36 protein-coding genes and 1 tRNA gene (2 of these 37 only partly in view) are annotated in these 57,671 nt (G+C 58.0%); 25 read left to right on the top strand and 12 right to left on the bottom strand.

Annotated elements, in window-relative coordinates; genetic code table 11:
* The 23 genes from Pan181_RS10850 to Pan181_RS10740 form a co-directional block, all read left to right on the top strand.
* On the top strand, positions 1-1,815 hold the final stretch of the coding sequence (locus Pan181_RS10850; protein WP_197529154.1) for an outer membrane protein assembly factor BamB family protein. 2,760 nt of this gene lie to the left of the window's left edge; 1,815 of the gene's 4,575 nt are visible here — the last part of the coding sequence; its start codon lies beyond the left edge, outside the window; it ends in the stop codon at positions 1,813-1,815.
* 58 nt (positions 1,816-1,873) lie between these two features.
* Positions 1,874-2,911, top strand: coding sequence for a prenyltransferase/squalene oxidase repeat-containing protein (locus tag Pan181_RS10845; RefSeq protein ID WP_231943807.1), 1,038 nt, complete (start codon positions 1,874-1,876; stop codon positions 2,909-2,911).
* Between the two features lie 73 nt (positions 2,912-2,984).
* Complete coding sequence (locus Pan181_RS10840; RefSeq protein ID WP_145246825.1) at positions 2,985-4,025, top strand: AAA family ATPase; 1,041 nt, start codon at positions 2,985-2,987, stop codon at positions 4,023-4,025.
* Positions 4,015-4,899: a DUF58 domain-containing protein gene (locus Pan181_RS10835; RefSeq protein ID WP_145246824.1), complete on the top strand. Its 885-nt coding sequence runs from the start codon at positions 4,015-4,017 to the stop codon at positions 4,897-4,899. Before Pan181_RS10840 ends, Pan181_RS10835 begins: the two co-directional genes overlap by 11 nt.
* 37 nt (positions 4,900-4,936) lie before the next feature.
* Positions 4,937-7,147 carry a BatA domain-containing protein gene (locus Pan181_RS10830; RefSeq protein WP_145246823.1) on the top strand — a complete coding sequence of 737 codons (2,211 nt, stop codon included), beginning with the start codon at positions 4,937-4,939 and terminating at the stop codon, positions 7,145-7,147.
* A 26-nt stretch (positions 7,148-7,173) separates the two neighbouring features.
* Positions 7,174-9,669 (top strand): hypothetical protein, encoded by a 2,496-nt coding sequence (locus Pan181_RS10825; protein ID WP_145246822.1) that lies wholly within the window; start codon positions 7,174-7,176, stop codon positions 9,667-9,669.
* Between the two features lie 9 nt (positions 9,670-9,678).
* On the top strand, positions 9,679-11,928 hold the full coding sequence (locus tag Pan181_RS10820) for a hypothetical protein (protein ID WP_197529153.1): 2,250 nt from the start codon (positions 9,679-9,681) through the stop codon (positions 11,926-11,928).
* An 81-nt stretch (positions 11,929-12,009) separates the two neighbouring features.
* Entirely contained in the window at positions 12,010-13,653 is a 1,644-nt protein-coding gene (locus Pan181_RS10815) for a coiled-coil domain-containing protein (RefSeq protein WP_145246820.1), read from the top strand.
* Positions 13,654-13,784: 131 nt separating this feature from the next.
* Positions 13,785-14,837, top strand: a complete 1,053-nt coding sequence (locus tag Pan181_RS10810; RefSeq protein ID WP_145246819.1) for a hypothetical protein — start codon at positions 13,785-13,787, stop codon at positions 14,835-14,837.
* A gap of 37 nt (positions 14,838-14,874) precedes the next feature.
* Positions 14,875-16,152 carry an NPCBM/NEW2 domain-containing protein gene (locus tag Pan181_RS10805; RefSeq protein WP_145246818.1) on the top strand — a complete coding sequence of 426 codons (1,278 nt, stop codon included), beginning with the start codon at positions 14,875-14,877 and terminating at the stop codon, positions 16,150-16,152.
* Positions 16,152-17,954, top strand: a complete 1,803-nt coding sequence (locus Pan181_RS10800; RefSeq protein ID WP_145246817.1) for a S1C family serine protease — start codon at positions 16,152-16,154, stop codon at positions 17,952-17,954. Before Pan181_RS10805 ends, Pan181_RS10800 begins: the two co-directional genes overlap by 1 nt.
* Positions 17,947-18,975: a S1C family serine protease gene (locus Pan181_RS10795; RefSeq protein WP_145246816.1), complete on the top strand. Its 1,029-nt coding sequence runs from the start codon at positions 17,947-17,949 to the stop codon at positions 18,973-18,975. Before Pan181_RS10800 ends, Pan181_RS10795 begins: the two co-directional genes overlap by 8 nt.
* A complete protein-coding gene (locus Pan181_RS10790; protein ID WP_145246815.1) occupies positions 18,972-20,126 on the top strand; it encodes a S1C family serine protease in 1,155 nt (384 codons plus the stop codon). Before Pan181_RS10795 ends, Pan181_RS10790 begins: the two co-directional genes overlap by 4 nt.
* 123 nt (positions 20,127-20,249) lie before the next feature.
* On the top strand, positions 20,250-20,993 hold the full coding sequence (locus Pan181_RS10785) for a hypothetical protein (RefSeq protein WP_145246814.1): 744 nt from the start codon (positions 20,250-20,252) through the stop codon (positions 20,991-20,993).
* A gap of 416 nt (positions 20,994-21,409) precedes the next feature.
* Complete coding sequence (locus Pan181_RS10780) at positions 21,410-22,126, top strand: DUF4252 domain-containing protein (protein ID WP_145246813.1); 717 nt, start codon at positions 21,410-21,412, stop codon at positions 22,124-22,126.
* Between the two features lie 265 nt (positions 22,127-22,391).
* Positions 22,392-23,294: a hypothetical protein gene (locus tag Pan181_RS10775; RefSeq protein WP_145246812.1), complete on the top strand. Its 903-nt coding sequence runs from the start codon at positions 22,392-22,394 to the stop codon at positions 23,292-23,294.
* A gap of 373 nt (positions 23,295-23,667) precedes the next feature.
* Entirely contained in the window at positions 23,668-24,771 is a 1,104-nt protein-coding gene (locus tag Pan181_RS10770) for an aldose epimerase family protein (RefSeq protein ID WP_145246811.1), read from the top strand.
* A 62-nt stretch (positions 24,772-24,833) separates the two neighbouring features.
* Positions 24,834-26,501: a fucose isomerase gene (locus tag Pan181_RS10765; RefSeq protein ID WP_145246810.1), complete on the top strand. Its 1,668-nt coding sequence runs from the start codon at positions 24,834-24,836 to the stop codon at positions 26,499-26,501.
* A gap of 176 nt (positions 26,502-26,677) precedes the next feature.
* A complete protein-coding gene (locus Pan181_RS10760; protein ID WP_145246809.1) occupies positions 26,678-28,357 on the top strand; it encodes a ribulokinase in 1,680 nt (559 codons plus the stop codon).
* A 14-nt stretch (positions 28,358-28,371) separates the two neighbouring features.
* Positions 28,372-29,064 (top strand): L-ribulose-5-phosphate 4-epimerase, encoded by a 693-nt coding sequence (locus Pan181_RS10755; RefSeq protein WP_145252152.1) that lies wholly within the window; start codon positions 28,372-28,374, stop codon positions 29,062-29,064.
* Positions 29,065-29,127: 63 nt separating this feature from the next.
* Complete coding sequence (gene araA / locus Pan181_RS10750) at positions 29,128-30,630, top strand: L-arabinose isomerase (RefSeq protein ID WP_197529152.1); 1,503 nt, start codon at positions 29,128-29,130, stop codon at positions 30,628-30,630.
* Positions 30,631-30,744: 114 nt separating this feature from the next.
* Positions 30,745-32,658, top strand: a complete 1,914-nt coding sequence (locus Pan181_RS26550) for a sodium:solute symporter (protein WP_231943806.1) — start codon at positions 30,745-30,747, stop codon at positions 32,656-32,658.
* Positions 32,659-32,873: 215 nt separating this feature from the next.
* Positions 32,874-32,955: transfer RNA gene (locus Pan181_RS10740), tRNA-Ser, on the top strand.
* Between the two features lie 89 nt (positions 32,956-33,044).
* On the opposite strand, the gene Pan181_RS10735 is transcribed toward Pan181_RS10740, so the two are convergent.
* Positions 33,045-34,070, bottom strand: a complete 1,026-nt coding sequence (locus Pan181_RS10735; RefSeq protein ID WP_145246808.1) for a glycoside hydrolase family 43 protein — start codon at positions 34,068-34,070, stop codon at positions 33,045-33,047.
* 81 nt (positions 34,071-34,151) lie between these two features.
* On the opposite strand from Pan181_RS10735, the gene Pan181_RS26780 reads away from it, so the two are divergent.
* Entirely contained in the window at positions 34,152-34,286 is a 135-nt protein-coding gene (locus tag Pan181_RS26780) for a hypothetical protein (RefSeq protein ID WP_261342251.1), read from the top strand.
* Positions 34,287-34,689: 403 nt separating this feature from the next.
* Here the strand turns inward: Pan181_RS26780 and tnpA are convergent, their stop codons facing one another.
* Complete coding sequence (gene tnpA / locus Pan181_RS10730) at positions 34,690-35,133, bottom strand: IS200/IS605 family transposase (RefSeq protein ID WP_145246807.1); 444 nt, start codon at positions 35,131-35,133, stop codon at positions 34,690-34,692.
* Between the two features lie 413 nt (positions 35,134-35,546).
* Between tnpA and Pan181_RS10725 the strand changes: the two genes are divergently transcribed.
* Positions 35,547-37,079 (top strand): sulfatase family protein, encoded by a 1,533-nt coding sequence (locus Pan181_RS10725; RefSeq protein ID WP_145246806.1) that lies wholly within the window; start codon positions 35,547-35,549, stop codon positions 37,077-37,079.
* A 97-nt stretch (positions 37,080-37,176) separates the two neighbouring features.
* Here the strand turns inward: Pan181_RS10725 and Pan181_RS10720 are convergent, their stop codons facing one another.
* The 10 genes from Pan181_RS10720 to Pan181_RS10675 form a co-directional block, all read right to left on the bottom strand.
* Positions 37,177-40,998 (bottom strand): glycoside hydrolase family 2 TIM barrel-domain containing protein, encoded by a 3,822-nt coding sequence (locus tag Pan181_RS10720; protein ID WP_145246805.1) that lies wholly within the window; start codon positions 40,996-40,998, stop codon positions 37,177-37,179.
* A gap of 192 nt (positions 40,999-41,190) precedes the next feature.
* Complete coding sequence (locus Pan181_RS10715; RefSeq protein ID WP_197529151.1) at positions 41,191-42,669, bottom strand: mandelate racemase/muconate lactonizing enzyme family protein; 1,479 nt, start codon at positions 42,667-42,669, stop codon at positions 41,191-41,193.
* A 113-nt stretch (positions 42,670-42,782) separates the two neighbouring features.
* Positions 42,783-43,766: a glycoside hydrolase family 43 protein gene (locus Pan181_RS10710; protein WP_145246804.1), complete on the bottom strand. Its 984-nt coding sequence runs from the start codon at positions 43,764-43,766 to the stop codon at positions 42,783-42,785.
* Positions 43,767-43,871: 105 nt separating this feature from the next.
* Positions 43,872-46,865, bottom strand: a complete 2,994-nt coding sequence (locus tag Pan181_RS10705; protein WP_145246803.1) for a sugar-binding domain-containing protein — start codon at positions 46,863-46,865, stop codon at positions 43,872-43,874.
* A 260-nt stretch (positions 46,866-47,125) separates the two neighbouring features.
* Positions 47,126-49,693 (bottom strand): sodium:solute symporter family transporter, encoded by a 2,568-nt coding sequence (locus Pan181_RS10700; RefSeq protein ID WP_145252144.1) that lies wholly within the window; start codon positions 49,691-49,693, stop codon positions 47,126-47,128.
* 154 nt (positions 49,694-49,847) lie between these two features.
* The gene (locus Pan181_RS10695) at positions 49,848-50,801 is read right to left on the bottom strand and encodes a dihydrodipicolinate synthase family protein (protein ID WP_145246802.1); all 954 of its coding nucleotides are present in this window, start codon (positions 50,799-50,801) and stop codon (positions 49,848-49,850) included.
* A gap of 115 nt (positions 50,802-50,916) precedes the next feature.
* The gene (locus tag Pan181_RS10690) at positions 50,917-51,357 is read right to left on the bottom strand and encodes a hypothetical protein (protein ID WP_145246801.1); all 441 of its coding nucleotides are present in this window, start codon (positions 51,355-51,357) and stop codon (positions 50,917-50,919) included.
* Positions 51,358-51,416: 59 nt separating this feature from the next.
* Positions 51,417-52,463 carry a DUF1559 domain-containing protein gene (locus Pan181_RS10685; RefSeq protein ID WP_145252142.1) on the bottom strand — a complete coding sequence of 349 codons (1,047 nt, stop codon included), beginning with the start codon at positions 52,461-52,463 and terminating at the stop codon, positions 51,417-51,419.
* 69 nt (positions 52,464-52,532) lie between these two features.
* On the bottom strand, positions 52,533-56,819 hold the full coding sequence (locus tag Pan181_RS10680) for a LamG-like jellyroll fold domain-containing protein (RefSeq protein ID WP_145246800.1): 4,287 nt from the start codon (positions 56,817-56,819) through the stop codon (positions 52,533-52,535).
* Positions 56,820-56,894: 75 nt separating this feature from the next.
* On the bottom strand, positions 56,895-57,671 hold the 3' portion of the coding sequence (locus tag Pan181_RS10675) for an IS5 family transposase (RefSeq protein ID WP_145244898.1). It continues 165 nt past the right edge of the window; 777 of the gene's 942 nt are visible here — the last part of the coding sequence; its start codon lies off the right edge, out of view; the stop codon is at positions 56,895-56,897.

Genomic DNA, 57,671 nt, shown 5'->3' with positions numbered 1-57,671 from the left:
TTCGGAGCCATTCCCGCGGGTCGAGACATTCGCATCCACTTGGCGAGCGAATGGTCGAAAGTCGGACGTCTTGCCGAGGCTGAGCTGATCATGCTCTCTCCTGAATTAGAGGAGCGAAATGCTCAATGGAGCGCCCCCGACGCCTTGGCCATCGCCGCGGTGCCAGGCAATAACTCGCCCGACTACGATCCGCATAACTGGCTCGGATCCAATCTACGCGACTATTACTCTTGGCCCGATGGGCAGGTCACCAGTGACATTACCAACGGTCGGGCGACTCCGGTCACCTCCACGAATTCGGTGCCATACAACCGCGGCCGAAATACTCCTACGCTTCGCACCGAAGTGAGCTCGCAAACATGCGGGGTCGAGTTGGCGGGCCCCAACCTGCTGGCGATCGCCCACGCGGGCGTACCGCAACTCTTTGCTTGGAACCCCCTTGGCGAACTCACGCATGGCGTGCCGCTGCCAATGGCTGGACTGCAGAATTCGAACTCCACAGAAGAGCTTCGCTCGATCCGTTTTGGGCACTTCATTGTGCTGGGTCTCAACAACGAGGTGGCGACCATCGACCTGCGTCCCAATCCGGGTGAGCAAGGCATGCGACTGTGGGCCACCGATCCCGATCCGCGGATGCGCGCACAAACCTTGCGAATGATTCAGTTGCAAAATCGTGGTCTGGTACAGGGGGCTTTCATTCCCTCGCAGGCCGACATGAACACCGAGAGCAATAGCCCCAGCGGCGAGCTTTGCCATGCATCGCCTTTGGGAGTCGTGCTTCGCAAGGATGACCAAGTCTCCTGCTACAACCCGGCCGATGGCCAGCTGGTGTGGTCGCGTCAGGGCCTTCCAACCGGCGGCACCTGCTTTGGCGACTCGCACCACCTACTCATGCAGGCGGAAGGGGAAATCGAAGGCGTAGTCATCTCGATGATCGACGGCTCGACCATCGGAGAGTGGCGTTCCCCCGAAGGTAAACGACAGCTCACTGTCGGTCGCAATCTTGTAGTCTCCCTTTACAAGTCAGGGCATCGTCAGATCCAAGTAATCGATACGCTGACGAGCGAAGTACTCGTTGAGCGTGAGTATTCCAGCACCACGAAAGTTGCTTCGTTTGCTTCGAAGCTGCTGGCCGCCATGGACTCCGAAGGGCACCTGGAAGTAATCGACTGCGAGTCGGGCAGCGTGCTGTTCGAAAGAGACCTGGAACCTGAACAGGGACTCGAGAGTATCCATCCGCTGCTCTGTGGCGATCTCCTCGTGGTCGGTACTAACTCGAAGTCGGCCGCCGAGTACAACACCGCCGGCAATCGGCCGATGGATAACGCCCCATTGCTCACGGGACATGTCTACGCATTAGATCCCACGACCGGGGAGCCTCGCTGGTCGCAGCCCGCTACGGTCAAAGGGCAGGGGCTCTGGATGCTGCAACCGACCGGTTCGCCGGTGCTGGTATTCGTGAGTCGGTATGCCGACGACAACACCAGTAATCAATCGGGCAACACCCATTTGCTCTGCCTGGATAAGCGAACCGGCCGCAGTTTATTCCGTGATAATGGACTTCGCGAGGTTCAAAATCAGCCGATGGCCATGCGTATTAACCACGGCAAGGTTCCCGCGGTAGAAATTGATTTACGCCAATCGCAAGTTACGCTAGAGTTTACCGATGCGCCCCGAGCGCCTGAGCCGGTCGCCTTGGCAGAAGTGGAAGGAGCCCAAAAAAGCCTTAGTGCTGGTATATTTGGTCTATTGCGGCGGTCACTCGGAGGATCGTTGAATGACTCGCCGTCGGGGGATGTGGATGTCGACGACTAACAACATGCAACAAACATCAGGCGCGGTTCCCAACATCACAGGATCGAGGTTTCTACCGATGAACGCCCGATGTTTCGTTACGGCACTGGCCGCCTGGATCGCTGTGTGCGCACCGCTCGCTGCCTACGGTAATGACGAAGAGATCGATCGTGTCGTCACTCAGGGCCTCGATTGGCTCGCGTCGCGACAACAGCGACTCGGCCACTGGACCTCGCAAGGTCGTTATCCCGCTGCCATGACGGCTCTCTCAGGACTCGCCATGCTGTGCGAAGGATCGACCACGACCGAGGGTCGCTACTCCGAGAACATCAGCCGGGCGGTCGATTACCTGATCAGTCAAAGCCGCCCGAACGGTCTGATCGGCGATCCCCTACGAGACGACCGATACACCTACGGACATGGCTTTTCGATGCTGTTTCTGTCGCAGGTGCTGGGAGAAGAAGAAGATGCCCAGCGTCGCGAAGAACTTGTCGATGTGCTTACCAGGGCCGTAAGATTCACCGCCATGGCACAGACCGATGCCGGAGGGTGGGGGTACGTCAGTGCGAAGGATGGTAATGGCTTTGACGAAGGTTCCACCACGATTACGCAGGTGCAAGGGCTTCGTAGTTGCCGAAATGCGGGAATTCCGGTTCCTAAAGAGGTGATCGACAAGGCGGTTAAGTACATTAAGGATTGTACACTTCGGGACGGTGGAGTTCAGTACAGCAGCAAGGGTGGAGGTGGCCGGCCGGCGATCACTGCCGCTGCGGTTGCTTGTTTGTTTAATGCCGGAGAGTACGACGAAGACTACGTGCCGCGGATGTTGAAGTACTGCGAACAACACCTTGGTAGCGGAGGACAAGACAACTACGGCCACTGGCACTACGCACACTTTTACTATTCTCAGGTGCAGTACCGCGAAGCGGGCGACATCTGGGATAGCTACCGCGCGGCGACGTACGCCAAGCTGGTTCGCGAAGCCAAGCCGGTGAACTTGCCTGACGGAAAAGGAGTGGTGTGGGACCAAGGCTACATTGGAGCGGTCTACACGACTTCGCTTAACTTAATCATCCTGCAATTAGACAACGCGGCTTTACCCATTTATCAACGATAGTCTGCCTGCCCGGTCGGCGCGGCTTTGCCGCCCGAGTGAGTTCAGATGTTTCTTCCTACCTTGTAAGTCTCTCATGTCCGAACATTCCGACTCCTCCATCGATCGCCTGAATTCGGCGGCCGATCGTATACGTCAACAACTCTCCCAAGTGATCGTGGGACAGCAGGAAGTGATCGACCAACTGTTGATCACCCTGTTCTGCCGTGGTCACTGTTTGCTCGAAGGTGTTCCGGGGTTGGCAAAGACCTTGCTGATTAGCACCTTGGCTAAGTCGTTGAACCTGACGTTCAGCCGTATTCAGTTTACGCCCGACTTGATGCCGGCCGACATCATCGGCACCGACATCATCGAAGAAAACAAGTCGACCGGTCAACGGGAAATGCGTTTCCTGGCAGGCCCGATCTTCGCCCATGTTATTTTGGCCGACGAAATCAATCGTACTCCTCCCAAGACCCAAGCTGCGTTGCTCGAAGCGATGCAAGAGCGGCAAGTCTCGGTCGGTCGCGTGCGCCATCAGATCGGCGATCCGTTCTTCGTGCTCGCCACGCAGAACCCGATTGAGCAGGAAGGCACCTATCCGCTGCCCGAAGCCCAACAAGACCGCTTCATGCTCAAGATCATGGTGAAGTATCCCTCGATCGAGGACGAAATCGAGATTGCCCGTCGCACGACCGGCGTTCAAGCTTCGGAAGTCGAGCCGGTGCTCTCGCCCGACGAGATTCTTGAGATTCAGCATATGGTTCGATTGGTTCCTGTCAGCGAACACTTAATCCAGTACGCGGTAGCCCTGGTTCGTTCCACCCGTATCGGCGAACCGGAAGCCGATCCGTACGCAGTCGATAACCTCGCCTGGGGTGCCGGCCCCCGAGCGGTGCAGTTCTTGCTGATGGGCGCTAAGGCCCGTAGCCTGATGCTGGGCCGCCCGCACGTAGCCTTGGAAGACATCCAAGCGCTCGCTGGTCCGGTACTCCGCCACCGCTTGCTTGTGAATTACACCGCCGAGAGCGAAGGCATTTCGTCCGACGACGTCATCGCCCGCCTGATCGAATCATTACCTGCCAGAGAGGACCAGTTGAGTGGTGACCCCCGCTTCCAAAAAGTCTTTGCTTCCTGATGTCATTCGACGCATCGGGCGGCTCGAAATCCGGGCTCGCTACATCGTCGAAGGCTTACTATCTGGCATGCACCGCAGCCCGTACTTCGGGCAGTCGATCGAGTTTCGCGAACACCGCGAGTACTCGATTGGCGATGACTTGCGCCACATCGACTGGAAAGTCTGGGGCAAGCAAGATCGCCTGTACGTCAAACGGTACGAGGAAGACACGAACCTGCGTTGCACGCTGGTGGTCGATGGTTCGGCCAGCATGCATTATGGCTCCGACGCCATGACTAAGCAGGACTACGCCGCCACGGCAGCGGCCGCGTTTGCTTACCTGCTGCTGAAACAAAGCGACTCGGTCGGTTGCGTGGTGTTTGACGAAGCGATCCGCCATGAAGTGCCGATGCGGAATCAGCGAAACCACCTCGCCCGCATCGCCCGGGCACTGGAGCAAGTGGAGCCACGTGACAAGACCGACATCGACGCGGTGCTCGCCCACGTGGCCAAGACCAATCCGCGGAAAGGCATGATCGTGCTGATTTCCGACTTGCTTTGCAACACCGACCAGCTGATTTCCGGTCTCGGCACCTTGCGGCGTATCGGGCATGATGTGGTCGTGTTGCACGTGATGGACGACAACGAACTCGACTTCACGTTCCGCGGCCCAGTACGGTTCGAGAACATGGAAGGCGAAGAGATCATCGACTGCAACCCACGCGCGCTTCGCAAGGGCTACATGGAAGCCCTCGAACGCTTCCTGACCAAAGTCCGCAAGTCGTGCACATCGAATGCGGTCGACTATTCGCTGATTCGTACCAGCGACCCGCTGGATGCCGCCTTGATGTCCATCCTGACGCGTCGCACCCTATCGCAACGATCCAAGATTTAACTCCCCCCATCGATCCCTCCTAACTGAAGTAATTCGCGTGTCGTTCCTGTTTCCCATGGTGTTCTGGATTGGATTGCCGCTAGTGGCATTGCCGCTAGTGATCCATCTATTGAACCTCCGCAGGCAACAGCGGATTCCTTGGGCAGCCATGGAGTTCCTGCTCGAAAGCCAGGAACGAAGCAAAACTTGGATTAACCTCAAAGAGTTGATCCTGCTGTTGCTCCGCACCGCGGCCATCGCCTTGCTGGTGCTACTCCTGGCCCGACCCACCACTCGGAGCGGCTGGATCGGTCGACTGCTGAACCGTCCGGTGCATCATTTGATTGTGCTCGACGATAGTTACTCCACGACCGACCGCTGGGCGGAAACGACCGCCTGGAAGGAATCCCTCGGCGCGGTTCGCGACATCACCGACGCTGCGGCCGACCAATCGACCGCCAGCATGATCACCGTGCTGCGATTCAGCGAAGCCGAAGTGGAGTCGGAAGATCCGCGTCCTGCCATTTTCCGTCGACCGCTGGACGCCAAGTCGCGACAGGAACTCATTTCCCGCATCGAAACCGCACAGCCCTCCGACACCGCCAGCGGCATCCTGCCCGCACTGCGTCGGGCGGCGGAACTCGCCAGCTTGCAGCCTGCCGAACAAGATCTGGTAGTGCATATCGTCTCTGACTTCCGTCAACACACGATGGAAGAACTCGATACCATCCAGCAGGCGGTCGCCTCGCTCGAAGCCCAGGCGACCGAAGTTCAGTTCGTTCGCACCGTACGGCAAGCTCACGAGAATCTCGCGATTACCCATCTGGCACCTGCTTCCGGCATTCGAGCAGCAGGCGTGGAGATGTGGATGGAACTCTCGGTCGAGAACTACGGCAGCACCCTCGCTCGGGACGTGGTGGTAGAACTCGAACAAGATGGCAGCCCACTTGTCGCGGTGCCTGTCGGCGACGTGCAAGCGGGTGCCAAGGTCGATCGTCGGTTCCGAGCCACCTTCGTTGGCTCCGGCGCTCACTGGCTGGCTGGCAACTTGGACGCCGACGCGGTGGATCTCGACAACCGCCGAGTGTACGCGACGCAAGTTCCGGAAGCCCAGAAGATTCTGCTGGTGGATGGCTCGCCGAAGCGCTGGGAATCGTATTATCTGTCGACTGCGTTGGCTCCAGGCAGCATCAAAAGCGGCTGGCAGCCCGAAGTGGTCACTCCCAAGGAGTTCAGCAAACTCGGCTCGCTTTATCCTTACGCAGCTATTGCGATTTTGGATGTTCCGCGACTCTCGGCCGACGACCTCACGCGTCTCACCACGTTTGTGAGCGATGGAGGGGGCTTGTTCATCACGCTTGGCGAGTCGATCGATCGCGAATTCTGGTCGGGCGAAGCCTTTGCCGCTGGCGAGGGACTGATGCCCGCTCCTCCCGACTTGCCCACGCAATGGCTCCCATCGCGCGACGACTCCGAAGGCCCCGTGGCCGACATCCGCGTTGTCGATCATCCCGTATTCGGCATCTTCCGCGGCGAGCGCAACAGCATGCTCAGTCTGATGCGGATCAACTACTACTATTCGCTCAAACGTGGCTGGCAAACCGAGAACACGACCGACGTGAAGACCATTGCGAAGCTCACCGACGGCTCCCCGCTGGTAGTGGAAAACCACTTTGGTCAAGGCAAAGTAGTCGCGCAGCTTAGCAAGGTCTCGCCCGACCAAGGCAACCTCGGCAGTTGGACTAATTTCGGCATGAATCCGGCCTTTGTGGTCCTGGCGAACGAACTGTTTGGCTACCTTGCCAACGGGGCGAATGCCGACCATGTGCTTACGGTCGGCGAGCCGGTGCGGATGCCGCTCGATCGCAATCAATATGTCGGCTCCGGTACTATTTCACGCATGGGCAAAGGAACTCCCTACCAGGCTACCCTGGCGGCCGACTCGACGACCGAAGCAATGGCCATCGTCAGCGAACCGATCGACCGTGCAGGCCTGTACAAACTACAAATCGACCGGGCGGCTGGCGGGATCGAAACCAGACTCGCCGCGTTGAACCCAGAACCAGGCGAAGGCAACCTTCAACTGATTGCCGACGCGACATTACGACAAAAGTTTGCCAGTGAGCAATTTGGGCTGCGTTACGCCGACGAACTATCGTCGGAAGCAAACCCCAGCGAATCGAACTGGACCGAAGTACTACTAACCCTCCTGGTGTTGGCCCTGGTCGCTGAACAAGCGATGGCCTACGCCTGCAGCTTCCACGAATAACCCAACCCACGAATAGGAACGCCCAGGTGCTACCCGATTTCGTTACCACGCCCGACCTCGCCCCGCTCGCAGCCGCTGAATCGGCAGCCGAAGCGGTGTATGAGTTTGCGCGGCTCGAGTCGCTCCGCGACGCGGGTGGTTGGGTAGCTGCACTTGTGGCTCTGGTCATAGCGTTGATGGGGTTTGTGTGGTGGATGTACCGCCGTGAGGCGCGAACCGTATCGCTCCCCAAGGCAATGCTTTTGGCGACTCTTCGCTCGGTGGCCATCGTAGGACTCGTCGTGTTCTTCTTGGGACTCGAACGTCGCAGCAGCACCCAGGTGGTGGAGCCTTCGCGACTGGCGGTGCTGGTCGACACCAGCTTGAGTATGGACCTGCCTGCCGACGAAGCGACCTCTACCGACAAAGCCACCCGGGCGGCCAAGGCGCTTACGTTGCTGGCCGACACCGAACTGCTCAAAGAACTGCGGGCGACGCACGATGTCGACTTGGTGGCGGTTGGCGAACAAGCTCGCCCGTTCACCTACCTTCCGCAAATCGCTGCAAGCGAAGACGAAGAGCCGGCAACAAGCGATACCGAAGAAGACGACACCGCAGCAACCGAAGTCGATCCCGCGCAACTGGCCACCGAACTGATGCCGGCGGGGCACGAATCGCGTTTGGGCGATGCGATCGCCGAGACCATCGAACGCTACCAAGGCCTGCCGTTGGCGGGCATCGTACTGCTGACCGATGGTGGTCAGAACCGCGGGCTGAACCTTCCCTCGGCCGGCGAAGCGGCTGGCGAAGCCAAGGTGCCAGTCAGTAGTGTTGCGTTTGGGCCAACCACCGCTCCCGCAAACTTGATTGTCCGCGAGCTGATCGCTCCCGAGCGAGCCTTCCCCGGCGACAAACTCACCTTGCAAGCGGTGCTGCAGGCCCAGGACCTGTCGGGCCAGCAAGTGGAGTTGCAGTTGTCGCGTCGCCCCGCGACCAACGATGACGAGTCCGCCGCACCAGCCGACTGGGAGATACTCGAATCGCGCAACGTGCCGATCGACGGCGACGACTCCATCGAAGCCATTCGCTTCGAGACCACCCCGGCCGAGCCGGGCGAATACATCTATGAAGTCCGCGCGATGCCGAACTCGCGCGAGGTGTTGAAAGACGACAACGTCCAACAAGCCCGCGTCGCGGTGATCGACCGCCAGACGAAGGTGCTGCTGTTTGCCGGTGGTCCCACGCGTGATTACCGCTTTGTTCGTAATCAACTGCAACGCGACAAGAGCTTTGTGGTCGACGTACTTTTGCAAACCGCTGTGCCAGGCATTTCGCAAGACGCGAATGAGATTCTTACCGAGTTCCCCACCACGGCTGAACAGCTTTCGAAGTATGACGCCATCGTGGCATTCGATCCGAATTGGACCTTGCTCAACAGCGAGCAGATTCGCTGGTTGGAGCAGTGGGTCGCGCGACAAGCCGGTGGTCTGGTGGTCGTGCCAGGGCGGATTCATGCTGCCGAATGGGGCTATGATGATCGCTTGCGGACGATTCGCGGGTTGTACCCGGTCCGCATGCCAGAGCAACTGCTGGGACTTAGCAGTAGCGACGAGAACAACGAAGTCGCCCAACCACTGACCTTTACCCGTGAAGGGGAAGAAGCCGAGTTTCTCTGGCTGGCCGACAATAGCGAAGATAGTCTGTTGGCTTGGGAAGAGTTCCTTGGCATTTATTCTCCGTTCGCTCACGACGGCCCCAAGCCAGGTGCAACGGTCTATGTCGAAGCTGGAGCCAACTCCGACGGTGACAACGGCATGCCTTATATCGTGGGACACTACTACGGGGCTGGGCAGGTGCTGTTCATCGGTAGCGGCGAGCTTTGGCGTTTGCGTAAGCTCGACACCAAATACAACGATCGGTTGTGGACCTCGATGCTTCGGCACACGAGCCAGGGCCGGCTGCTGCAAGGTTCGCCGCGCGGCAAGTTGCTGCTCGCCCAGGATCGCTACGAACTGGGAGCCACGGTTCCCGTGCGGGCGATGCTGTCCGACCTGCAGATGGAACCACTGATCGCCGAGAGCGTGGAACTCGAGATCGAAATGCCGGGCAATCGCGGGCAGAGTCTTCGGCTTACCGCCGATGCCGCTCGGGCAGGGAACTTTGCCGGCGAGTTTCGCGTCGTTCTTCCAGGCACCTATCGGTTGCGATTGGTCGTTCCCGATTCGACCGACGAATTGGTGCGTACCATTCGAGTCACAACTCCACAGCTTGAAATTGGCCAAACCACCCGCAATACCGTCGACCTCGAAAACCTCGCTCGCCAAACGGGAGGCTTTTACTACCCCACCGCGATGCTGGCCATCGAAGGCAACGAGCAGACCCCATCGCTGGCGGCCGCCTTCCCGAGCCAATCGCGATCCAAGCGGGTGGTCGGTGCCATCGACAAGTCGTTCGCTCGGCAACAGTCGTTCTGGCTGCTGGGCCTGGTTACCGGTGTCTTGGCCATCGAATGGATCATCCGTCGTTTGAGTTACCTCGCTTAATTTTTGTCTATGCCATCCACTTCCCCAATGAACGACGCCTACACCCCGGTGAGCCAGTTGCTCGCTCGGCTGCGAGGCCGTATACGCACCTATGTGTGGGCCGAAGCCATACTGCTGGCCTTGGTGCTGCTGGGAGTCGTGTTCTGGGGAGGTTTGCTCGTCGATTGGATGTTCGAGCCCTCGCCCGAATGGCGGATGGCCGCCCACGTGGTGGTTTCCGTTGCGGTAGTGTCGATCATCGTCTGGTGGGGACTTCGCCGCTGGCTGGTCGATCTCTCCGATCACAGCCTGGCCCTGATCATCGAACGCAAACATCCTGAGCTTGCGGATGCTTTGTCGTCGGCGGTCTATATCCATCAACATCAAGATCGGGACGACATGCATCCCGAACTTGCCCGCCGCACTTTGCAGGAAGCAGCCGAGGCGGTCGGGCGTATCGATACCGATGGCCTGCTCAATCAAGTGCGACTCAACCGTTTTGCCTTGCTGGTAGGTGGTCTCGCGATCTCGGTTATTGCCTTGGCACTTGGTGTACCGAGAGTGTGGGATGCCTATACCGAGCGTTTGGCGTTGTCGCCCGAGCAATGGCCGCGAACCGTGTCGCTGGAGATCGATGGCTTCGAACCCGATGGCCAAGGTGGTTTTGTCCGCCGGGTGGCTCGCAATGCCGATGTGCCGCTGGTGGTAAAGGCCTCGCTGGCCGAGGGGCTTTCGGCTCCTGAGCGAGTTACCATTCGCTACCGCTGGCGCGAAGGCCGCCGGGGTCGTGACGACCTGGTGCGGATCGGCGACGCCCAATCGGGACGCGACGAAGCCCAACGATTTGAGTACCTGTTCGAACGGATCGCCAGCGACGTGGAATTCGAAATCCGCGGCGGCGACGATCGACTTCGCCGGTTGCGGCTCGAGGTGGTCGAGCGTCCCAAGGTCACCGCGCTCAGTTTCGAGTGCCAGTATCCCGCCTACTTGGATCGCTCGGATCGCTCGATTCCTGCCGGGCCGCGGGTCGAGCTCCCCGAAGGGACCAAGCTGGTCGCCAAGGGCAAAGCGAACAAACCGCTGTCGCAGATTCGTTGGCGACGCGTCGTACAGACCGACGATACGCCGGTGATTACCAACGAAGCGACGACCGATTTCGAGAAACCGCTGACGGTCGCTGCCGACGACATGGAGATGGAAGTCGAACTGGTTGACGAAAACGGCATTTCCTCGGCCGAGCCTTTCCGGGTGACCATCGTCTCCCGTGAGGACGAACTGCCGCAGGTGCTTGCCTCGCGGCAAGGCATTGGCACCGCCATCACTTACAACGCTCAAGTGCCAGTGCAGCTGAACATCGAAGATGACTACGCGGTGAACTCCGCCTGGGTCGATCTGGTGCACGATGGCGAGTCGCTCCCCCGAGTCGACGTGGCCATGCCAGCCGCGGCGAATGGAGAGGTCATCACGCTGGCCACCGTCGACCTCGCGCAGCTGGCCAAAGAGCATGCCGACGACCCGCTTTATCAGTTCTCGGAAGGGCAGCTGATCACCATCACCGCAGGAGCCAGCGATCGTTACGATCTGAACGAAAACTCCCGCGAGTCGACCGCCCGCCCACTGAGCTTCGAGATCGTTTCGGAGGAAGATCTGATGCTCCGCCTGGCGGCCAATGAGCAAAACTTGCGACAGACCTTCGAGTCGATCGCCGATAAACTGCTGCTGCTCTACGATTCGCTCGAAAAAATGGATGGCGTTGCCAGTACCGATCTCGTAGTGGTGGCCACTGCCGAGGCTACCGAGGTTCCCTCCGACGAACCGGACGAAAACGAGTTGACCGAAGACGCCGATGCGCAGCTCGCCCGCGAGGCGGGTCGTCAGGCCGAAACCGCTCGCCAGATTGGCGACGAAGTACTCGGCGTCGCCGCCGGGTTCGAGGACATCCACGCCCAGCTGTTCAACAATCGGATTGAAAACACGGAACTGTCCGACCGCATCGGCAACCGCATTGCCGCGCCGCTGCGTTCGCTCGGCGAGCAGCGGATGCCCCAAGTGGCCGAGCGCATCGCCGACTTGGTCAACGAGGGGACGCTCGACATCGCCAAGAACGAAACTCGTCAGGCGATTGCCGAAGTGGAGCAGTTGTTGCGGGAGATGCAAGGCTTGGAAAACTATAACGAAGTGATCGCCATGCTCCGCGAGATCATCCGCCAACAGGATGAGATCAACGAAAAGACCAAAGAACAACAAAAGAGTAACCTCCGGGACCTGTTGCTTGATTAACATCATCTGCTCGCCGGCGCATAGAACGCTGCGACTAGATGCCCCGTACTTTGAGGACTCCTCCCCGAAAGGGACCATGCCATGTTGCGAATCTCGGAACACCATCGACCAGGTACACTGCTGCTTTTGGCAGCGCTGCTCCTGGCGTTGCCGCACACGCTCTGGGCGCAGGACGAAGCTCTCACGGATAGCAAAGCCCCTACGGGTCTCACGCTCGAACAAGAGCGCCTTGGCAGTCGCTTCGAGCGGCTGGAAGCCGTGGCCGCCCGGCTGGCCGAATTGGCCGAAAAAAGCGAGCCTGAACATGCGGAGCAGTTGCGTCGGGCGATCAAGGCGAGTCGCGAGAAAGGCCTTGCCGAACGCTTTGGCTCGATTGTGAATCTGCTCGAGACCGAACGACTGTCGGCCGCGGCCACCGATCAAGAGGAACTGAAGGCCGAGCTGGAACTGCTGCTGCAAGTGCTGCTCGAAGATCCCAACGACAGCGAACGCGAAGCGATGAAGCGTTTTCTTAAAGGGCAGATTCAAGAGCTTGGCAAGCTGATCCGCCAGCAACGATCGCTGCGCAATCAAAATCAAGAAGGTGCCGATGCCAAGCGCTTGGCCGACAAGCAGTCGGATGTCAACGAGTCGGCAGATGACGTGCAGAAAGCACTGGAAGAAAACAGCGAGGGGGGCTCCGAATCGAAGAGCAGCGAGTCGCAAGGTGCCGAGGCTCAAAGCGGCGAGTCCCAAGGGGCTCAGTCGCAGGGCGGAGAGGCCCCGGGGAGTGAATCGCAAGGTGGCGAGTCGCAAGGGGGCGAATCTCAGGGTGGGGAGTCCCAAGGTGGTGAATCGCAAGAAGGAGAATCCCCAAGCGGAGAGTCTCAGGCGCAGCCCCCTCAGGAGTCGAACGATCCGATTCAGAAAGCGGCCCAGCGTGTTGCCGAAGCGCGTCGCGCAATGGAACAAGCCGAGAAAAAACTTCGCGACGCGAAACGCAACGAAGCGGAAGCCGAACAGCGAGAAGCCCAACGTGAGTTGGAAGCAGCTCGCGCCGAACTGGAACGCATCCTGCGTCAGCTTCGCGAAGAAGAAATGGAACGACTGCTGGCGAAGCTTGTCGCCCGCTTCAAAGAGATGCTGGCCAAGCAGCAAAGCATCTACGAAGAAACCGTGACGATCCACGAAGCGTCGTCCCAGGCGAGTACGCGAAATCTGATGTTGCAGACAATTCGTCTTTCGCGTCGCGAAGCCGAATTGGTTCGCGATGCCGAGAAGGCGCTCACCTTGCTTCGTGAGGATGGTACCTCGATTGCCTTCCCCGAAACCACTGAGCAGATTGCCGAAGACATGCAATCGGTCACCGCTCGCCTGGCCACCGGAAGCGCTGGCCCGATCACGCAGACCGTGGAACTCGACATCATTGCCGGAATCCAGGACATGATCGGTGCCCTCGAGCAAGCTCGCGACGAGTTGGCTCAGCAGCAGGGTAGCCCTCCTCCGCCTGGCGAAGGGGGGGGTGGCTCGCCGGGCGAGTCGCCGCTGGTGCCGAAATTGGCCGAATTGCGGATGATTCGTACTTTGCAGGCGCGGGTCTACAAACGGACCCAGGATCTCGGCGGGCTGGCGGACAATCCTCAGGTGAAACCTGCGGAATTGGCGGCCGAACTCGAGAAACTCGCTGACCGTCAGGAACGTATATTTGAAGCCACGCGGGACCTCAACAGCGACGCAAATCGTTAATTTCATGACCATTTCGTCCAGATTGCGGCTTCCGCGTTGTTCAAGTCCCTATAATTGTCGATACTAGTTGGAATGGGCGGGGACAGGCGATTAACCCTTCCGAGGCCTAGAGAGTGATGAAACAGATAGCCATGACATATGCTGGATGCTTGTTGTCTGCGGCTCTGGTTTTGACGACCGTTGCCACGGCTGCCGAGAGCGGTTCGGAAACCACCGAGGCCGTCTCGACGGCCTGGACCGCGGTTCCGCCGGAGCAGGTTGAATCGGCCATCGTCGCCTGGTTCGAGGCCACGGCCGAAAGTCCCGAGCAAGCGGCCCAATGGCAAGCCGAAGCCCGCCCGACTCTCGACCAGCTCTACACCTCGGCCGACCGCCTGGAAGCGATTGCCGGAACTGCCGCGATTGCCTCGCCGGAAGTGGCGAAGCTCGCCGAGCAGTGCCGCACCGCCCCGACCGAAGTCGAGCAGCTCGACTGGCTCGACTCTGCTGAAGTTCCTTACTGGCTGCGTAACAACTTGCGTTTGCTGGTCGGGCGTGCGTTGGTGCAGACCGAGCACTACGAACCAGCACTCGCAGTGCTGCAAGGGTTGCAGCCCGACGATGTGTTCGCCCCCGCTTCGCTGCTGTTCTATCGATCGGTCGCCGAGCACCAACTGGTACAAATCGACGAAGCCCGCGCTTCGCTCAAAGCACTGCTCGACGCCGAGCAACCGCTGCCAGAGCGTTTCTCGCAAGTCGCTCGCTTGATGCAGGCCGACCTTGCCGAGGTCGAACAAGACTCGCTCGATCACATCGCCCGCCGCATGTCCGACGTCGAGCGCCGGCTCAGCTTGGGAGAAGCCAACGATCGGGCGCAGGAGGTCGAGCGTGGCATTATCGAGTCGCTCGACAAGATGATCGATAAACTGGAAAAGCAGCAGCAACAACAGCAGCAACAGCAACAAGCCGGCAGTCAGCCATCGGGCGAACCGATGGACGACAGCAAGATCGCCGAGCAAAAGGGCGAAGGCAAAGTCGATGTGAAAGACATCGGCGACAACTCGGGCTGGGGCGACCTTCCGCCGCGTGAGCGCGAACGGGTCATTCAGCAGATCGGTCGCGACTTTCCGGGCCACTATCGCGACTTGATGGAAGAGTATCTCAAGCGACTGGCCACCGACAATCGGGACGACGCCGACGAATAACCCCTTTGATCTCCACCGTTGATTGAGGCCACCTGCCTTGTTGTATCTATTTACCTGCATCCTACTCGCTTCGACTGCTGCGGTAGACGTACGCATTACGACCGTCGACGACACCACCGTGCAAGGTGCGGTGCAAACGTGGGACGACCAATCGATTGCGCTCGACACCTCGGCCGGAGAGTCGACCGAATTGCCGCTCGATAAGGTATTACGCGTCGACATCGGCAGTACTCCATCGGCAACCGATCAACCACTGGGAGCAGTTCACCTGACCGACGGTTCGAGCCTCGCAGTTCGCGACCTCACCATCGCCGACGGCCAGTGCGTCGCAAACGCTCCGGCGCTGGCGACCGACGACCAGTCGACCACGAGTTTGCCGCTTCGCTCCGTTCGTTCGATTCGCTTGATGCCGCTCGACGCAGCGGTGCCAGGCCTCGGCAAGGAATGGCGTGATCTGCAACAATCCGACGCCGCTGGCGACCTGATTGTGATCCGCAAGCCGGAAGCGACCAACCTGAACTACGTGGAAGGCACCCTGGGCGACGTTACCGCCGAGGCGGTGCAGTTTACGCTCGACGCCGATACGCTGAACGTCGCCCGCACCAAGGTGTTTGGGCTCGTGTACTATCGCGGTCCTGCGAGCGACGAAGCCGCGCCGAGTCGGGTGCTGGTGACCGGCCCTGGCTTGCGACTCTCCGCTAAATCGGCCCGCGTCGAAGGCGATCAGGTGGTGGTGCAGTCTCATTTGCTTGGGGAGCTCCGTTTGCCTTTGCAAAGTGTTTCGACCATCGATTACTCGATCGATCGCGTGCAGTACCTCAGCGACCTGGAACCAGTGCAACTGGCCTGGCAACCGACCGCACTCACGTCGCCTGTAGCGACACTGCTGGGGGGAATGGTTCGTGATCGTGGTTTCTACTCCTCGGCTCTGGAAATTGAGTTCCCCACCGACAGCCTGCCAGCCGACGAGGTGAGTTCGTCCGGATTGCCCGAACGCATCACGTTCAGCAAAGGTCTTGCGGTGCGAAGCAAGTCGGAACTCGCGTTTCGCGTGCCGAAGGGTTTCTCGTACTTTCGCGCTACCGTGGGCATCGACCCCGAAACCGCTGCCACCGGCGAGGTGCAACTCACCGTGCAAGGGGATAGCAAAGTGCTGTTCGAGCAAGCCATTCGCGGCGGCGAGGCTCCCGTGGAGCTGGAGTGCAAGGTCTCGGGCATTCGTGAGCTGAAATTGCTGGTCGATTACGGAAGCCGCGGCCCCACGGCCGGCACCGGCGACAACTTGAACTTAGGCGCGGCGAGGTTTACCAAGTAATGCGATTACTACTGCTACTCTCGCTCGCCTGGATGCTAGGGACTTCGACCACTCACGCGGTGGCCCCCGAAGTGCTCGAGGCCGAAGCACAACGTATTGCTGTGGTCGAGAAGATATCGAGAAGCACCATTGCCATCTTCGACAGCAAAGGGCAGGGGGGTGGCTCCGGCGTATTGATCTCGGCCGATGGCTACGCGCTGACCAACTTCCACGTCACCGCTCCTTGCGGTGCTGCCATGAAGTGCGGACTGAACGATGGCAAGCTGTACGACGCGGTGCTGGTGGGACTCGATCCCCCCGGCGACGTCGCATTGATCAAACTGCTGGGCCGCGACGACTTTCCCGCTGCCGAGCTTGGCGATAGCGACGCTTCGCAAATCGGCGATTCGGTGATCGTTGCAGGCAATCCGTTCCTGCTGGCCGAAGACTACACGCCGACCATCACCTACGGCATTCTCTCCGGCACGCACCGCTATCAGTACCCAGCCGGCACACTGCTCGAGTACGCCGATTGCCTGCAGACCGATGCGTCGATCAATCCCGGCAACTCGGGTGGTCCGCTGTGGGATAGTCAGGGCCGCTTGATCGGCATCAACGGCCGCGGCTCGTTCGAGAAACGTGGGCGCGTGAACGTCGGTGTCGGCTACGCGATTTCGATCAACCAGATCAAGCTGTTCCTTACGCATTTGAAGTCGGGCCGCGTGGTCGACCATGCGACGCTCGGGGCAACCGTGGCCTCGGCCGGCGAAGGTCGCGTGGTGGTGGACGACCTGCTCGAAGGGAGCGACGCCTACCGCCGCGGCATCCGCTTCGGCGACCACATCACCATGTTTGCCGGGCGTGACATCACCACGGCCAACGAGCTGAAAAACGTACTCGGCATCTACCCCGCCGGCTGGACCGTGCCGGTGGAGTACGTGCGGGATGGAGAGTTCTTCAAGGCCAACGTGCGACTCGCATCGCTGCATGGCGAAGGGGAACTCGAAAGCCTGATTCAGCAACAAGAAGAGCAAGAACCAACTCCGATTGAGCCCCCCGGCCCGAAGGATGAAGATCCCGAAGGCGAGGGCGAGGCTCCACGCCGGTTGCCGATTCCCAATCCGCTGGAAGCGCTGCCGCCGAAGCCCGAAATCCCTGAAGTCGTTAGCAAACTGTTCGAGGAACGCATTGGGTTTGCCAACTACCACTTCAACCGCATGCACCAGGAGCGGATCGCGGAAGCCTGCCCGCAATGGATGGTGTTGACCGCTGGCAAAACGCTGGTGGTCGACGCGACCGACCTGTTGCAACAAGCGGTCGCGATCGAATCGAGCGCCGAGGAAGGGAGCTTGCGTTCGGTTCGCGGTCAGTTCTTTGCCAAGTTCGATACACTCGACGCGGCCGGCAACGGACCTCCTGGCTCGGGCGGCATGCTGGCCGCAGTGCATCAATGGCGCACCCTGCTGGCCGAAGGCCCCGCGGGCTTTGAAGAGTGCTACTACCTCGGCCAGCTTCCGTTCGGTCCTCGCCAGCAGCTGTACGACTGCCTGGTCGCGATGGAAGAAGGCATGCCGACCCACTTTTACTTCGATACCAGTTCGCAGCGTCTGATTGGTTTGGAACATCATACCTCCGACGATTTTGATCCTTGTACGATTCGCTTTAGTCGCTTCGAGGCCTGGGAGTCAGGCGAGTTGCCGATGACGTGGGTCGTTACTTTTGGCGACAACGCTTACCTGGAGTTCAACGTGAACTCCTATCAACAGGTCGATAAGTCCTCTGCAGAAGAAGCTCCGGCCGAGGAGGACACCAACGATGAATAAATTCCTTTTGCTGTTACTGGTGATGGTCAGTAGTCCGCTACTGGCCCAGTCGCCCGACCGACCCACCACATTTGCCGAAGTGAATCGCTACGCCCAGCAGCGGAGCGTGAAGATCTACGGTGCAGGTGGTCTGCAGCAACTCGAAGCCTATCAGTCGGGCGCGATCGTTTCGGCCGAGGGTCACGTGGTGACCGTCGCCAGCGTGGTGCTCGATCAAGACTCGGCCACAGTCGTCCTGGCGACCGGCGAGCGACTCGAAGGCACCGTTGTCGGAGTCGATCCGATGATGGATGTTGCGGTGCTGAAGCTGGAATCGGACGAGCAGGAACTGCCGTACTTCGATCTGGCCGCCCGCCCGCTTCCTTACGAGGGCATGCGGGTGCTGGCGTATTCGAATCTGTATAACGTCGCAACCGGCGACGAACCGGTGAGCGTGCTGCATGGCGTGTTGTCGGTAATCGCACCGCTTGAAGCTCGCCGGGGAGCGTTTGCCTCGCGGTACCGCGGCGATGTGTACATCGTCGACGCGGCGACCAACAATCCCGGTGCTCCTGGCGGTATGTTGCTCGATGCATCGGGTCAGCCGCTGGGCATGATTGGCAAAGAGCTAAAGAGCGAGCTAACCGGCGCCTGGTTGAACTATGCATTGCCATGGGAACTGGTCTCCGATAGTGTCGAACGCATCTTGAATGGCGAATTGGGACAGTCGATTGCCGACGACCTGGAACCGCTCGAAAACGCGGCCACGCTGTCGCTGCTCGGGTTCCACCTGGTACCAAACGTGGTGCCGAGAACGCCGCCGTATGTCGATACGATCGTGCCGGAGTCGCCGGCCGCAGTGGCTGGCCTGGCGCCAGACGACCTGGTGATTTCGATCGCCGGCATGCGAACCGGCACCCGCGACGACGTAGAACAAGCACTCCAGCAAGTGCCGAACAACCAACCGGTGCGAATCACCTTGCTGCGGGGCAACATGTTACTCGACGTTGAACTCGTTCTTACCACCGGAGGCACACCATGAGCTTCGCGTGTCGTCTCCCGATGTTGCTGATCGCTTTGATAACCAGCTTGCTGGTTGCCGACGCTTCGCGTGGGCAGTCGCTCGAGCAACTTGAACAACAAGCCATTCGCGAAGCGATTGAACGCGTGCAACCAGCGGTCGTACAGCTGCAGATCATCGGCGGTGCCGATCAGGTCGGCGGGGTCACTATGGCCAGCGGCCCCTCGACCGGCGTGTTGCTGTCGAGCGATGGCTACGTGGTTACCAGCCGTTACCGCTTCGAGCCGATGCCGGCCACGGTGGTCGCGATGCTCGAAGATGGTCGGCAGTTTGCCACCGAAGTGGTCGCGACCGATTTCAGTCGCAAGCTCGTGTTGCTCAAGCTGGTGAACGCCAGCGATCTGCCAGTGGTCGAACCAGCGCCGAGCGATAGCTATCGCATCGGCCAATGGGCCATCGCCCTGGGGCGCACCTATCGCGTCGACCGCCCGAACGTGTCGGTCGGTGTCTTGAGTGCCACGCATCGCATTCAAGGTCGTGCGTTGCAGACCGATGCAGCCGTATCGGCGGCTAACTACGGTGGACCTCTGGTCAACATCGAAGGGCAGGTGCTCGGCATCATCGCGCCGATGTCGCCCCAGTCGGAACGCTCCATTGCAGGGCTCGACTGGTACGATTCGGGCATTGGGTTTGCCGCGCCGCTGGCTGATTGGATGCCGGCCTTCGAACGCTTGAAGCAAGGCGAAGACCTGCAACTCGGCTATATGGGCGTTTCGCTGGCCAAGGGTCTGCCGCGCGAGACGGCTGCCGAACTGGCGACAGTCACCCCTGGTGGGCCGGCCGCCGAAGCAGGACTCGCTGCAGGCGACGTGATCACCGCGGTAGCTGGCAAGGCGATCACCACGCAAACCGAGCTGCAGCACGCGGTCAAACCGCTGTACGCGGGTGATAGCGTCGAAATCACCTACCAACGAGGCGAGTCGTCCGAATCGGCGACACTCACGCTCACCAACATCGCTAAGCTGCAGGAACTCGCCGAAGCGGCCCAGCCGACCGAATCGCCGGAAGCGGGCGAGAAAGCCGAATCCAAGGCCGACAAAGCCGACGCCGACGAGTCGGATGATAGCAGCAGCGACGAGCCGGAAGAGTCGGCCGAATCCGAAGCAGAATAGCCGCTCGACGCTTGCCAGCTGCTGCCGATGCTGGCGCCGAATCGGTGTAGGCCTGCCCCCGGGGATTCGGGTATAAGCATCCTTCGCGTTACGCTTTTCGTTCTCGCTGTTGGATGTGCTCTCATGTCGCTGAATCCGCTGACTCCTGTTGCCGATTACCAGTCGATGCTCACCCGCATATTCTGGTTTACCTCGGCTGCGGCGCTTTTGGCGATCTGCATGCTGCGTTCGTCGATCGAGGGACTCGACACCTTTCTGTCGGCCATCGATGGCACGTTGAAAATCGACCGCGAGAAGAGCTTGCTGGTGCCGGTCGGCTCGCTCGCCCCGGCATTGCTCGTGGGGCTCGCATCGCGGGTGTTTCGGATTCATAGCAATATCGCCAATTGGTTGGGAATTCGTGAACGTTTCGACCTGGACGTCATCCTGCGGGCGCTCGCCCGCGGTACTCAAACCGACTACCACCAGTTCTCGGAAGCAACGCTGCTCAAGCACCGCTACGACCTGATGAAGCGATGCTTCTACCAGTACGTGAATGGCCGGCGGCCGCAAATCGACGAGTTGCTCATCGAGCGGGCGCTCGACATGTGGAGCTGGTTCTGGGTAGGCATCGAGACCACGGTGGTGTTCGTTGCAACGTCGTTCATCTACATCGCGTGCGGTCAGCTCTCGTCGGGCATGACGCTGTTCGGTACCACACTCGCATTCGCGACGCTGGGGTTGCCGGCGATTCGTGATGAATGCCGTCGTTACGCGCTGGCGCAGGTTCGGGAGATCCTGGCCGAGCCCGAGCGGGCAGAGCAGGTGCGCGAGGCGTTCGCCAAGCTGATACCAGCGACCGAGGACACCTACCGCCGCGCAGCGTAACGATTGTTTTGCCCCCATTTGCCACAAAATCGATTGGTGGGGGCAATTCTTACGTCATCACCACTCGACGCAACTTCCACCCCAGCCATGACTTACAAGGAAGAGTCGGAACGCAAGTGCCAGCTCCCCAAAAGCGAGTGGGGGCTTTATCATCGGGCTGAGTTGGCGTTTGGTCCACATGTCACCTGATCCTTTCGAGTTCCTTCGCAGAGCTTTACGGCTCCAACACCTATACATTTACACATCATTAGATCAGATCACCAAGCGGATTCAACAACGATTTTTGGCCACCCCATTCGTGGGGGAGACAGAACTTTTTTGCCCTGACTTGCCAAGACGGATGGAGCCGCGGCGAATTACCCTTTAGGCGGTGTGCACCGCCTAAACTTTCACGCACCTTAAGGGAGATAGTTGTCATGAGGTCACTACAGTTGCTCGCTCGGCGAACCCTGCGGCAGGCAATGGTCGTTGCGGTGGTTGCCGCCACCACGGCTTACACGGCCCACGCGCAATCGGAAGCGCCGGTCGAAACCGGCCCGCGAGTGTCGTTGGATGCGGTGGATATGCCGGCCGCCAGCGTGGAGTTGGACTTGGGTCCCGGTCTGGTGCGTCACTTCTTCAGAACTGGCGACGCGGTAGTTGCCGGATTGCTGGAAGGGCTTGCCACTTCGGAAGATCCCTCGGCCAAAGAGAACCTGCAATTCGCCGCCAAGCAAATCACCTCGGCCCGCGAACTGGGCGACGTGTTGAGCGAAGTAGTACGCGAAGTTCACATCCGCGTGTGGGCCAATGGCGAAGCGACCGAAGGTCAGGCCGAGCAGCTGGTCGCCTACTTCGATAGCACCCTGAAAGGCGAAGCATGGGAGCCAGTGCTCCGCGCCCGCGATGGTGAAGAGATGGTTCGCTTGTACGTGCATCGCGAGGAAGATTCGGTCAACGGCATCGTGATCGTTGCCGCGAACGGACCGGACGAGATGGTCGCCCTGAACGTGGTCGGCGACCTGTCGCCCGACAACGTCCAACGACTGGTGAGCACCGCCACGCGGATCGGCGTGCAGCTGGGCCTCGATAGCGAGCTGAGCAAAGGCATCGGCCAACTCAAGCAAGAGATCGAGTCGAAGCGCAACCGCTAGATGACTCTCATGTATTAGTCCCCCAAGGCCGAACTCGCTGTGCCCCCAGCGAGTTCGGCTTTTTTCGTAGCCGCACGCGGTGCGTGCGCTGCCCCCGCCCCGAATGAGGGGGGAGAGCGTCAGCAATCTGGATAGCGAGGTAACTTTTTTGCTCTTCGGGGAATAAGCGATCGAGCTGGTGCGTATTCAGGGAAGAACGGAGTTCTCCTCTTCTTTTTCCGCTCCGAAACGATCGGCCGCCAGTCGAACCTATGGAGGAATTCAAATGGCAGTTACCGTTGCTCGCGACCCCGCATCTCTTCCCCAACGCCCCCTCGCTCCCCAGCCTGCGAAGTTTTCGACCACTCCCGGGTTCGAACGATTTGGCCGCTGGGGCGAACGAATCACCGTGATCCGCGATGGTGGACTGGCCCCGATGGCCTACGCCATGGCCAACCACCCGCAACGTGCGGAGTTATCGGACAAGCAGCTCTGGCAGGATTGTTGCCAGACTCGCCGCGAGCTGACCTGCGAGTACCAGGTGGTCGAGCTCGATGCCCCGTCGTTCTTTCTGCCCGCGGGCGAGTCGGTATTCAAAGTGATTGAGAATCCGATTCAGCTACCGGACAATCCGCCGCAAGGGGTGATGATGCGTCATCTCGAAGCGATGACCGCCCACCCGCTGGCCAAGTTTTACCTGCTCGAACCGGTGTTCACACCCGACGATGGTTATCGGTTGCTCACCGCCGACGAGCTTCGCGAGGAAGCGCATGGCGATCGACAGGACTCCCAGCGGTTGGCCAAATGCCTCGGCTGGGCGTATCGGTCGCTAGCCTGGTCGCAGGCGCGGCGTCGCGATTTGGCGGCCTTGGCCATGCGCACTGCGGCTAACACGGCTGAACTACTGGCCAAACACCTGGCACCGGTTACCGAGCCCCGCAGGTCGCGCCGCGAGGGACGATTCGGGCGAGTGGTGCCGAGGGACGTGGTCGGCGACTGGATCGACACCGAGCACGGGTTCGGGCTGACTCGCGACGCCCGGCGATTCCGCCGCGCGATGCAGGAGCTGCAATGGCGCGTGAGTTTCGACCCGATTCTCTGCTTCGAGCTCCCTGAAGAGCCGGGCGAGCTGTGGTTCGAGGCCCACTGGTACACCGGCGCCGATGGGCGTCGTTACGTCCATTATTAACCGCATTTTCCCCGTGTTTCCTCTGATGCGACGAGCCGAGCCGACCACGTAAAAGTGGAGGCTCGGCTCTTTTTTTGCCTTTACCCGAAATGTCGGGCACCGTTGCCAACCGGCTGTCGCCTGAACTATCCTTAAGGGTATAGGCGTTGTCTTCTCGCAATGGTGTGCATCGCCCAGGCGTCTAGTTTCAATTTCACTTTCACGTGGCCCTTGTCCCGGTGGTATCCTCTACCAACGGGCATGTCGTGGCTGCTTGGCGGTGCCGTTCGCACTAGTCTGCCTACTGGCATGAGCCACGATTGATAAGTCGAAGACCGCGCCGACGATGGCGGCGATGTCCGACGACACTTATCCACCTCTTTGGAGTTACCTCATGAAACTGTTTACTCCCACTCTCTTGGCCCTTGGTCTGCTGCTTTGCAGCCCTGGCTTTGCTCAAGTTGCCTCGCAAGACTTCGATAGCATCATGCTCTACACACTCAAGAACTCCTCCGGCACCACGGTCACCGTGACCAACTACGGTGCCATTATCACCTCGATCGTGGTCGCCGACCGCGACGGCAACATGGGCGACATCGCGCTGGGTTACAACAGCGCGGACGACTACATGAACGCGGTCGACAAGCCTTACTTCGGCGCGGTCGTCGGACGCTATGGCAATCGCATTGCCAAAGGCAAGTTCTCCATCAACGACGTGGAGTACACGCTGGCCGTGAACAATGGCGAGAACAGCCTGCACGGCGGCATCATTGGTTTCGACAAGGTCGTGTGGGACGCCACCCCGGTAGGCGACAACGCGCTTACCCTCACCTATCTGGCGAAGGATGGCGAAGAAGGGTATCCCGGCAACCTCGTGGTGAGCGTCACCTACACGCTGACCGAAGAGAATGAACTGAAGATGCACTACCAGGCAACCACCGATGCGACGACTCCGGTGAACCTGACCAACCACACCTACTTCAATCTGAAGGGCGAAGGGGAAGGCACCATCCTCGGTCACGAGTTGATGCTGAACGCCAAGAAGTTCACGCCTGTCGACGAAGGGCTCATCCCAACCGGCGAGCTTCGCGACGTCGATGGCACCCCGTTCGACTTCACCACGGCCAAGGCGATTGGTCGCGACATTGAAGAAGAGAACGAACAGCTCACCTTTGGTGGTGGTTACGACCACAACTGGGTTCTCGACAAAGAGGGCAAAGAAGGCGAAATGACCTTGGCCGCCCGAGTGAAAGAACCGACCACCGGCCGCGTGCTCGAGGTCTACACCACCGAGCCTGGCGTGCAGTTCTATTGCGGTAACTTCCTCGATGGTCGCTTGAAGGGCAAAGCGGGCAAGCCTTACGTGCACCGCAGCGGTCTGTGCCTGGAAACCCAGCACTACCCCGACTCGCCCAACCAGCCGAACTTTCCCTCCACGCTGCTGGAGCCAGGCGAGAAGTACGACACGACCACCGTGTTCAAGTTCTCCGCGGAGTAAAAGGACGCCGACAAGGCTGTCACCCCCCGATTCCACCCAATTCGTAATGGAGCGCGATACCTATGACGGCCTATTCACTTCCTCGAATCAAGAAGCCTGCACCACTGCCCGAAAAGCATGTTTACCTGATGGCCAACGGCGACCTTCGCCTGAGTGCCAATCAGAACTGCTGGGCAGCCCAATACGAGATGGAGCAGGCAATCGGCGAGGCAGTGAATAGCGCCGGGTGGACGATCGTTCGGGCACATTCCTTCAAAGACGACGAGCAACATGGCTTCATCGGCTCGCAAGCCGAAGGAATGAAAGTATTTCGCGATGTGGATCCTAAGGCCCCTCTGATTGTGGCCGAAGCTGTGTGGCAGTATTCGCACCATTTGCTGCATGGTTTACTGACCCATGAGGGGCCGATCCTCACGCTGGCCAACTGGTCGGGCACCTGGCCCGGCCTGGTTGGCATGTTGAATCTCAATGGCTCGCTCACCAAAGCGGGCGTCGAATACAGCACTCTGTGGGCCGACGACTTTGCCGACCCCGCGTTCGGCGAGCAACTTGCCAAGTGGCTCGACACCGGCAAGGTGACCCACGTCATTGAACACGTGGTGCCGCTCTCCGAGGTGCAGATTGGCTCCGAAGAGCAACAGCTAGCCACCGCCCTGGCCGACGAACTCAAGCACAACAAAGCCATCATGGGCGTGTTCGACGAAGGCTGCATGGGCATGTTCAATGCCATCATCCCCGATCATCTGCTGAACCCCACCGGGGTATTCAAGGAACGACTGAGCCAGTCGGCCTTGTACTACGAGACCACCCAGGTATCCGATGCCGAAGCCCAGGCGGTGCGGCAACGGATGGAAGAACTCGGCATTCAGTTCCAGACCGGACCGACGCACGAAACCGATCTGACCGACGATCAAATCCTGTTGCAGTGCAAGATGTACATCGCTGCGGTCCGCATCGCCGACGACTTTGGCTGCGACCTGATTGGTATCCAGTACCAACAAGGTTTAAAAGATGTGCTGCCGGCCAGCGATCTGGTGGAGGGCACCCTGAACGACTCGCAACGCCCGGCAGTAAAAAGCCGCGACGGCAGTCGCGTGCTGTACGAAGGAGAGCCGCTGCCGCACTTTAACGAAGTGGACGAGTGCGCGGGCCTCGATGGATTGTTGACCTACCGCGTGCATCGCGCCATGGGCCAGCCGGTCGAGAATACGCTGCACGATCTTCGCTGGGGCGACTGGGATCAGTCGGGCACTGTGGAAGATTATGTGTGGGTGTTCGAGATCAGCGGCAGCGTTCCCCCCACCCATTTGATCAATGGCTGGGCCGGCGCGGTGAGCGAACGCCAGCCAGCGATGTACTTCCCCAACGGCGGCGGTACCATCAAAGGTATCTCGAAACCTGGCGAAATCGTCTGGTCGCGCATCTACGTGGAAGACGATCGCCTGAAGATGGATCTCGGTCGGGCAGGGGTGGTTGAGCTTCCCGCGGCCGAAACCGAGCGGCGGTGGCAAAGCACGACCTCGCAATGGCCAATCATGCACGCGGTTACCTACGGAGTGTCCCGCGACCAGATGATGGCCCGGCACAAGAGCAACCACATCCAGGTGGCCTACGCCAACTCGGCCGAAGAGGCCGACAAGGCGACGCTGGCCAAAGCCGCGATGGCGGCCGCCTTGGGCATGGAGGTCGCCCTGTGCGGAACACGCAAAGATGGCGGTAGCTGGAGCTGATTTCCGCCTGCCTGAGGCCTCGCCTGAGGGTGGAGAAACGAAAAAGAAGATCGAAAATCCGCAACTTGCCGGCTAGATATATCTTAATTTTGTTTATATACTAGCGAATTAGTCGCCAACCCCATGGCGAATCTTTTCCTCAGCTTGGCACGGTTCAGACACAGGTGAACGATAGGATGTCGGATCGATTTGCGATTGGCGTAGACTACGGCACCAACAGCGTACGCGCATTGGTGGTTAACGTAAGTACGGGTGCAGAAATTGCCACCCATGTTTATGACTACCCGAGCGGCGAAGCGGGCATTCTGCTCGACTCCCGCGATCCCAATCTGGCCCGCCAGAGCCCGATGGACTACATCGATGGCTTCATGACGTCGGTCCGTTCCGCAGTGCAGCAAGCGAGCAGCACGCCAGGCTTTTCGGCCGAAAACGTGATTGGTATCGGGGTCGATACCACTGGCTCGACGCCGATGCCAGTGGACGAATCAGGGCAGGCGCTGGCCTCGAAGCCGGAGTTCAAAGACAACCTGGCCGCTTACGCCTGGCTGTGGAAGGATCACACCTCGCATGCCGAAGCCAAAGAGATTTCGGCCCTGGCCACCGAGCGGGGCGAGCCTTACCTGGCCAAGTGCGGTGGAATCTACTCGTCGGAGTGGTACTGGTCGAAGATGCTGCATTGCATTCGCACCGCTCCCGAAGTGGCCGCAGCGGCCGCCAGTTGGGTGGAGCTGGCCGACTTCATCCCGGCCCACATCACCGGCAACGCCGCTCCCGATAAAGTGGTGCGAGGCATCTGCGCAGCCGGTCACAAAGCCATGTACAACGAAGCTTGGGGGGGGCTGCCGAGCGAAGAGTTCCTGGCCGCCCTCGATCCACAGCTCGTCAAATGGCGATACACTTCCAAGGCGGTTCCGGCCGATCAAAAGGCGGGCGACCTTACCGCCGAAGTGGCCGACTCGCTCGGGCTGCCAGCCGGCATTCCCGTGGCCGTCGGAGCTTTCGACGCCCACATGGGGGCGGTCGGCGCCGGAGCCCAAGCCGGAACGCTCGTCAAGATCATGGGCACCAGCACCTGCGACTGCTTGCCGGCTCCGCTGGCGAACGAGCTGCCCGATATCCCTGGCTTGTGCGGTATCGTTCCCGAGTCGATCCTGCCTGGCATGTACGGGCTGGAAGCCGGTCAGTCGGCTGTTGGTGATATCTTCAACTGGTTTGTGAAACAGCTTTCGCCGGCCGCGTTCGGCAACGACGCCGAGGCCCACGCCAAGCTGACCGAGGCCGCTGCCAAACTCAAGCCCGGCGAGTCGGGCCTTGTAGCCCTCGACTGGAACAACGGCAACCGCACGATTCTGGTCGATCCGCTGCTCACCGGTTTGCTGGTCGGTCAAACACTGCACACCACCGCGGCCGAGATTTACCGCGCGTTGGTCGAAGCGACCGCTTTCGGGGCCCTGACGATCATTCGTCGCGTCGAAGAGTACGGCGTTGAAGTCAACCAGGTGATCAACTGCGGTGGCATCGCCGAGAAGAATCCCATGGTCATGCAGATCTACGCTGATGTCTGCAACCGCCCGATGAAGATCAGCCGCTCGGCCCAAACTTGTGCGTTGGGTGCCGCGGTGTTCGGCGCGGTGGTCGGCGGAGCCCACGACACGGTCAAAGCGGCCCAAGCAGCGATGACCGGGGTTAAAGAAACGGTTTACGAGCCGATTGCCGAGAACGTCGCTGTGTACGAACAGCTTTATCAAGTTTATCGAGCGCTGCACGATGCGTTCGGCACGGCCGACTACCACGGCTCGCTCCACGAAGTCATGAAGGACCTGATTCGCATCCGCCATCAGGTTCGCCAGCAGTAAACGCGATGCTTCCCATGCTTGAAGACCTAAAACAACACGTGTGGCAAGCCAACCTCGACCTGGTGGCGCATGGCCTGGTAACACTGACTTGGGGCAACGTGAGCGGACTGAGCGACGATGGCGAGCTGTTTGCCATCAAGCCGAGCGGGGTCGCTTACGACAAACTGCAGCCCGAGCATATCGTGCTGGTGAGTGTCGACACGGGCGAGGTGGTCGAAGGCGACCTGAAGCCCTCGAGCGATACTCCGACCCACCGCTACTTGTATCAACACTTCACCGGCATCGGCGGCGTAACCCACACGCACAGCACCAAGGCGACCGCCTGGTCGCAAGCTCGCCGGGCGATTCCCTGCTTCGGCACGACGCACGCCGATCACTTCTATGGCGAAGTCCCCGTCACCCGCCCGCTCACGCAGCAGGAAATCGACGAAGCCTACGAACTGAACACCGGGGTGGTGATCGTCGAAACGTTTGCCGATCTCGACCCCATCGCGGTCCCAGGCGTGCTGGTTGCGAGTCACGCCCCGTTTGCCTGGGGACCGACCGCGGCCAAGAGCGTCGAGAACGCAGTCGCCCTCGAAGCGGTCGCCGAAATGGCACTCGGCACGCTGGCCCTGCAGCCGGCGATGCCACCTGTTGAACAATATTTGCTCGATAAGCACTACTTTCGCAAGCACGGAGCTGGCGCCTACTACGGTCAGAAATAGCCGTAACCCACTTCTCTGCACGGGAAGCTTTTCACCCTTTTAACTCTTTGATGCGTAACGTCCATGTCCAGCGTAATTCCTGATCTCAAGCAGTTTGAAGTTTGGTTCATCACCGGCAGCCAGCACCTGTATGGTGAAGAAGCCTTGAAGCAGGTCGCCGAGCACTCGCAACAGGTCGCCGCGGCGCTCGACGCCGATCCGCAGTTGCCGGTGAAGGTGGTCTTCAAACCCGTGCTGACCCGTCCCGAGGAAATACGGCAGCTGATGCTCGACGCGAACTCCGCGCCGAACTGCATTGGCCTCGTTGCTTGGATGCACACGTTCTCGCCGTCGAAGATGTGGATCACCGGGCTTAAGTCGCTCAACAAGCCGCTATTGCACCTGCACACGCAGTTCAATCGCGACCTGCCTTGGTCGACCATCAACATGGACTTCATGAACCTCAACCAGTCGGCCCACGGTGGTCGCGAGTTTGGGTTCATCTGCTCGCGTCTTCGCATGCAACGCAAAGTGGTGGTCGGGCACTGGGAAGATGGCGAGGTTCGCCGACAGATCGGCACCTGGGCCCGCGCGGCCGCGGCTCGTCACGACCTGCAAACCGCCCGTATCGCTCGCATCGGCGACAACATGCGTGAAGTCGCGGTGACCGAAGGCGACAAAGTGGCCGCTCAAGAAGTGTTCGGCTACTCCGTCAATGGCTACGGCCTCGGCGACGTGGCAAACCACCTGCAATCGATCAGCGACTCGTCGGTCGACCAGCTCTGCCTGGAGTACGACGAAGCCTACGAGATGGCCGACTCGCTTCGCCAAGGCGGAACCCGCCGCGACCAGCTTCGCGACTCGGCCCGCATCGAGCTGGCGCTTCGCTCGTTCCTCGAATCCGAAGGCTTCGTCGGCTACACCGACACGTTCGAAAATCTGCATGGCCTCAAGCAACTGCCTGGCATCGCTTCACAGCGTTTGATGGCCGATGGCTACGGCTTTGGTGCCGAAGGCGACTGGAAGGCGGCCGCCTTGGTGCGGGCGTCGAAGGTCATGGCCGCTGGCCTGCCTGGCGGTACTTCGTTCATGGAAGACTACACGTATCACTTGCCCAGCGGTGGCGGCCAGGTGCTCGGCGCTCACATGCTGGAGATCTGCCCGTCGATCGCCGCGGCTCGCCCGAGTTGCGAGATTCATCCGCTCGGCATCGGCGGCAAGGAAGATCCCGTGCGACTGGTGTTCGACGCCCCGGCTGGCCCGGCGGTGAACGCGACCGTGGTCGACCTCGGTAACCGGTTCCGCATGGTGCTCAACGAGGTGGATGTGGAAACACCCCCCGAGCCACTGGAGAAACTTCCCGTCGCGCGAGCCTTGTGGACTCCCAAACCAGGACTCTCGGTCGCGGCGGCCGCTTGGATCTATGCTGGTGGTTCGCACCACCCAGTGTTCAGCCAGGCTTTGTCGACCGAACACTACGAAGACTTCGCCGAAATGACCGGCATCGAAATCGTAGTGATCGACGCCGATACGAAACTTCGCGACCTCAAACAACAATTGCTGCTGGGCGACCTGCGGCGCGATTAAGGTAGGTGGCCAGGCAGGTGAGTCGAAGTAGGCTGCGCAGGATGAACCTCCGCAGCCAGCTCACTCTTCCACCTATTCCATAGTCTCCTCACTCTTCGTTATGGAATTTGGTCCATGTTGCAACTCGACTCATTGAACTGGCTGACGCTAGCCGCGATGGAACCGCTCGACTGGGGCGTCATTTGTGTGTACTTCGGCATCATCGGGTTTGTCGCCTGGTGGTACGGGCGGAATCAGAAAGATACCGACGACTTCTTCCTGGCCGGCCGCAACGCTGGCTGGATTGTGATCGGGGCCTCGATCTTTACGTCGAACATCGGCTCCGAGCACATCGTTGGCTTGGCAGGGCAGGGGGCCTCCACCGGTATGGCGATGGCCCACTGGGAACTCCACGCGTGGGTGCTCATCATGCTCGCCGGGTTGTTTGTGCCGTTCTACTATAAGTCGGGCGTGCAAACGATTCCTGAGTTCCTCGAGAAACGCTTCAACTCTCGCACCCGCTGGCTGCTCTCCATCGTCTCTTTGGTGGCCTACGTGTTCACCAAGGTGAGCGTCACGGTCTACGCTGGGGCGATCGTGTTTAAAGCCCTGCTTCCCGAAGTCAACATGACGATCGGAGGCATCTATCTCGACGCGTTTTGGATTGGTGCGTTTTCCACGGTGATCATCACCGGTCTCTACACGGTGTTCGGCGGTATGCGAGCCATTATGGCGACGGCCACGCCGCAGGCGGTGATCATTCTGTTTGGTTCGTTCGTCATTACGTACATCGGCCTTGATAAACTCGGCATGGGCCAGGGGGTTGCCGCTGGTTGGGGCGAATTGATCTCCATCAGCAAAGAAAACGCCGACCAGTTCGCGCTATGGCGTCCTTTGTCTGACCCCGAGTTCCCCTGGCTCGGCGTGCTGATTGCCTCGCCAATTATCGGCATCTGGTACTGGTGTACCGACCAGTACATCGTGCAGCGTACGCTCGCTGCCAAGGACCTGGCGACCGCTCGCCGCGGTGCGCTGTTCGGCGGTTTGCTCAAGGTCTGGCCGGTGCTCATTTTCCTGATCCCAGGCATGATTGGCTGGTCGCTCGACGAACGATTTAACCAAGGTGCTGACGATCCGGTACTCGCAGCCCAATATGAATCGTCGATCACCAAAGAGGAGAAATCGAAGGCCGTTGCCGACGCAAACCTTCGGCTGCGAGACTTGAATCTGGAAGCCATGGAGAGTGGTGAGACCGGGTTCTACATTCCTCGTAAGCTCGACAAGAACAGCGAAGGTCAACTCGCGTTCACGATCGATGGCGACCAGGTGTTTCCGACGCTCGTGTCGCAACTGCTGCCTAAAGGCATCCGCGGTTTGATCGTCGCCTGCCTGCTGTCGGCCTTGATGAGTTCGCTGGCGTCGCTCTTTAACTCGAGTGCCGCCCTGTTTACGGTCGACGTCTACGAGAAGATGAATCCCGGGCAGTCGGAGCAGCATCTGCTCACGGTCGGGCGGGTCGCTACTGCGGTGGTGGTGGGTGCCGGCATCATCTGGATTCCCGTGATGGCTCAGATCGCCGACGGTGGTCTCTATCAATATCTGCAAAGCGTGCAGGGCTACCTCGCTCCGCCGATCACGGCTGTATTCTTGCTAGGACTCTTCTGGCCTCGCATGAACGCCGCAGGTGCGACGTGGGCACTGGCCGTCGGCTTTGTGCTCGGCATGATCAAACTCACGGTCCAAGCCCTCTTCGGGGCCGCGGACGATAAATGGTCCGATCCTCAGATCCTGGCCGCGATCGGCGACTTCAACTTCCTGTACGCTACCGGCGTGCTGATGTTAATCAGCGTTATCGTGATGATCGGCGTGTCGCTGCTCACTCCACCGCCGACGGAAGAGAAGACCCGCGGGCTGACCTACGGATCGATCCACCATCTGGCCGAGGACGAAATCGCCAACAGCTGGGACTGGGGTAACAAACTGCTGGTTGGCATGATTTTGCTATGCGTCGGCGGTATGTATCTGTACTTCAGTTTCTGGTTGAAGTAATCACCCGCAGCCCCACCTTCCGATACTCAGGGAGGTGGGGTTGTCCGGTATCGGCCATTTTCGCTTGAAATTGGGCCCCCAGAGCCCACCAACCGACGCGGTGCGCCCGTTGAATCTTCCCCAACTCAAGCTATGATAAAGGCTTACGCCGAACGAGACCGCACAGGCACGGCCCCCCGAACAGGGCCCACTACCCGCGATTCTCGGTAGGTTTTGGAGGGTAAGCGAATGGCTAGCGGCCTGATTGGAATTCAGGTGCCGGGAAACCGGTTGTGGGTTCGAGTCCCATGCCCTCCGCTCCATCGAACGAATAACCCCGCCTGAGCGGGGTTTTCTTTTCCGCCGCCTAATAGCTTGAGGGGGGAGTTTGCCTGGATCCTGCGGCCTTACTCCGCGGCCAGAAACTCGTCGCCCAACTTAAGTGTCTCACCGGTGTCGATCATGCGAAACATCCGAGGGCGGGTTTCGCTGGCGGGGCCGTTGGGGCTGTGCAGCACCATCATCAACTGGTCGTCGAACGTGGTGAACAAGAACCCGTGGCCGCCATCTTTGGTGTAGAGAGGCTCGGCCTGATGTCGCCAAGGGCCGGCCAGCTTGCCGGAGTCGGAAATCGACAGCCCAGTGGTATACCCACCCCCAGCGAAACTCGACCAGATCATGAACAACTTGCCCGACTTCGAGCGGTGGAACGACGGGCCATCGGTCACGTACCCTCCCTCGCTCCCACGCCGGGGCCAGGGGGCCTGGTCGGCTGAGAACAACCGCACTGGCTCACCAGTTGCCCGCGACAAATCATCGGTCAGCGGCACGTACTCGATCGTGCCGACCGTGATCTGCACCCATTCATGGCAAAACACCATCGCTGGCTTGCCATCTTCCACCAGCAGTGTGCCATCGAGCGTCATCATATCGGTCGGCGGAGTCGAACGAGGCGCTAGCGCCGTGAATGGTCCGCTGGGCGAGTCCGATTTCAGCACGGTCGAACCACGAATCACCCGCGGCCGCCAGTTACGCCATTGCTCAGGGAGCAGCGTGCGGGTGTCGTAGGTCAAGAATAGGTAGTAACTGCCGCGATAGGCGTGCAGCTCCGGCGCCCAGATACCACGGACATCCACGTCGCCCCACGCCCGCTCGGGCACTTCGTAGATCATCTGAGGGCCTTCCCACGTCCGCAAATCGGTGCTCGTGTATTGCCAGATCCGCGGCCCGCGCGACCCAATCATGTAGTAGGTCTTCGATTTGGCGTCGGGCAGGATGCAGACGTCTCGCAGGCGAACATCCGCCAGGCTCAACGGCCCTGCAGGTGGTTCAAATCGCCGTGGCCGCTGCGGCGACGGGGTATCTTGGGCGAACGCCATGTCGCCGATGCACAAAACGAGAGCCAGTAACAACAATCGCGACAGCACCAACATGATTCGCCTTCTCGATGGGATCCGATAGAGTCGACAAGCTAAGCCCTTGGAATAATGATTTATTTATTATAAATCGTCTCCATGGCCGCGACCACCAAGCCCACGCTCGAGGCGATGGTCCACTATTCAGGGGAGTACCAACGCACACGGATTGGTGTGCCCCGCGACTCCACCACCCGCAATGCTATCTTGCCGAACAATCTTTGCCATTTATGATTGGAACTGGCCACCAATGGTGTTCTAATGGACAGGAATGTGAGGCTATCGGCTTTTGGCTTTTTGGTGAGAGGAGGCTGCGTTATGTGATGCTTGTCTGATAAATCGAACGACTAGCGGTGCGCAGGCGATGGTTCGTGTGTGCCCGGGTTCGCTGCTGCGCGGTTGTCCAAAGCGGTGGTGGGGCTGCGTCGAAGGAAGCTCCTTCCCCTGACCCCTGAATCCTCACAAAATAGTTTCCCACCGGTGGGAATCTATTTTGGGCAACTTTGAAGGAGGGGTTGTCGTAACTCACTCGCACACAACGACTTGCGATAAGTGCGCAGCGTGAAACTGAACTACTACCGGCTGGAAGCCGGTAGGTTTGGGAAGAGTTCGTGAGCTACGGACTGAAGTCCTTCACTCACGAAGGCGTTACGCGGAAGTTATCTTCCCCGTCGCTGGGCTCCGTTCCCCGCTGCCCCTGGATATACGCGGTGATCGCTTCCTCAGTCACACTTCCGCTAGACGCCACAAAATACCCGCGGGCCCACAAATGACGCCCCCAGTACTGCTTTTGCAGATGCTGGAACTCCATCAGAAGCTTTCGCGAACTCTTGCCCTTGAGATACTGCATGATCTTGCTGGGCGAGAGATTCGGAGGGCATGACAACAAAACATGCACATGATCGGCCGAGACCGCCCCCTGCAGTATCTCAATATCGTTCGTCCGACACACCTCACGCACGATTTCACGCACCCGTACCCCGACGTCACCTCTCAGGATCGCCTTGCGGTACTTCGTGACCCACACGAAATGGTATTTCAAATCAAAGCGGCTATGTGCTCCAGTCCGGTAACTATCCATCCCAGTAGTATATGAACCTGAAGGTTTCGCCTGAAGGCGAGGGTTCTAACCCCATCGGTTGGATAATAGATTCCCATAGAATGCGTTTTGGGAAATGGGAATCTATTCGAGAATGAAAACCACTGGTTATATAGAGTTACGTAAGATTCAATTTTCCCATCGGTGGGAAAATTGGGAATCAATCGCCAGCCGTACCATTGATAGGCGAACTCTGGGGTGGTTCGCAGTTTAAGAGCTAGCTGCCGGGTTGCCTTCGCACGGGCGAATCGCGCCGCGGGTATACTATCCGAGTAACCAATGCCTGACTCTCCCCACAACTCGCATCACCAGAGCAACGCTGCCTGTTTGGCTGAGTCGACAGCATCTTACAAACCGGTCTCCGTGCAACAGTACTTTCAGCCCCCGATGGTCCGATGATTCTTAGCATCTCGAAACAATCACACCTGAAGCGGGTAACGATCGCACGTGCTTTGCTCGGAGTTGTGATTTCGACTTTCTGCTGCACCTGGGCGTTTGCGGCGGAGCGAAATATTGTGCTCATCGTGGCCGACGACCATGGTTGCGACGCTGGTTGTTATGGCAATCGCGTGATCCAAACACCAAGCATCGACGCCCTGGCGAGCGAAGGTACCGTCTTCACCAAAGCGTTCTGCACGACGGCCAGCTGCTCGGCCAGTCGATCGGTGATTCTTACCGGCATGCATAATCACGCCAATGGTCAGTACGGTCACGAACACGATTACCATAAGTTCAGCACCTGGGCGAACGCTGGGAGCTTACCTCGCTACTTAGAAAAGGCTGGCTATCGCACTGCCCGCTGCGGCAAGTTCCATGTCGCTCCCGAGAGTGTCTACCACTTCCAGCAGGTTCTCCCCGGCGGTGGCCGTAACGACATGGAAATGGCCGACCATTGTGCGGACTTCGTCTCGCAAGAGAGCGAGAAGCCATTCTTTCTCTACCTGTGCTTTAACGATCCGCACCGAGGGCGGGGAGTGAATCGCAATCTGCCGCATCAGCCGAATCGGTTTGGAAACGAAGCCGCTTCGGCCGCAAATCCAACGGTGACCTACACTCCAGACGATGTCGTGGTTCCTGAGTTTCTTCCCGACACCGCAGCCTGTCGCGAGGAGCTTGCGGAGTACTATCAATCCGTGAGTCGACTCGACGCGGCCGTGGGGCGATTGGTCGAGCACTTGAAGTCTGCTGGTGTGTACGACAAGACGCTGATCGTCTACTTGTCGGATCACGGCGTAGCCATGCCCGGGGCGAAGACCACTGTTTACGAAGGGGGCATGCACTCTCCGCTGGTGGTCCGCAATCCTTATGCAGATGCTCACAAGCCGGAGTGCGATGCGATGATCAGCTGGGTTGATATCACCCCCACGCTGCTCGACTTCGCCGGTGTATTCGACACAAATGCAAATTCCGTCAAGCAACCAATACTACGCGAGATGAAACAGGAGGCCCAACAAGCGGAGAGCTTTAAGAAGCCTTATGCGGCAGCTGGTACGTTCCATGGGCGGTCGTTTTTGCCGTACTGGAAGAACGACTCTTTCGATGGCTGGGACGAAGTATACGCTTCGCACACGTTCCATGAGATCACGATGTACTATCCGATGCGAGTGGTTCGCGAACGCAAGTACAAGCTGATCTGGAACATCGCTTCCGATTTGCCGTTTCCGTTTGCTTCGGATCTGTGGGCAGCTCCCACTTGGCAGTACCAATACCAACTTGGCCCACAGGCAAACTACGGATCGTGGACCGTGGATCGCTACGTCCATCGCCCGAAGTTCGAGCTATTCGACCTTGAGTCGGATCCTCACGAAACCAGGAATTTGGCCGACGATCCCGTCCATGCCGAGACACTCGCTCGCTTACAGCAGAAACTTAAGACATTCCAACGTGAGACCAACGATCCATGGTTGCTAAAATGGCAATACGAATAGGCGTTTCTGCCGACATCGCCTTGATGGATAGCACTCACCATGGAGCTACCAGCGCTTTGGCTGACAACCCGATTCGCTCGACGATGATGCTGCCAGATTACTCCACTTCGATCGGCTCGAGTTCAGCCATCGACGCCCACGGGCCGGCGTAACTCGACTCGGCAGTGAACCGGACGTACTGGCACTCTTCGGTTTTGTCGAAACGAATCGTCGACGCACGCTCGGTATTTCGCAAGCGACCCGCGGCAGCTTCGTGCCACGACTCGCCATCGACGCTCACCTCGACAGTGTAGCGCTGCACGCGACCGTTGATGTTGCCTTGCCGGGGAGTCGCCCGCAGCCCGGTCAGCGTCATAGGTTTGCCGAAGTCGATCACCGCTTCGTGCGGATGATGCGGCGTATCGGATTGCCAACGCGTATGCCAGAAAGTGCTTTTATTGCCGTCAATCAAACCACGAGCGCGACCGTCGGAGTCGTCGCTACTCACAGTCACCTTCCAGCCCGAACGATCAATACTGCGAGTGAACGTACGCTTGGTCACCACGCCTGGCAGCTCGCCTTCGGCTTTTGGCACCGCTTGAACTGCCACCAAACCACCCGGAGTGAAGTCGAGCCCCTCTTGGAAAGCCTGAGCCTTCTGATCGCCAAACACCACTTGAACGTCGCTTGCAGGAGCTCCGTCGACGACCAGATGATTGTTGCGATCACGACTGACCAGCAAGCTGGGACTAACCGGCACCCGCGTGCGAATCATCGTGCTGGGCTCATCGCCCGGTTGCAGTGGATGGATGCAGAACCTCACCCGAGCGGGTCCCCGATGCTGGTATTTGGTCAGACAATTCGGCCCGCAGGATCCACCTCCCAAACCACTATGCGCTCCATCAAGACTGAGTACGACTGCGTCTTCAGCAGTCAGCTCATAGGGATGCGCGGCGGTGTCGAGCGACTGCTCGGTGTACTTGAGTGCGGTGAAGCTAAGCGGCTCGTAGGCTTGAATCAGGACACCCGCGCCATGCTTATCGCGAAGCGTCAGCCACTGGGTATCGCAGTGATTGGCCATACTCTGCGGAAGCACGTAGTCTTCGTAGAGTTCATCGACCGTCGCACTGTAACGACCAATGAACTGACTTGTTTTGCGATCACAGTAGTTCTCGTAGGGACCGCGACCATAGTAAGTGACTTGATCCAGATCCTTCGGCAACATAGCGCGAAGCCCAACGCGAGGCAGCACCATTTCGTTGTTCGAAGGATTGATCACCGAGTCGACCAGCAGAGAACCATCGCCAAAGAACGTGTAAGCGACCGACAGCTCTACGTAAAAGTCATTGCCCTCGTAGGTTCGCTGAGCGGTGATCTGAACGACAAAATCGGATTGGTAGGTGATACTCACACGGCAATTATCCGCCGGCTTGAGATCGCCGAGCCTGGCGGTACGCATCGCGCCGGCCAGGTAGTTATCGTTATCGGTCGGCGCCCGGAACAAATTGGGCTCGAACCCTTGGCCATTGGTGAGCAAGTTGTGCCCGCCACACGACAAGGAAGTGAGCTGTCCGGTCGCGTCGATCTCGGCGGTCATCTTCGCCGTTCTGATCGAGTAGCCTTCGCCTTGCTCACCGCGATTCTTGGTTACGCTGAACTTGCCCATCTTCTCCGGTTGCTTCAATTCGGCATCTGGCGAAGGGAGTCCAAACTGATCATCGGCCAGCACGTAGCCTTTCGGCAGCAGTGGTTCGTCCTCAATAAGCTTGAGTTGCAGATTCAGTCGCACGTCGGATCCCGCAACCGGCTCGACCTTCGGCAGTTGCAGAGCAACTGGTTCGGTGGTCCAAGGGGCAATCTCCGGCAGCTTCGTGGTTCCGCTGGCGATCGACTCTCCATCGCGGGTGATGGACCAAGCCAAATCGCAACGCTTGCTGAGATCGGTATGGAACAACTCGTTACGAAGCCGCAGCTGGCTGCCATCGAATGTGAACTGAGCAGGTTGGTAGCTATGCTTTACCTGCATGGATTTGGCGGTGATCTGACGATCGGCAGTCACAACACCATTGATGCAGAAGTTGCCGCTGTTGGGCTTATCGCCGTAGTCGCCGCCATAGGCAAAGTAATCGCTCCGCCCGGTGGGAGCGATCTTGCCATCGGGATTCGGCCGACGAAGGCCTTGATCGACCCAGTCCCAAATGCAACCGCCAATCAAGCGAGGGTACGCTTCGTAGGCTTCCACATACTCGTCGAGATTGCCAATGGCGTTGCCCATCGCGTGGGCGTATTCGCAGACAAATTGCGGGCGTGGGTTGTTCGCTTTGCCTACGGAGTGCAACCACTCGACGCCGGGGTACATCACGCTATTCACACTGGTCGCCGGCACATCGAACGGTGCCCGCTCGTAGTGCACCGGGCGGGAGCTGTCGATGGCGCGAATCGCCGCGCTGGCTGCTTTAAAGTTCTCGCCAAAACCGGCCTCGTTGCCGAGCGACCACATGACGATCGCCGGATGGTTGCGGTCGCGGAGCACCATTCGCTCGCAACGATTCACGTGGGCATTCTGAAAATCGGCAACGTGGGCGAGCGAATCGTCACCGTACCCGTAGCCGTGCGATTCGATGTTGGCTTCGTCCACCATATAGATTCCGTGGCGATCGCACAGTTCGTACCAATCGGGATGGTTCGGATAATGGCTCAATCGCACCGCGTTCACGTTGAGCTGCTTAAACAATTCAAGATCGCGAAGCATCGACTCTCGAGTTACCGCACGACCGAAGTCGGGATGATGCTCGTGACGATTCACGCCTTTGAAGATGATCGGCTTGCCGTTGACGAGGAACTCGCCTTTTCCGCTGATTTCGACCTTTCGGAAACCAACCGTGTGGTGATGGGCGGTGGTTACTTTGCCTTTATCGTTGATCAGCGAAAGCACCAAGTCGTAACAGTAGGGGGTTTCGCCAGTCCAGGGATGCACGTCGGACAGCTTGCCGGCGAGCTCGACTTCGGTCGTTCTGGCGGATCCCAACTTGGCTTCGATCTGCGATTGCCAGACCTGGTTGCCGGAAGCATCGTACAATGCTGCGCGAACCATGCTACCTTGCTCCGCATCGCCAAGGTTCTGAAGCGTTGCATGCACAGCGAACGATGCGTTCTGATAACTGGCATCCATATCCTGAGCAATATGGTAATCCTGCAATCGCACCGCCGGAGTTCGGTACAGCAGCACGTCGCGGAAGATACCACTCAACCGCCAAAAGTCTTGGTCTTCCAGGTACGAACCGTCGGACCACCGATACACCTCCACGGCAATCGTATTTTCGCCCGGCTTAAGGTACTTGGTCAGCCGGAACTCAGCCGGCAGATAGCTGCCTTGGCTGTAGCCAACCTTTTCGCCGTTCACCCAGAGATAAAAAGCCGACTCGACTCCACCAAAGTGAATGAACACCTCGCTGCCATTCCAATCGGTCGGCAGTTCGAACGTTCGGCGGTAACTCCCTACTGGGTTTCGGTATTCGTGAGCAGTCCAGTCGGCCGGAGGTTCGCTGGTAACCTTGGGCCAATCGCGTTGGAATGGATACGTGACATTTGTGTAAATCGGCACTCCGTATCCCTGCGTCTGCCAGTTGCCTGGCACCTGAATGTTCTCCCAAGCCAAAGTATCAAAGTCAGACTTAAAGAAATCGACTGGGCGATCTTCAGGGCGTTTCGAGTAGTGGAACTTCCAGGCTCCATTGAGCGACTGCACCTGACTCGAATCACGCCATGGTGTTTTAAGTGCCTCGGTAGCTGTCGCATAGGGCATCGAAAAGACACGCCCTGGCAGTTTGTTGATGCCGATCGTATGGGGATTCTCCCAATCGTGCGACTCGGCTGCCAGTACGGCCGAAGCCATCCCGGCGAAAAGAGCAACCACAACACTGTAGCGGAATGCAAACATGATGAACCTTGATACGGTAATTCAATGGAAGTCGATTGATGGGTGCCGGGGACTCGGTGCTGGTTCACACGACGAGTAGAACTGTCGGCTAGAACAGTCGGCACTTTCGAAATTATAGGTTATGGAGCCAGCGTCTTGTAACCACCGGATGAATGTAATAGCGGAGCGAAATGTCCGAATAACAGTTGCATTTCAGTCGTCTAAAGCGCCAATCCGGACGACTGGTTCGGGGAGCGGACGGGCACTTTCGGCCAGTCGGTACCCAAAACCTGGGCCCTGGAGGGTGGAGAGATCTACCTGTCCACCGATGCGGCGATAGGCCCCCGGGTGTACGCGGGCCTCGATGTCCGACGCAGCGGGGTAAAACTGCATGGCGTTGGTCTCCACTCCACGCAACGTATGACAATGAGCGGCGAGTTGCAGATGACTGAGCTGAGCAAGCATGGGGTTCGTGAGATCCTGCACCATGAGCGACATGCCATGAGCCTGCGCCCAACACATCGAGAGCAATGCTCCAGTGAGTGTTTTGCAGGTTTTGAGTGCGACGCCGTTCCACCCTAAACGCCGACCGAACCGCACCAAGTGCCAGTCGTGAGCACTTTCGTCCATGAGCAATGGCTTGCGTTGGGCCAGCTGACTGACATCAATCTCGTATCGCTCCAAATCATAAGGAAACGGCTGTTCCACGTACAAGAGACTATCGTAAATCGCTGGTTCGTCGCTTTGTAAGCGATCGAGCACTTCGATCACGTACGCCGGATCGGTGACCGTGCAGTTGAAGTCGGCCGTGAGATGCTGCACGCCAGAGCTTTGACCAATGTTGGCGACCTGCACCAAACGATCGTAATCCCAAGCTTGATCGTTGCCTCGGAGTTTCACTTTTAAACACCGCAGACCATCACGCTCAATCCACTCCCGCAGCAAAACCGGATGGCCATCCTGCGGCTCAGTGCCGGTAAGCTCATCGGGCGAAAGGGGGTCGAGCCCACCCACCAGGTGCCATGCCTCGAGTTGGTGGTCGCCGGGCGTCTTAAGGAAGTCGGCCACGTAACGCCCAGCAAAGCTAAACTCGTCAGCCCCGTCGGGCTTCAGGAACTCACTCAGATCGGAGCTAATATAATCATGACCAAGCAGACTCCAGATCGGTTGTTCATGCAGCGCGCCGAACGCGTCGTAAGTTGCTATGTCGAATGCTGCGCAGCAGAGCAACCCTGCGAGCAAGGGAAGCGACGGTTGTTCGTTGGGAGTTTCGGTTCGCAAGCGGGCAATCTCGGGCGTGAGCACCTGGTCTTGGAATCGCTGCCCAATTTGCAGAGGATGCCCGAACTCACGAAACTCAGCCCACCGCTTTGCCATCTGCGTGGTAAACGAGTGAATCGCCTGGCTGCGAAAAGCGTAGTCGAGACTCGATGGCCAGACCCATTGTACGCTGAGCGGAGTCTCGCCCCATCCCGATGCACGCCGGCCCTGGCGGTCCTCGACCGTGACCCTCGCGCGGGCGCAGGTAACCGAGGTGAGGGTCTCGTGCCCAAACTTCAATGGCACCCGCGTTTCCACGGGAAGGAAATACAGCTCTGCGCCTACCACCTTTACATCGGTAGGCTTTGGCGTCGAAACCGCCTGCTTGGCATTCACAATCGCATGGGCTCCCGGTCGGGTGGTAGAGAGCAATAAACGCTTGCCGTATTAGACACGCGGGTCGATCGGGATGCCACTTGGATGCAGCGAATCGCTCCCCTCATGCGGCGTCGGCTGGAGGTGTGGAGAGCTTTCGCCTTGCCGAGTTAGTCGAGAGGGCGAGGCTCTACTCCATCGAAAGTAATCTTGATCGGCTTGATAAGACCTTGGTCGTCGAATTCCATGCGATCGATGCAAGTCACCCGATGGTTTCCGTCGGTCTCGCCCAACGGTCGGCGATGGTAGACTGCGTACCATTCGTCCTTGCCGGGGATCTGAATCACCGAATGGTGGCCCGCACCGGTGGCGACCTCGGGATCTTGCTTTAACACCTTGCCAATCCGCTTGAATGGGCCGAACGGTGAGTCGGCAATTGCGTACGCCACGCTATAGTTGGGCCCCGTCCATCCCCCCTCCGACCACATGAAGTAGTACTTGTCGTTGCGGACGAACATGATCGGGCCTTCCACGTAACGATCCGGAGTGATCTCGCGAAACGTTTCGCCATCTTCGAAAGGAATGAATCCGCTGAAGTCGTCGTTGAGCTTGGCAATATTGCAATGACGCCAACCGCCATAGATCAGATAGTAGGTGCCATCGACATCCTTGAAGGCAAACTGGTCGATCGGCTGCGCACGATTATGAAACTTATCGATCAGTGGCTTGCCAAGATGGTCCTTAAAGGGTCCTTCCGGGCTGTCGGAAACTGCAACCCCGATGCCACCAAGGGCTTCGTCGTTTTGGATGTCGTTGGCCCCAAAGAAGAAGTAGTACTTGTCTTCTTTCTTGATCACCGAGGGAGCCCACATCGCATAGCTCGCCCACTTAACGTCGTCGGCCTTCAACACTCGCGAGTGTTTCTGCCAATGCACCATATCCTTGGACGAGAAGCAATCAAAGAAAGTCTGCTCTCCGTACGGTGCCGAATACGTCGGGTAGATCCAATAAGTGTTCTCAAAAATCAATCCTTCAGGGTCGGCGTACCAACCTTCGACCACCGGATTGCCGGAAGTCGCTGGCGGCTGAGCCACCCCCACCGACTGTATCGCCATAGCGACCACGATCAACGAGCCGATTTTGAGCGCACGCATATTCACACCTCGTATCCAGAGAACCAACAATTGCACTTCGTACCACACGCGATGCTGCGTGCTACTAACAGCATAGCATGCGAGTCGATCCGAACCTTCGCGAGGCTATTTGCCCCGCTTTTGCTCGAACATCCACTTAAAGAACTCGGGATTGTCGTAGGTTTGGGTCCACGAGTCGTGAGCCGCTTCGGGATAGGTGGTGAACTTCACCTTCTCCGACCCAATCTTCTTGAGCGCGTCGACCATCTTTTGCGAGGCCTCCAGCGGCACTACGGGATCAATCTCTCCGTGGAACGCCCACACGGGCAAGTTGCGAAGCGTTTCTTTCTTCTCGTCGGCGGCCAGCATCACGGCAATCTCGTCGCCGCCACCACAGATGGGCGCGAGGGCTGCAAAACGTTCGGGATTTGAGGTTCCCAGATTCCAGGTTCCAAAACCTCCCATGCTCAATCCAGTGAGATACACACGATCGGCATCCACGTTGTACTCTTCCATGATCGAATCGAGCAGGCCATTCAGCTCGTCGACGTTCCACACGCGGCCTTTCGGGCATTGCGGAGAAACCAGAATGCACGGCAGGTCTTTCCCGTTGGCTACCAGTTTCGGTGGGCCATGTACCTTTACCTTCGACACGTCGGAACCACGTTCTCCGGCCCCGTGCAGGAAGAGCATCAGTGGCCAGCCTTCCGTGCGGTTCGCATCGTAGTCGCTCGGCAAGTAAAACAAGTAATCAAGCTGCTGTTCTACTTGCGCGGTGCGGGTGAAGGTTTTGCTAACCTGCTCTCCTTTTCCGTCGGCAGAAGCCGATTCACTAGAAACCGGACGATTCGGATCGAGCACTCCCAGACCGAAATCAATGTACTGCCCACCAGTGCCTTGATGACAATGGATGGCAACCAAGTTCTTTTCGCCAGGCTTGAGGGCCTGTCGTGCTTCATCGCTTACGCTAACGCTGGCGTAGTTCGATTCGAAACCGCTCTTATCAATGGCCAACACACCATTGAAGTAGACCTTCACGTCGTCGTCGTGATAGATCTGAAGCACCAACTGCGACAGTTGCTCGGCATCCAATTCTGGCAGATCAACTTCGCGACGCAGCCAGATGTCGGATGTGTTCCACTTGGTGCCAAGCTTTCCGATGTTTGGCGTTTCGCGGGTGCCAAAACCACCTTCGCCGGTCTTCCAGCTGCTGGTGTCACAAGCTGGTTGCATCCACTCGTCGCCAGGTTGGGTGAACGTGTAGGTGTACTCAACAGACGAAGTTCGCGAGTCGGCTACCAATGGAACGTACTTGGGACCGTCCCACTCAAAGCGATTCGCCTTGGCGATCCACTCGGGATCGATCTTCAGTTGGCGATCATAAGTCAACAAACCATTGATTTCGATTTCGACGTCGGTCAGCTGAGTATAGATGGCACTGGTGAGACCATTCTCTTCGTTGAACTTCTTGAGCATGCCAGTGAACTGGGCATACAGGTCTTCGAGTTCGCGCGAGTTTTTGGTCGTCGTGTAACCCCATCCCTTGGCTTGCCAGGGGTTATTGCCCATTTTCAGGCCGATACCACCGTACTCGCCCAAGGCGAAGGCCTTGCCCTCAGGGGCATCGAACACTCGCGGGGCAGGGTAGGGGTGGCAGTCGAACAAGTCGCCGAATCCCCGGTAAGGTCCACCATGGCCTTGGAAACCACTATCTTCGTTCACCAGACGCGAAGGATCGAGGTCTCGAACGATGCGAACCAGCTTCGCGGTATCGTGCTTGCCTTGGCTTTCGTTAAACACAATCCACATCACGATCGCTGGATGATTCTCCAGATTGTCGATCAAGGCCTTAAGTTGGGTTTCGTAGGCATCTTTATCGACTGCAGGACGACCGCCGGGTGGGGTGTCGTACGAGTTGGCCGAAGGCATGTCTTGCCAGACAATCAGTCCCAACCGATCGGCATGGTAGTACCACCGAGCGGGTTCGACCTTGATGTGCTTACGTGTCGTATTGAATCCAAGCTTCTTGGTGATTTCGATATCATACTTCAGAGCTTCATCCGTCGGCGCGGTATACACACCATCGGGCCAGAAGCCCTGATCGAGCGGACCAAACATGAACAGCGGCTTGCCGTTGAGCAGCAAGCGCTGAACACCATCGACTTCGGCTTTCTTGATGGATCGCATACCGAAGTAGGTTCCGATTTCGTCGACAACCTTGCCTTGCTGTTCGACCTGAATCGTCATGTCGTACAGATAAGGATCTTCGGGGCTCCAGAGTCGCGGCGATTTCACAGGAACGGTCAACTCTTCGCCTGCGGCGCCGCTGATCGACTCACCACCTTTCACTTCGACGGAAACCGTATCTTTGGAATCGCCATAGAGATCGACGGTGACCTTTACCGATTCGCCATCGACATCCGGTACGATTATCAGATCTTCAACACCGCCATCGGCGACGGGTTCGAGCCAGACGGTTTGCCAGATACCGGAAGTCGGCGTGTACATAATGCCGGCGGGACTAAGCGTTTGCTTGCCGCGCGGTTGACCTTCGGTGTAGGTGGGGTCGGTGACTTTTACCATAAGCGATTGCTCTTTGTCACCGGTCAGGTAGGGGGTAATGTCGAAACTAAAGGGATCGTAACCTCCCTCGTGACTGCCGACGCGTTTGTAATTCACAAACACTTGGCAGCGGTAGTCGACAGCACCGAAGTGCAAGAGAATGCGTTTTCCGCTCCAATCGCTGGGTACTTCGAACTTGCGACTGTAATACAGAGCATCCTCAGGCTTGAGCGATCGCTTAACACCGCTCAAGGCACTTTCCACGGGATAAGGAACGAGGATCTGGCCATCCCAGTTAATCGGACGCGTTGACTGCTTGTCGGTTATCGCGTATTGCCACAGCCCATTGAGGTTCATCCAGTCGGAACGAGTCAACTGCGGACGAGGATACTCGGGCAGCGGCTGATTCGGATCAATATCCTTGGCCCAACGGGTGAGCATCGGCGGGTCAACCGGCTTCCACTCCGCCGCATCCTGGGCTCGCAAAGGGGAAACACTGGCTGCGGCAAGAATTGCCAAGAGGGTAAACAGGGGCAAAGCGACGTTTCGGTTCATCATAAATCCGTCCGAGTAAATCGAGTTCTCCTGAGGCATTGCTGCTCTTTGGATGCGATCAATGCGCATCGGCAGAGCATCAACGAGGTAGGAATCGGGATAGCCCAACCTAATGGTGGACCGCCTGGTGGGTGCGTGCAGGAATGGCCCTCGCCGATCTCCGCACGTGCTGACTATTGTACCCGCAACCATTCCGCGCGAAAGCGTCTAGTGCGGTGCGCGATGCTGCAAGCCTACGATCTTCTTATTAAGCAAATTCAGATTTAACCCACAACCGACTGGCTTGGGCCGCGAGAAGAGGACTTTTTGAGGGAAAAAAGTGTCAGCCCTGCGATATTCGCCTGCTGCGCAGGCACCAGGAGACTTACAAGGTAGCCAATCGCAAAACAGAAAGTGACTCCGATTGTTGCGTACAAGAAGCCATTGATATCTGAATAGTAGGGCATGCCGAGCATGATCACTGCGCCAGCTATCGCACCTACCAAGGCTCCTATTCCAGTGGCACGTCGTGTGAGCATGCCCAATGCAAACAGCCCCCCCAACACGCCCATGAAGAGCCCGATAACCTTGACGAATTGGTCGAACAGCGAGCGAATGTCGGGACTGACAAACAACAGTGCGATCACGGTACCGATCACACCGAACAGCAAGGTGAAGCCGCGGGCAGCTTGTAAATATCCGTGCTCCGATCTCAGTACAGCGAATGGACGAAGAAAATCGGTGACCACCGCTGTTGCAGTAGAATTCATGCTGGTAGAAACCGTCGACTGAGCAGCGGCGAAGATGCCAGCAACCAGTAGGCCTGCAATACCAACTGGCAACTCATTGGCGATGAACAGAGGCAGGATTTGATCGGTTGTGAACGTAGGATCAAGCTTCTCTGGATGCGAGTGGTAAAATAAGAACAACGCAGTTCCCATGAAAAAGAACAAGAAGCTCGCCGGAATCGCCAGGATGGCAGCAAACCAAATGGAACGGGCCGCGCGACTTTGATCAGGTGTCGTCATGTAGCGTTGCACCACGGCTTGATCGGCAGTGTACGAAGAAATGTTCTGGCCAATTCCGCCGATCACCACTACCCACAACGCCAACGAAGCACTCGTGGGATCAAGATGCAGATTGGCAAATTGCAGCTTGCCTTCTTGCCAGGCGAGTTGAGACCAACTCTCCGCAGAATCTCCGGTGCCCCAGAGCATCACTGATAGACAGACTACAGCACCGCCGAGAAGCACCACCGTTTGGATGGTATCGGTCCAGATCACTGCTTCCACCCCACCGAGGGTGCAGTAGAGGATACTCAACACTCCCATCAGCAGAACACTCTCGACTGGCGACAGTGGTGTAACCGTAGCCAGCGTGAGTGCGGCCAGGGACATTACGATGCCCATCCGAAACAAGTGAAACAAGGTGAACGATGCGCTCGCAAACAGTCGCACCAAACGATTAAAGCGTTTCTCCAAGTATTCGTACGCACTCGTTGCATCGATCTGGCGGAAGAAAGGTAACGCCAAGTACACAGCAATCGGCGCGACTGCCAGAATCATGCAATTTCCCAGCAAGTACACCAAGTCCTGAGCATACGCCTTAGCGGGGATCGCCATGAATGTGATGGAACTAAGCATCGTGGCAAAAATACTGCATCCGGCCGCCCACCAAAGTACCTTTTGACCTCCGCGAAAGTAATCGTCGGTACTCTTGTTTTGCCGAGCAAAGAACACACCAACGCCGACCATCGCAATAAGATAAACACCCAATACCGAGAAATCGATCGCACCAAACGAATGATCCTGTTGCTTCAGTTCGATCAACCAGACCTCATCGGTCCGAACGCCTGGTTGCCGTTCGCCGGAAGCGAGCACGTATCGATCTCCCCACTGGGTCGCGGGAGTGGTCACCGCGTTGGCTGGTGTTTCGCCGGCCTCGACCCACGTATTGGTAATCGTATGGTATGCGAGCGACTGTTTCTTGAAACCAGGATGATCAAGCTTTAGCTCGGCAGCTTGCTCCCACAGCGAACCATCCGCTCCCGATAGAGCAATGATATGGGACTGACCAGCCGGTATGGCGGTGCCCGCCATCAGTGGATGCGGCAGATCGGCACGCCGTCGCCAGGTGTTTGTGGTTGGGTTGAACTCGTAGAGATCGCTGAGGGGAACGATGTCGTCGGCCGACGTACTCTCGCTCTTCACGCAGCGGCCCCCGAACACATACACACACGTATTGAAGCCATTGTGTTGGGCAATCGTATCGTTGAAAGCTCGCTCAGGCCCTGGCAACGGAGCAAGGCTTTCCCAGGCCGGCTTGGGATCGTTAAGATCCAGCCGCCAGAGGTTAGTTGTTGCACTCAGTAGCGATCGATCTGCCTGACCACAAGCGAGGTAGACCACGTCGCCGAAGCTGGTCGCTGCGCCATACGCGCAAGGTGCCGGTAGGTCGGGCAGGGGAGTTCGCTCTAATTTTTGTGATTCGGGCATCCAACGGAGCAAGAAGCACTTCTTGGAAACCTGCTTGCCATCGTCTCCCCCCAGACAAGCGATGCCCTTCGACGTATTAGCGACCGCCCCGTAGGCCATAGGAGCATCCAGCGCAAATCCTGAATGCCATTGGTAGCTCTCTTCGCTGTCGCGAGTCAGCACCCAGGCATCCGCGTGCCAGACCTTGTCGTTTTCCCAATAAGGTTGCTTAGGAAAATTGGCTCCTCCCGCTACGACGAGAGCATCGTGATCGACCCCGACGAATGGCCCCGCCACTCCAACTGGATTGGGGAGTTTAGGGAGCGATTGCCAATGGAGAAAACCGTTGGGCGATTCGGTTTGAGGTTCGCCTGCCATGCAATTCACGGTCAACCATAATACCGCAAACAACCAACCACCGAGCTTGAGAGTTCCGCCCACGCCTGTCTCCCCAAACAACGAACACTAGCCAGTCGAGCAGAGAGGACACATCGCAAGCTTGTCTCAACAGCCGCTCACTAGATCGATACGATTAAGAACCACCAGCAAGCCCCATGGATGCTGACGAACTGTTGGAGTCGGCCGAGATATTGCTGGGCGGAGTTAGCGCGTCGAACTGCTCTTGCAACCACAGCTTCTGTGTTGCATCGAGCTCGCGCAGCGGCAGCCGAAGCTTGCCAGTGCCGATCCCTTTTTGCGCCAACATGTACTTGCCAGCGGCCGGAACTCCCACCTTAATGCAAGCATCGATCAACTTGTTTGAATACAGCGACCAGGCGCGAGCCAAGTCGAGATCGCCGGACCAGACTGCCTGGATGATATTGCGAAACACCTCGGGAACCAGCCCGTAGAAACTTCCAACTGCCATTTGGGCTCCATGCGCTGTGGCTGGCAACAGCAATTCATCGCGGCCGAACATCAGATCGATGGTATCTTTCCACTTGGCCAAGCAGGCAGCAAATTCACCGAGATCTTCGTGGGTGTATTTGACACCAGCGAAGTTGGGAATCTCTTCGCATGCCCGCGCGATGAAGGCGTCCATATCGACCGGCACACCGCTCATGGACGGAATATGATAGTAGTAGAACTTGGTTTCTGGAGCCGCCAGGGCAATCTGAGCTACGTACTCGATCAGGTCGTCGAGCTTGCGAGGGCGGATGAATGTGGTCGACATCGCCGAGATAGCCCCCACACCATTCTGCTCGGCGTGCTTGGCCATCCGTTGGCACTCTTCCAGACAATTGTGTCCAACGTGCACGATGAGCTCTAAATCGCTGCCGCTGTTCTTCCAGGCTTCCACCGCCTGCATGCGTTCGTCGACGGTAAGCGAAAGACTTTCGCCGGTTGTGCCATTCACGAAGATCTCGCGAATGCCATCCTTCACCAACTCAGCCGCGTAGGCCGGGATGGCTGAGTAGTCGACGGAGAGATCATGGTTAAATGGAGTGTAGGTAGCAGCAATTAGCCGGAAGGCATGGCCGTTCATTGTTATTTCCGCAAGTTACATCAACATAAAAAGCACTCAACGAAAGCGAGTCTTGGTAACCAAGGAGGTTACGCATACTCTCCGTTCGCTATTCATCCGATGACCATCATCGCAATCACATCGAGTGCAAAGCAAAATCTTGGGTTTTCGAATCGCTGCTGACCGTACAGGTCAGTTCTGAATTCGTATTGTATTTAGCAGGCAAGTAAGGCTCGGCGGGACCACCTTCGACCTTGCTCGACCCAGGCCCCGAGCCCGCGGATTGCGTGCCCGGGCGATACGCCTGGATCTCGACGCGGTGTTTCCCGACAGGCACTCCGCCTCGCGACTTCGCCACGTAATGGCCATCCTTAATGGGTCCACCAGAAACCGGCCCCTGAGTCTTTTCAATCGGGAAGAACCGGATCTCTCCATTCGGTATGCCTTGGCCATCCAAGGTAATCGTACCTTCTAATACCACTTTATCGATATCCGAACTCCGCCCGCAGCCGACCATCGTAGCCAGTAATGCAGCAAACAACAGACCGCTCGGCCAAGAAACTCGAAAACTACTCATAACCACGAAGTCCATGACGCACGAAATTAAACCTGGGAATACAATTGGGCTGCGATCGGTTAGCGAATCGGCCCCCCGGTGCCACCGCCGCCGCTCGACGGAGGCAACCGATTCACCCCACCTGCGGTATCGCCCGACACGGTCTCGCCGTCGGCACGGGTCGCCCAGGCGAATAGTACGTCTTGGTTCACGTCGTCACTGACAAACTGGGTACTACCGTCGGCAAACAGCAGATGAGCCCCACCGGGATGATAGCTCGACAGGCCATTTTCGCGGTGGTATTCGTCGTGGCGATTGCCGCCATCGCCGTCAAAAGGATCGATACCGTCGTCCCGACCCCCTGGCAAAGTACCAGGACCATTGATGCCTTCGTACACGTCAGAAATCGCGCGAGTGACCCACGTGACTCCAATCCATGCCTGATTACTATTGGCATCCACTCCCATACCACTGGTGATTTCACCAACGGCAATCGTATTAGTGGTTCCATCAGTGATTTTACCCACCGATACCTTGCTGTAGTTGTGGAAGATACCGCGCCCAATGGAATGGGGTTGGTATAACCAACAGTGGGCTTCGACACTATCACCAATGCCCACCATATTCGAAAGTCGCCAGTCGTTGCCTGGGCCTAGACCATGATCGGCCCCCGAACAGCAGTCGACCCACTTGGCGTCGTTCACTTCACTAGGACACACGTAACCTTCTACCAGCGTAGTGGAAGCATCCCAATTGACTCCCGCAAACACCTCGAGGTCAAAGTCGAGCTGGTCGTACAGCACCTCTTCTTCCATGTAGGGAAGAATAAATGTGCTCCAGCCAAAACTGCGAATACCAGGCTTTATGCCAGGGCAGGCGGACTCCGAAGTATTCTCCGTGAAGTTGGTTCCCGGTGGAAAGACCTTCTTCGAACTGTGATAATTGTGCAGCGCGATACCGACTTGCTTGAAGTTATTCTGACAAGCGGTGCGACGCGCCGCTTCGCGAGCCGATTGCACTGCCGGCAACAGTAGGGCTACGAGGATGCCAATAATGGCAATCACCACCAGCAGTTCCACGAGCGTAAACCCTGTCGCACGCGAACGTTTGACCTCTACTCCTAACATCACAAAGCTCCTAGAAAAGATCGGGACTTACGAAGCGATAGATCACTCCCTACCGATAAATGCGCGGGCCTAGGCCCGTACCTTGCGAAATGCCACTCCGGCCACAACGGTTGCCAACAGTAAGACAGCGAACGAGCTTGGCTCGGGCACCTGATTGCCACCAGCAAAAATGCTTAGGTCAATGGAACCCAATCCGGCCGCTAGCAGTTCGCTTCTTAGAATCACCGCATCATAGAGGTCAACTCTACCATCCACGTTCAGATCGCCACTTTGTCGTGTTCCCCAATCGCCGATCGTGATGCCATTCACCACGTGATCGGGGGTATCCCACATTTCTACTAAGGCTGTTACATCATCGGCATCGACCGAACCGTCGAGATCCACATCGCCCGGCTGCAAGGTGCCGATACCAAGGCTGCTGAGTTCGTGAGAGATGTAGTGGTTGTCATCAAACAGAGAGAAAGCTCCCCAGTTTTGACCGTCGGCATTTAGACCGCCGATTCCGTTAGTTCCACCGGCCGAACCGTCGGCACCAAGTTCGTCGCTGTTGTCGCCCCAGAGGAACATCTCGAGATTGTCCATCACTCCGGTGTAGAAGTTGCCATCGCCTGCTTGATTGCTACCGACCGAAAGCGATGTGGAGTCGGCATCCATATTCTGGGTTTCACTCGTTGCATAAACGGCAACCCCATTCACAAAGAGCACGCTCTGGTAGGCCGAGTTCCCCTGACTGAGGTTCTGATAGCCGCCGACCTGCATCACGTGAGCCCAACCATTGGAGTCGAGAGTGCTAGCCACTGACACCCCCGAGTCACCACCACCATCGAACTGTAGTCCCCAGTTACCTGAGTCGGTGATATACACTCCATTCTCTGGGGTGTCGATCACCAGGTCCTGGCGATCTCCAGCAGTAAGGGCGGTCGTATCGGGTCTTGCCCACAATTGAATACCGTGCGAATAGATACCTTCGTAGTTCTTAGGGAACTCTCCATTCACGAAGAAAGTCGTATTGTCCCAGAAATCGCTGGGGCGATTCAAACTCAGTGGGGTCGAAAGCGATGCGGCACCGTTAAAGTTTGCCCCCCACTCGCCAGCCCCAGCGCCTGGTCGGTTCGATACGCTGGTGTAGGTCGCACCATCGACGATCAGGTCTTGATATCCACCGCTGGGGCCGATTTCGTCGCCGGTAACCATGTTGGAATTGAAAAGGAAGCCCATCGCGACTCCCTCGCCCACCGAGACTCCGCCGACCGCTGGGTCCGTGGAACCCGAATCGCCAAACAAGTACTGGCGATCATTGGTTGTGGCGTTCGCATTGCTAGCAAGCACACACCACGAAGCCGAAAGCAACGTGAGTAACAACTTTTGACCGGCTACTCGCACCTTTCGACCTGCAACCGCAACGACTCCAATCACCAACATGAAGAGCGTAGAAGGTTCCGGCACCGCTGCTTCCGACAGGCCACTTACTGGCGAACTCGACAAGCCGAAGTTGGCTTTCCACAGATTGTAGTCTGCCATGTCGACACCATTCGCCCCGTCGCCTTTGTTAGCGATGGTCGACTCGTCGGCACCAAGATTGTCGCGCCAAACAGTGTAGTCGGCGAGGTTAACAATTCCATCGTCGTTGAAATCACCTTGCAGACCAACCACGTAGCTGACCATTATCTCGCGGAAGCCCGATTCTCCTTGCACGTGGTACTCAAACTTCAGACTAGTGTCTTCCTGGCCGAGATCGGCGTACGCGGTTCCCAGCGACTGAAACTCTCCACTCGCAAGCGTCCAGGTGCTTCCGAAGATACCTTCGGAAAGTTCACTGGCGGTGCTTCCCAGTTCCGTCCAGTCTTCGGGAGCGGCCACGTTTTGATCGTCGAGGCTCAACCATCCGGAGGGATTCAAACTGTCGCTCTCGCTGGTCAGCCGATATGAGTCGAACGTGAGATCGGTGCCTGTTTGGTTCACCAACATGACCAGCCCTGTATCCTTGTTTACAACCAACTCGTACGAGGGAGGCTCAGGCAGCGGAAGAAACTCGTTGGTCGACAACACCTGGTCGCTGATTCGGAAGTGGTCTATCAGACCATCGAATCGGTTGGAAGAACTTGTGTTATAGGCTCCCAAGCGTACGTCGGCAGTTCCGTCGCCAACCTCTCCCAACCCGGCCGACAACACCTCTTGATAGACTTCGGTGTAGTCCAGGTACGTGGTGACTGTCACCTGAGTCGGATCACTTGTAGCGCGCTCGTACGTGATGCCGAGGTGATGCCACTCTGCGTTGTCAATAAGATCGCCAACATAAATAGTCCCTGTATTAATATGACGATTGGGCCCATCGTCGAACACGTACTCGATATTTCCCGAGTCTTCGCGAATCCACCATTCGGCGCCACCAGTTTGTCCCATGATGCCATCGCGACCGCGGTCATCGCCATTCCAGTTCAACACCGCCTCAAAGGTGTAACTGGTGTTTGCCCCGAGCGTGAAGTAGGGGGAAGGGGTTGCTTCCTCACCAAACCACGCGTTGGGGGCCTCGCTGCCGCCGTCGCCCAGACCGTCGCGAAGGATCACAAAACCATTAGCATCTTCGTTGTTGATTACCGTGGTGCTACCGGCGTAGGCCAATTCAATCGGCGTGTTGTTTGCATCGCTGGCACCACCTCCCCAGAAGCCATGGTAACGGTTGCCAGACAAGTCTTGAATTCGGCTGCCATCACCGATAGTTGTGTCAGGCGTGAGATACTCGAAATCAACATCCAGCACCCCGCCGATTGCAGCATTCGCCGAAGGGGTGAGCATGGCCGTGGCACACAAACACACTGCGACGCTGAGAAGTAGTCTACGCCAGGGCGAGCAACACGACAAAACCAGCAAGACCATACCCATTATTACTGCAGTGGTCGGTTCGGGCACCGAGACTCCTTCCAGCGACAACGAGGCCGCGCCAGGATTAGCAGCGAGATAGGCATCGTTCAGCAGAATGAAATCTTCAAGCGACACAGAACCGTCATCATTGAGATCGCCCAGTCCATAACGCTCTGGTTGGCTAACCACCGTCGACGAGGTATCGACCCCGTAGTTAGGAACAAATACGTCGAAGAAATCGTTTTGGTCAATATCGCCATCGAAATCGAGGTCGCCAAACTCAAACGATTCACCCCCATTGCCGACAAAGTTCACCTGCAACGGCATCACCGTGCCGTCGTCCAAAACAAGGCTCGCTTTGACATCTTCGTTGTAATAGCGAATCCAAGCGTTACCTAAGTTCATGCTGCTACCAGCGACAAAATCAGCTCCGTTGTTGGCACCACCGCTTTGCTCGAATTCGAGTTCCGTAAGATCCGAACGCTGATTGGATGCACTGAGCTTGGTCCAATTGTTGTCGGGGTCGACTTGATTCGGGCCTGGGCTCCCCGCATCGTAGTTTTCGGCAATCGATAGCCATTGCCCAGGATTTAAAGTCTCGGCATCAGAAGTAATGGAGTAGCCAGCGATATTAGTCAGGGCACTAGCACCCGCAGGTACCGTGATTGAAATATTTCCGGTTTCGCGATCGATGGTCAGTTCGGGCAAGGGGACCACGTAGTCTTGGGCTAGCGAATTGAAGGTGGATGTGTGGTCGTCGATATCGTTGTAGTACAAGACTCCACCGATCTGCCCTTTTAGGCCGCTATTGCCATTGGAGTTGTTCCCCATCCGAGCGCGATCGACGTCGAGGGCTACGTCCGAAGCTGCGCCGCTGATTGAATTCGAGCCAGCCAATGTCTCCACTTTGAGCGTTGCGGTTGAACTAGGTCCATTCCATACCAAACTGGCTGCAAACCACTCGCCAGACGGCACCGGCACCGAGACCGCTACCGACTGCTTGATCATGCCTTCTAGCTCGCCGGTATCGTGATTATATCGCAGCCCAAACCCATCATTAGAATTCGTTCCCCCACCAATGGCTGCATCGTCGCGGAAGTCGAAGAAGTAGCTATTGCCAGTGCCGCTGGGATCGACTCGAGCCGTTAACAACAACGAGCCCATATTTACATCGGCCGCCCCGTTGTATCCATCGGCCAAGGCCACGTCGTCTTCGAATATAAGCAAGCTATCGTTGTCGCTCGAATCGAGGTAGTCGAGCACCATTCCGGCTGGATGGTAGCCAAGGATTGGTTTATTTGCGACATTTCCTTGCTGGGCATCGAGAAACTCATCAAGACCGTTATCCGGATCAGGAGCTGGAATGCTGGGAACGCGTGTATCCATTACCCACCCCACGTGATCTCCAAAGTCAGCCGCCGGCACGGTGCCGTATCGATTGTCTTCGTAACCATTCATGAACAAGGTTCGTGAATCGCTCGGGTCGAACTGCATAACGAGCACTGCCTGAACCGACGAGCCACTGGTCAAAACAAACGCGAGAATGAGTATTGCGAACGGCCTTGTTGACTAACTCCACTCGAACTGTGGAAGCCCGAGTTGGGTGAATTGATTGATGATTTTACAGCGCAAGCGGGCTTCCGTTTGTTGGTTTTCGAATACTCGGTTTTTGAGATGGCTCCCAAAGCTTTGTTTCACTCGGTACATGGTCGTTTCCGCCAAGCTTCTACGATGATAGCCCACTTCCTCTTTCCAACTCCTACGCCCCTTGCGTCGAATCTGACGAATTGCCTCGTCCCGGGGCAAAGGCTCCTCCGCAGAGTTGCCATGTTGTTTGATCTTGGCGTTGTGCTGCGGCGGAATCACCGGCTCAATGCCTTCGGATTCCAGCCCTTCATAAACCTTCCACTTGTCGTAACTACCGTCGCCGTGAAACTTTTTTACGGGCTGCTCCACCTGCTCCAGCATTTCGGGAACCGCATCGGCATCGTGGCAACTGTTCTCGGTCAAAATCTCCGCCACAATCTCGCGGGTGTCAGGATTCACCGACAAATGCAGCTTCCGCCATGTCCGCCGCTTCGACTTGCCATGCGTCCGCATCTTCCATTCGCCCTCGCCAAACACTTTCATGCCGGTGCTATCCACCACGATATCGATGTCGCCCCTCTTGTTAGCGATATCGAGCGAAACATTCAGCTTGCTGGCTCGCTTGGCGAGCGAAGAATAATTGGGAATCGCTGCCTCGACGCCCAACATCGCCACCAGCGAGCGGCCGAATCCCTCAGTCTGCCGATAGGGAAGTTTCAGCAGTTCGCGAATCGTCAGCAAGCACTCGATCGCCGTATC

The organism is Aeoliella mucimassa (genome assembly GCF_007748035.1).
GTDB classification, from domain to species: domain Bacteria; phylum Planctomycetota; class Planctomycetia; order Pirellulales; family Lacipirellulaceae; genus Aeoliella; species Aeoliella mucimassa.
Note: the sequence above shows the minus strand (reverse complement) of the source record. Positions and strands in the feature narration are given on the sequence as shown.

Coding starts and splice junctions, on each gene's coding strand:
- Pan181_RS10845 (WP_231943807.1), top strand. CDS start 1,874: ATGAACGCCCGATGTTTCGTTACGGCACTGGCCGCCTGGATCGCTGTG.
- Pan181_RS10840 (WP_145246825.1), top strand. CDS start 2,985: ATGTCCGAACATTCCGACTCCTCCATCGATCGCCTGAATTCGGCGGCC.
- Pan181_RS10820 (WP_197529153.1), top strand. CDS start 9,679: ATGCCATCCACTTCCCCAATGAACGACGCCTACACCCCGGTGAGCCAG.
- Pan181_RS10815 (WP_145246820.1), top strand. CDS start 12,010: ATGTTGCGAATCTCGGAACACCATCGACCAGGTACACTGCTGCTTTTG.
- Pan181_RS10810 (WP_145246819.1), top strand. CDS start 13,785: ATGACATATGCTGGATGCTTGTTGTCTGCGGCTCTGGTTTTGACGACC.
- Pan181_RS10800 (WP_145246817.1), top strand. CDS start 16,152: ATGCGATTACTACTGCTACTCTCGCTCGCCTGGATGCTAGGGACTTCG.
- Pan181_RS10795 (WP_145246816.1), top strand. CDS start 17,947: ATGAATAAATTCCTTTTGCTGTTACTGGTGATGGTCAGTAGTCCGCTA.
- Pan181_RS10790 (WP_145246815.1), top strand. CDS start 18,972: ATGAGCTTCGCGTGTCGTCTCCCGATGTTGCTGATCGCTTTGATAACC.
- Pan181_RS10785 (WP_145246814.1), top strand. CDS start 20,250: ATGTCGCTGAATCCGCTGACTCCTGTTGCCGATTACCAGTCGATGCTC.
- Pan181_RS10780 (WP_145246813.1), top strand. CDS start 21,410: ATGAGGTCACTACAGTTGCTCGCTCGGCGAACCCTGCGGCAGGCAATG.
- Pan181_RS10775 (WP_145246812.1), top strand. CDS start 22,392: ATGGCAGTTACCGTTGCTCGCGACCCCGCATCTCTTCCCCAACGCCCC.
- Pan181_RS10770 (WP_145246811.1), top strand. CDS start 23,668: ATGAAACTGTTTACTCCCACTCTCTTGGCCCTTGGTCTGCTGCTTTGC.
- Pan181_RS10765 (WP_145246810.1), top strand. CDS start 24,834: ATGACGGCCTATTCACTTCCTCGAATCAAGAAGCCTGCACCACTGCCC.
- Pan181_RS10760 (WP_145246809.1), top strand. CDS start 26,678: ATGTCGGATCGATTTGCGATTGGCGTAGACTACGGCACCAACAGCGTA.
- Pan181_RS10755 (WP_145252152.1), top strand. CDS start 28,372: ATGCTTGAAGACCTAAAACAACACGTGTGGCAAGCCAACCTCGACCTG.
- araA (WP_197529152.1), top strand. CDS start 29,128: ATGTCCAGCGTAATTCCTGATCTCAAGCAGTTTGAAGTTTGGTTCATC.
- Pan181_RS26550 (WP_231943806.1), top strand. CDS start 30,745: ATGTTGCAACTCGACTCATTGAACTGGCTGACGCTAGCCGCGATGGAA.
- Pan181_RS10735 (WP_145246808.1), bottom strand. CDS start 34,070: ATGTTGGTGCTGTCGCGATTGTTGTTACTGGCTCTCGTTTTGTGCATC.
- Pan181_RS26780 (WP_261342251.1), top strand. CDS start 34,152: ATGGCCGCGACCACCAAGCCCACGCTCGAGGCGATGGTCCACTATTCA.
- tnpA (WP_145246807.1), bottom strand. CDS start 35,133: ATGGATAGTTACCGGACTGGAGCACATAGCCGCTTTGATTTGAAATAC.
- Pan181_RS10725 (WP_145246806.1), top strand. CDS start 35,547: ATGATTCTTAGCATCTCGAAACAATCACACCTGAAGCGGGTAACGATC.
- Pan181_RS10720 (WP_145246805.1), bottom strand. CDS start 40,998: ATGTTTGCATTCCGCTACAGTGTTGTGGTTGCTCTTTTCGCCGGGATG.
- Pan181_RS10710 (WP_145246804.1), bottom strand. CDS start 43,766: ATGCGTGCGCTCAAAATCGGCTCGTTGATCGTGGTCGCTATGGCGATA.
- Pan181_RS10705 (WP_145246803.1), bottom strand. CDS start 46,865: ATGATGAACCGAAACGTCGCTTTGCCCCTGTTTACCCTCTTGGCAATT.
- Pan181_RS10700 (WP_145252144.1), bottom strand. CDS start 49,693: ATGGCAGGCGAACCTCAAACCGAATCGCCCAACGGTTTTCTCCATTGG.
- Pan181_RS10695 (WP_145246802.1), bottom strand. CDS start 50,801: ATGAACGGCCATGCCTTCCGGCTAATTGCTGCTACCTACACTCCATTT.
- Pan181_RS10690 (WP_145246801.1), bottom strand. CDS start 51,357: ATGAGTAGTTTTCGAGTTTCTTGGCCGAGCGGTCTGTTGTTTGCTGCA.
- Pan181_RS10685 (WP_145252142.1), bottom strand. CDS start 52,463: ATGTTAGGAGTAGAGGTCAAACGTTCGCGTGCGACAGGGTTTACGCTC.
- Pan181_RS10680 (WP_145246800.1), bottom strand. CDS start 56,819: ATGCAGTTCGACCCGAGCGATTCACGAACCTTGTTCATGAATGGTTAC.